The organism is Mycobacterium sp. IDUB_19, from assembly GCF_055419445.1.
Window position 1 is genome coordinate 57,388 of the sequence record NZ_JBVAXR010000011.1, and the last position, 57,671, is coordinate 115,058.

47 protein-coding genes and 1 pseudogene (2 of these 48 only partly in view) are annotated in these 57,671 nt (G+C 61.9%); 14 read left to right on the forward strand and 34 right to left on the reverse strand.

The genetic code is table 11. From position 1 onward, the window contains the following. Window positions 1-84 carry the 3' portion of a flavin-containing monooxygenase gene (locus ACZY0B_RS11585; protein ID WP_463764245.1) on the forward strand. Its footprint begins 1,563 nt before the window's first position, so only the last 84 of its 1,647 coding nucleotides appear in the window; its start codon lies beyond the left edge, outside the window; the stop codon is at window positions 82-84. A 469-nt stretch (window positions 85-553) separates the two neighbouring features. Here the strand turns inward: ACZY0B_RS11585 and ACZY0B_RS11590 are convergent, their stop codons facing one another. The 6 genes from ACZY0B_RS11590 to ACZY0B_RS11615 form a co-directional block, all read right to left on the reverse strand. Then, complete coding sequence (locus ACZY0B_RS11590; protein ID WP_463764246.1) at window positions 554-889, reverse strand: EthD family reductase; 336 nt, start codon at window positions 887-889, stop codon at window positions 554-556. 66 nt (window positions 890-955) lie between these two features. Next, the gene (locus ACZY0B_RS11595; RefSeq protein ID WP_463764247.1) at window positions 956-1,834 is read right to left on the reverse strand and encodes a fumarylacetoacetate hydrolase family protein; all 879 of its coding nucleotides are present in this window, start codon (window positions 1,832-1,834) and stop codon (window positions 956-958) included. Between the two features lie 67 nt (window positions 1,835-1,901). Next, the gene (locus ACZY0B_RS11600) at window positions 1,902-3,020 is read right to left on the reverse strand and encodes an acetamidase/formamidase family protein (RefSeq protein WP_463764248.1); all 1,119 of its coding nucleotides are present in this window, start codon (window positions 3,018-3,020) and stop codon (window positions 1,902-1,904) included. Window positions 3,021-4,202: 1,182 nt separating this feature from the next. After that, window positions 4,203-4,967: an ABC transporter permease gene (locus ACZY0B_RS11605; protein WP_463764316.1), complete on the reverse strand. Its 765-nt coding sequence runs from the start codon at window positions 4,965-4,967 to the stop codon at window positions 4,203-4,205. A 95-nt stretch (window positions 4,968-5,062) separates the two neighbouring features. Next, window positions 5,063-5,890, reverse strand: coding sequence for an ABC transporter permease (locus tag ACZY0B_RS11610; protein ID WP_463764249.1), 828 nt, complete (start codon window positions 5,888-5,890; stop codon window positions 5,063-5,065). Between the two features lie 1,174 nt (window positions 5,891-7,064). Continuing rightward, entirely contained in the window at window positions 7,065-7,748 is a 684-nt protein-coding gene (locus ACZY0B_RS11615) for a cysteine hydrolase family protein (protein WP_463764250.1), read from the reverse strand. Window positions 7,749-8,427: 679 nt separating this feature from the next. Here ACZY0B_RS11615 and ACZY0B_RS11620 point away from each other — a divergent pair. Next, complete coding sequence (locus ACZY0B_RS11620) at window positions 8,428-8,910, forward strand: cupin domain-containing protein (RefSeq protein ID WP_463764251.1); 483 nt, start codon at window positions 8,428-8,430, stop codon at window positions 8,908-8,910. 94 nt (window positions 8,911-9,004) lie between these two features. After that, window positions 9,005-9,724: an enoyl-CoA hydratase/isomerase family protein gene (locus ACZY0B_RS11625; RefSeq protein ID WP_463764252.1), complete on the forward strand. Its 720-nt coding sequence runs from the start codon at window positions 9,005-9,007 to the stop codon at window positions 9,722-9,724. A gap of 750 nt (window positions 9,725-10,474) precedes the next feature. Here the strand turns inward: ACZY0B_RS11625 and ACZY0B_RS11630 are convergent. The 8 genes from ACZY0B_RS11630 to ACZY0B_RS11665 form a co-directional block, all read right to left on the reverse strand. Further along, window positions 10,475-11,662, reverse strand: coding sequence for an amidohydrolase family protein (locus tag ACZY0B_RS11630; protein WP_463764253.1), 1,188 nt, complete (start codon window positions 11,660-11,662; stop codon window positions 10,475-10,477). 25 nt (window positions 11,663-11,687) lie between these two features. After that, window positions 11,688-12,545: an enoyl-CoA hydratase/isomerase family protein gene (locus ACZY0B_RS11635; RefSeq protein WP_463764254.1), complete on the reverse strand. Its 858-nt coding sequence runs from the start codon at window positions 12,543-12,545 to the stop codon at window positions 11,688-11,690. Window positions 12,546-12,733: 188 nt separating this feature from the next. After that, a complete protein-coding gene (locus tag ACZY0B_RS11640) occupies window positions 12,734-13,507 on the reverse strand; it encodes an enoyl-CoA hydratase/isomerase family protein (RefSeq protein ID WP_463764255.1) in 774 nt (257 codons plus the stop codon). A gap of 111 nt (window positions 13,508-13,618) precedes the next feature. Then, a complete protein-coding gene (locus ACZY0B_RS11645) occupies window positions 13,619-14,476 on the reverse strand; it encodes an NAD(P)-dependent oxidoreductase (protein ID WP_463764256.1) in 858 nt (285 codons plus the stop codon). 79 nt (window positions 14,477-14,555) lie between these two features. Beyond that, window positions 14,556-15,776, reverse strand: a complete 1,221-nt coding sequence (locus ACZY0B_RS11650; RefSeq protein WP_463764257.1) for an amidohydrolase family protein — start codon at window positions 15,774-15,776, stop codon at window positions 14,556-14,558. Window positions 15,777-15,849: 73 nt separating this feature from the next. Further along, window positions 15,850-17,448, reverse strand: a complete 1,599-nt coding sequence (locus ACZY0B_RS11655; protein WP_463764258.1) for an AMP-binding protein — start codon at window positions 17,446-17,448, stop codon at window positions 15,850-15,852. 49 nt (window positions 17,449-17,497) lie between these two features. Further along, window positions 17,498-18,220 (reverse strand): SDR family NAD(P)-dependent oxidoreductase, encoded by a 723-nt coding sequence (locus ACZY0B_RS11660; RefSeq protein ID WP_463764259.1) that lies wholly within the window; start codon window positions 18,218-18,220, stop codon window positions 17,498-17,500. 68 nt (window positions 18,221-18,288) lie between these two features. Further along, on the reverse strand, window positions 18,289-19,161 hold the full coding sequence (locus tag ACZY0B_RS11665; RefSeq protein WP_463764260.1) for a TIGR03619 family F420-dependent LLM class oxidoreductase: 873 nt from the start codon (window positions 19,159-19,161) through the stop codon (window positions 18,289-18,291). Window positions 19,162-20,728: 1,567 nt separating this feature from the next. Between ACZY0B_RS11665 and ACZY0B_RS11670 the strand changes: the two genes are divergently transcribed. Next, window positions 20,729-21,637, forward strand: a complete 909-nt coding sequence (locus tag ACZY0B_RS11670; protein ID WP_463764317.1) for a helix-turn-helix transcriptional regulator — start codon at window positions 20,729-20,731, stop codon at window positions 21,635-21,637. A gap of 63 nt (window positions 21,638-21,700) precedes the next feature. On the opposite strand, the gene ACZY0B_RS11675 is transcribed toward ACZY0B_RS11670, so the two are convergent. The 7 genes from ACZY0B_RS11675 to ACZY0B_RS11705 form a co-directional block, all read right to left on the reverse strand. Beyond that, window positions 21,701-22,849 (reverse strand): acyl-CoA dehydrogenase family protein, encoded by a 1,149-nt coding sequence (locus ACZY0B_RS11675; protein WP_463764261.1) that lies wholly within the window; start codon window positions 22,847-22,849, stop codon window positions 21,701-21,703. Between the two features lie 94 nt (window positions 22,850-22,943). After that, entirely contained in the window at window positions 22,944-23,099 is a 156-nt protein-coding gene (locus ACZY0B_RS11680) for a hypothetical protein (RefSeq protein WP_463764262.1), read from the reverse strand. After that, complete coding sequence (locus tag ACZY0B_RS11685; protein ID WP_463764263.1) at window positions 23,096-24,298, reverse strand: acetyl-CoA acetyltransferase; 1,203 nt, start codon at window positions 24,296-24,298, stop codon at window positions 23,096-23,098. The genes ACZY0B_RS11680 and ACZY0B_RS11685 overlap by 4 nt, the downstream gene beginning before the upstream one ends. Further along, window positions 24,295-25,692 carry an OB-fold domain-containing protein gene (locus ACZY0B_RS11690; RefSeq protein WP_463764264.1) on the reverse strand — a complete coding sequence of 466 codons (1,398 nt, stop codon included), beginning with the start codon at window positions 25,690-25,692 and terminating at the stop codon, window positions 24,295-24,297. The genes ACZY0B_RS11685 and ACZY0B_RS11690 overlap by 4 nt, the downstream gene beginning before the upstream one ends. 109 nt (window positions 25,693-25,801) lie before the next feature. Then, a complete protein-coding gene (locus ACZY0B_RS11695; RefSeq protein WP_463764265.1) occupies window positions 25,802-26,581 on the reverse strand; it encodes a crotonase/enoyl-CoA hydratase family protein in 780 nt (259 codons plus the stop codon). Next, window positions 26,578-27,336 carry an SDR family NAD(P)-dependent oxidoreductase gene (locus ACZY0B_RS11700; RefSeq protein WP_463764266.1) on the reverse strand — a complete coding sequence of 253 codons (759 nt, stop codon included), beginning with the start codon at window positions 27,334-27,336 and terminating at the stop codon, window positions 26,578-26,580. The genes ACZY0B_RS11695 and ACZY0B_RS11700 overlap by 4 nt, the downstream gene beginning before the upstream one ends. A gap of 140 nt (window positions 27,337-27,476) precedes the next feature. Next, window positions 27,477-28,619, reverse strand: a complete 1,143-nt coding sequence (locus ACZY0B_RS11705; protein WP_463764318.1) for an acyl-CoA dehydrogenase family protein — start codon at window positions 28,617-28,619, stop codon at window positions 27,477-27,479. Window positions 28,620-30,613: 1,994 nt separating this feature from the next. Here ACZY0B_RS11705 and ACZY0B_RS11710 point away from each other — a divergent pair. Next, a complete protein-coding gene (locus ACZY0B_RS11710; protein WP_463764267.1) occupies window positions 30,614-31,798 on the forward strand; it encodes an acyl-CoA dehydrogenase family protein in 1,185 nt (394 codons plus the stop codon). Between the two features lie 17 nt (window positions 31,799-31,815). After that, complete coding sequence (locus ACZY0B_RS11715) at window positions 31,816-32,898, forward strand: acyl-CoA dehydrogenase family protein (protein WP_463764319.1); 1,083 nt, start codon at window positions 31,816-31,818, stop codon at window positions 32,896-32,898. 184 nt (window positions 32,899-33,082) lie between these two features. Here the strand turns inward: ACZY0B_RS11715 and ACZY0B_RS11720 are convergent, their stop codons facing one another. Further along, window positions 33,083-33,505: a Zn-ribbon domain-containing OB-fold protein gene (locus ACZY0B_RS11720; RefSeq protein WP_463764268.1), complete on the reverse strand. Its 423-nt coding sequence runs from the start codon at window positions 33,503-33,505 to the stop codon at window positions 33,083-33,085. Continuing rightward, window positions 33,502-34,278 (reverse strand): thiolase C-terminal domain-containing protein, encoded by a 777-nt coding sequence (locus tag ACZY0B_RS11725; protein WP_463764269.1) that lies wholly within the window; start codon window positions 34,276-34,278, stop codon window positions 33,502-33,504. Before ACZY0B_RS11725 ends, ACZY0B_RS11720 begins: the two co-directional genes overlap by 4 nt. Window positions 34,279-34,985: 707 nt before the next feature. Between ACZY0B_RS11725 and ACZY0B_RS11730 the strand changes: the two genes are divergently transcribed. Continuing rightward, complete coding sequence (locus tag ACZY0B_RS11730; protein ID WP_463764320.1) at window positions 34,986-36,164, forward strand: CaiB/BaiF CoA transferase family protein; 1,179 nt, start codon at window positions 34,986-34,988, stop codon at window positions 36,162-36,164. 408 nt (window positions 36,165-36,572) lie between these two features. Here the strand turns inward: ACZY0B_RS11730 and ACZY0B_RS11735 are convergent, their stop codons facing one another. The 5 genes from ACZY0B_RS11735 to ACZY0B_RS11755 all read right to left on the reverse strand — a co-directional run bounded on the left by ACZY0B_RS11735 (window position 36,573) and on the right by ACZY0B_RS11755 (window position 40,164). After that, a complete protein-coding gene (locus ACZY0B_RS11735; RefSeq protein ID WP_463764270.1) occupies window positions 36,573-37,328 on the reverse strand; it encodes an IclR family transcriptional regulator in 756 nt (251 codons plus the stop codon). A 26-nt stretch (window positions 37,329-37,354) separates the two neighbouring features. Beyond that, entirely contained in the window at window positions 37,355-37,624 is a 270-nt protein-coding gene (locus ACZY0B_RS11740; RefSeq protein WP_463764271.1) for a helix-turn-helix domain-containing protein, read from the reverse strand. A gap of 573 nt (window positions 37,625-38,197) precedes the next feature. Further along, a complete protein-coding gene (locus ACZY0B_RS11745) occupies window positions 38,198-38,986 on the reverse strand; it encodes an SDR family NAD(P)-dependent oxidoreductase (RefSeq protein WP_463764272.1) in 789 nt (262 codons plus the stop codon). After that, a complete protein-coding gene (locus ACZY0B_RS11750) occupies window positions 38,973-39,743 on the reverse strand; it encodes an LLM class flavin-dependent oxidoreductase (RefSeq protein ID WP_463764321.1) in 771 nt (256 codons plus the stop codon). Before ACZY0B_RS11750 ends, ACZY0B_RS11745 begins: the two co-directional genes overlap by 14 nt. Further along, the gene (locus tag ACZY0B_RS11755) at window positions 39,664-40,164 is read right to left on the reverse strand and encodes an LLM class flavin-dependent oxidoreductase (RefSeq protein ID WP_463764273.1); all 501 of its coding nucleotides are present in this window, start codon (window positions 40,162-40,164) and stop codon (window positions 39,664-39,666) included. Before ACZY0B_RS11755 ends, ACZY0B_RS11750 begins: the two co-directional genes overlap by 80 nt. A 341-nt stretch (window positions 40,165-40,505) precedes the next feature. Here ACZY0B_RS11755 and ACZY0B_RS11760 point away from each other — a divergent pair, with 341 nt between their 5' ends. Further along, complete coding sequence (locus ACZY0B_RS11760; protein WP_463764274.1) at window positions 40,506-41,276, forward strand: SDR family NAD(P)-dependent oxidoreductase; 771 nt, start codon at window positions 40,506-40,508, stop codon at window positions 41,274-41,276. Window positions 41,277-41,634: 358 nt separating this feature from the next. Beyond that, complete coding sequence (locus ACZY0B_RS11765) at window positions 41,635-41,985, forward strand: hypothetical protein (protein WP_463764275.1); 351 nt, start codon at window positions 41,635-41,637, stop codon at window positions 41,983-41,985. 264 nt (window positions 41,986-42,249) lie between these two features. Here the strand turns inward: ACZY0B_RS11765 and ACZY0B_RS11770 are convergent, their stop codons facing one another. Continuing rightward, window positions 42,250-43,083 carry a TetR/AcrR family transcriptional regulator gene (locus tag ACZY0B_RS11770; protein WP_463764276.1) on the reverse strand — a complete coding sequence of 278 codons (834 nt, stop codon included), beginning with the start codon at window positions 43,081-43,083 and terminating at the stop codon, window positions 42,250-42,252. 119 nt (window positions 43,084-43,202) lie between these two features. Between ACZY0B_RS11770 and ACZY0B_RS11775 the strand changes: the two genes are divergently transcribed. Next, window positions 43,203-43,646, forward strand: a complete 444-nt coding sequence (locus ACZY0B_RS11775; RefSeq protein WP_463764322.1) for an MmpS family transport accessory protein — start codon at window positions 43,203-43,205, stop codon at window positions 43,644-43,646. Then, on the forward strand, window positions 43,643-46,555 hold the full coding sequence (locus tag ACZY0B_RS11780) for an MMPL/RND family transporter (protein WP_463764277.1): 2,913 nt from the start codon (window positions 43,643-43,645) through the stop codon (window positions 46,553-46,555). Before ACZY0B_RS11775 ends, ACZY0B_RS11780 begins: the two co-directional genes overlap by 4 nt. 1,075 nt (window positions 46,556-47,630) lie before the next feature. On the opposite strand, the gene ACZY0B_RS11785 is transcribed toward ACZY0B_RS11780, so the two are convergent. The 3 genes from ACZY0B_RS11785 to ACZY0B_RS11795 all read right to left on the reverse strand — a co-directional run bounded on the left by ACZY0B_RS11785 (window position 47,631) and on the right by ACZY0B_RS11795 (window position 50,587). Continuing rightward, on the reverse strand, window positions 47,631-48,080 hold the full coding sequence (locus ACZY0B_RS11785) for a nuclear transport factor 2 family protein (RefSeq protein WP_463764278.1): 450 nt from the start codon (window positions 48,078-48,080) through the stop codon (window positions 47,631-47,633). A 23-nt stretch (window positions 48,081-48,103) separates the two neighbouring features. Next, window positions 48,104-49,222 (reverse strand): cytochrome P450, encoded by a 1,119-nt coding sequence (locus ACZY0B_RS11790; RefSeq protein ID WP_463764279.1) that lies wholly within the window; start codon window positions 49,220-49,222, stop codon window positions 48,104-48,106. A 273-nt stretch (window positions 49,223-49,495) separates the two neighbouring features. Further along, entirely contained in the window at window positions 49,496-50,587 is a 1,092-nt protein-coding gene (locus ACZY0B_RS11795) for a CaiB/BaiF CoA transferase family protein (protein WP_463764280.1), read from the reverse strand. Window positions 50,588-51,181: 594 nt separating this feature from the next. On the opposite strand from ACZY0B_RS11795, the gene ACZY0B_RS11800 reads away from it, so the two are divergent. Beyond that, window positions 51,182-52,723, forward strand: coding sequence for a flavin-containing monooxygenase (locus ACZY0B_RS11800; RefSeq protein ID WP_463764281.1), 1,542 nt, complete (start codon window positions 51,182-51,184; stop codon window positions 52,721-52,723). Between the two features lie 821 nt (window positions 52,724-53,544). Here the strand turns inward: ACZY0B_RS11800 and ACZY0B_RS11805 are convergent. Both ACZY0B_RS11805 and ACZY0B_RS11810 read right to left on the reverse strand, forming a co-directional pair. Further along, a complete protein-coding gene (locus ACZY0B_RS11805; RefSeq protein WP_463764282.1) occupies window positions 53,545-54,264 on the reverse strand; it encodes a GntR family transcriptional regulator in 720 nt (239 codons plus the stop codon). Between the two features lie 558 nt (window positions 54,265-54,822). After that, a complete protein-coding gene (locus tag ACZY0B_RS11810; protein ID WP_463764283.1) occupies window positions 54,823-55,773 on the reverse strand; it encodes an alpha/beta hydrolase in 951 nt (316 codons plus the stop codon). Between the two features lie 571 nt (window positions 55,774-56,344). On the opposite strand from ACZY0B_RS11810, the pseudogene ACZY0B_RS11815 reads away from it, so the two are divergent. Both ACZY0B_RS11815 and acs read left to right on the forward strand, forming a co-directional pair. Beyond that, window positions 56,345-56,527, forward strand: a pseudogene (locus ACZY0B_RS11815) (antibiotic transporter); the annotation flags it as partial. Window positions 56,528-56,831: 304 nt separating this feature from the next. Continuing rightward, on the forward strand, window positions 56,832-57,671 hold the 5' end (the start) of the coding sequence (gene acs / locus ACZY0B_RS11820; RefSeq protein WP_463764284.1) for an acetate--CoA ligase. The gene runs 1,134 nt beyond the window's last position; the window shows 840 of its 1,974 coding nt (coding positions 1-840); it begins with the start codon at window positions 56,832-56,834; its stop codon lies beyond the right edge, outside the window.

Genomic DNA, 57,671 nt, shown 5'->3' on the forward strand with positions numbered 1-57,671 from the left:
ATCGCCGAAGACGAGGCGGCCGAAGGCTATCCGGCCTTTGTCAGAGCCGACCTTGTCTCTGCGACGCCCCCGAATCACCCCTGACATTCTGTCAGGATTCGATATCTTACCTCGGATCGACAGCTCGCAGCCTCGTTCGGCACCGTGACCACGGCTGCGGCAGCAACTGAGGACCGACCGCTGAAACACCGGACCGCAGAGGGGGGCGATGAGCCGACTCCGCTGCGGCACCCCAAGTCGGTCAGGCGTGCTCGGTCCGATCGTGATCGATTACCACGATTGCAGAGCATCGCATGCGAGATGGTCACCGACCCGACCGAGCACATACACCACCGCTGTCAAACGCCACGATGATGGCGACGTCGGCGCCGAGCGGATCGTCGCGCACCTCGGCTCCGTCGGTACACCAGCCAGCCGCGGTGTCGAAAAACTTTGTCGAATATTGCGATTCCAACTCCGCGCCGCTCAAGGACCGCAGCATCTGATCCGCGTCTGGTAAGCGAGTATCGGCAGCACCTCGATCACCAGACGCGGCTCACCGTGCACCTTATGGCTAATCCGTCGCGACGGGGACAGGGACGTCGATTGACTCAAAGACGACGAGCTGAATGTTGCCTGGCTCGGAAAACTTGGGCAGGTCGGCGACCGCCGTCAACCCCGCCGGACTCGCGAGCGCTTTTTCTACCGTATCGACGTCGGCGAAGTACAAGGTGGCAACGAGGTGGATGTCGGATTCGTCCGTACCGGTCGTCACTGGCCCCTTACTGACCTCATATTTCTGCAGCCCGGGCAGCTTGAGGGCCAGCGGCACGTGGATATCGAAGTAGTGCTTGTCGTAGGCAGCCGGGTCGGCCGGCTTTTTGTGGATGGCGATGAGACGAGCGCTCATTGGGTTTCCTCTCCGAATTATCTTGGTGTTGCTATCTGTTGGCGTTGCTTGATCTGTTGGCGTTGCCTACCCGTTGATCGGGATGGGCCCATGCTGGTCGGCGATGACGGGATTACGCAGGCGCCCAATCGATTCGATCTCGACTTCGCAGATATCACCCTCCTGCATGTACAACGGCGGAGTCCGGCTCATCCCCACGCCGGCTGGTGTTCCGGTGACGATGATGTCCCCGGCTTGTAGGGTCATGGCCATCGACAGCGAGCTGATGAGTTCTGCAACGTCGAAGATCATGTCCGCAGTCGAAGCGCTTTGCACGACTTGACCGTTCAGGCGGGTGACGATTTGTAGACCCGTCCCGCCAGGCGGTAGTTCGTCGGGGGTGACCAGCCAGGGACCGAAGGCTCCGGTTCCGTCGAAGTTCTTTCCCACGGTCCATTGCGTGGTGCTGAGTTGGACGTCGCGGACTGACCCGTCGTTGAATACCGAGTAGGCGCCAACGTGGGCCAACGCTTGGTCACGTGAAATGTGACGCCCGGATTTACCGATCACAACCGCCATCTCGCCCTCGAAGTCGAATTGATCGGAGATCGTTGGCTTGACAAGGGCATCGTTATGGCCGATCAATCCAGATGCAAACCGGGCGAATATCGTCGGGTGCTCTGGCGCGGCGAAACCTGTCTCATCAGCGTGTTCGCGATAATTCAATCCGACACACAAGATTTTCGACGGACGTGACAACGGAGCAAGGTAGACGACTTCATCCTCGGAGATCGGCGTGCCCGAGGCGAGGCAGCGCTTGTGCACGTCGTTGAGCGCACCGATGTCGCCGGCAATGATCCGATCCAGGTCATGCAGTGACGGGTCCCCAAAAATTGCGCGCAAAGTGCCCTGGGTCGACGTAGCGACGCCGAGTTGGTCGTCTCGCTGAATCTTGGCGAAGCGCAACGGATTACTCCTTGTTTTCGATGTCGGTCAGTTAGTTGCTGTGGCGTGGCGATGCTCGTCCGTACGGCTATTGTGTGAATATGCTTCGTGCGATGCTCATCGTCACTTGGGCGTGGGGAACGTTGACGATCGAACTGATGGACAGGCTTCCGGCGATGCTTGCGACCGCGTAGGCCTGATCGGGGGTCAATCCGTAGTCGAAGACGATCGCGTCGACCATCATCATCAGCGCGTTGCGCGCCGCGAGGCTGGCGTCGAGGAACGATACGGAGTCATCGTCGGCTACCGAGAGTGCGGTGATAGCGAAGATCTCTCCGGCAGGCGCCAAACGCTTGTCAGCTGGCACGGTGAAGGACGGGTTGGTCTGGCCGCGACGTCTCGCCTCCCCTTTCAGTATGGTGAATCGGGCTGTGAACGTGGTGCTCGTCTCGATCGCGGTGCCACATGTCTCGCCGTCGCCCTGCGCGAAATGACCGTCGCCAGCCGAGAATAGGGCGCCGGGGACATCAACGGGAAAATAGACTGAGGTCCCTTCCACCAATTGCCGGATGTCCATATTGCCGCCGACTTCATGTGCGGCGGTTGTTCTCCACGCCTCTTCGAAGATCGCTGGATCAGCGGGCAGCGCGCCTGCGGCCATCGGTTGCATGACCAGCGCACCCGTATCGGCGAGTGCACGCTCGCGCTTATTGACACGGCGCAACCGCTCGAGTGACGGCGCGACCCCCATCGTGCCCATAAACGCAGCGGACGGTATGCGTACACCCTGGATCTGGTCGCTGGTTGCGAACCCGTCAGCCAAATCCCAGAAGGTCAATACCGGGCCGGCGAAGATGTCGGGGATAAATCCGCGGCCCGGCAAGGTGGCGGTAAACCCTTCGTCGCTCGTGACGATTGTTAGGACGTCCACTCGCAGAAGATCTCCGGGCTCGGCGCCCTCGACATAGACCGGGCCGGTAAGCGCATGCACGCGGCCGAACTCCACGTTCGTGAGATCGGCCTGGTCGATCAGGGATTTGCGTATCTGCCCGTCAGCCGCGTCACGAGTCTCCATCTCGACGGTATCCCCGGACGCGATGCGTATCGCCGGCGGAATGGCCGGATGCCATCTGTTGTGTTTGTTTCCCAGCGCCGATGAACCATCGCTGCGCCCAGCATCGGCCAGGTCAATGTAGTGATGAGCCACGGATGGTCCTCACCACAACACGTGCACTGATGGAGCGAAAGCGGTGATTAGCAAGACATCTCGCTCCAATATTGGTCGTACGGGTGCACGGCTCGCGCCTTCGAGTAATCGGGCACAATCGAGTCACTGATCGCTCGACTCCCCTCAAGGGCCGCGACTTCAGGGTTAAGGTCTCCTCGCCTGCCCTGCGAGGACCGACCTGCGACGCCGTTCCCCTGAGATTGGGGCCAAAGGCTTATCGTCGTAGCGAATGTCGTCCTGGTGGGCGGGTCCGTCATATGACCCGACGCTTCCGGCGCTGAGAACGCGCCACTGAAACATGTTGGGAAGCAATATATTTGGTTGCGACAGATCTCGATCGGGCCGAGCCGTTCGACGGCGTCGCGTTAGGCCAGCCCGGCGAGGGTGTGATCGAACCGTTCCGTATTGAGCACTCAACGGCCGGGTTAGCGCGGCCGCGCTTTAAGCGCGCTCGCGCGTGATGAGGAGCGCGAGGCCCGCGGCAAACGCCTGCTGCACCACTAGCCACGCAGCCACCTGGCGCCGTTTCCGGCCGCTGCACGGCATTGCCGGCGATTTGGGCGGCCGGGGCATAGTGAAGCTGCGCGTGACCTGCTCCGCCCAGGCCGAGCTTGCCGAACCCGACCGCGAGGCGTTCGAACGCTGAGCGTGGGCGCGCGGGTTCTACGTCGCCCAAATCGCCGAGGGTAAAGCGCGCCGCAGCGCGAGGCGGGTACTGGCCAACCACTGGCACGACCTGTTGTGCCACAACATTATCGGCGATGTCCAGTGCGACGGGAGAACCCACATCCACCACCGGCGCGAGAGGCGGCCGGCCGGGCGACGCGCACGGAGGCTGTCTCATGTGCGTCCTTCCTGTCGCTTTGTCGCACGGTCGTTGGCCTCATATTTGATTTGGCCCCCCAGACGATAGGAGAGCTCGTTATCGTTAGGCTCCGTACCAGTACGGAAATGCGCACGGCACGAGCTCGGGATGTCGCTCGCCGAGCGGGGCTGTGGAGCTGGCAGGTTTGTACAGGGAACCACCCGGTCAGCGTCGCGAAGTGCCTGGCGAGACAGCTCCTTTGGCTGTTCGGCTTCCAATGACTGCTCGGACGCTGATTGGTGCCGGGTCGAATGTTTTCGCTGCCGGCGGCCAGATTGATGCGGCTGGTCGCGAAGCTACCCTTTGAACACGAAGTCGGGATGCACACCCCATAGCGTCACGGTCATTACGAAATCCAGAACCATGATTGTGACCAGGCTTGCGCGCACAGCACGGCCGGACGCATGGCCAACTCCGACGGGACCACCGGAGGCAAAGTAGCCGTATCTGCAATGGATCAGCGTCACCGCCACACAAAAGACAATGGCTTTAACCAAGGAATAGCTGAGATCCGTTGGCGTCAGGAATTCAACGAAATAATGATTGTACGTGCCACCGGGCTGGTTATGAAATACTCGAATTATTGTGTCCATTACGAAGAAACTCGTAACCAACGTCAGCAGGTATCCTGGGATCACAACCACCATTGCGCCGACCAGACGAGTACCGATTACGAACGGTATCGGCCTCAGCCCCATTGCGTCGATGGCGTCAATCTCGTCAGAGATGCGCATGGCGCCAATTTCGGCGGTCATTCGGCACCCTGCCTGGGCGGTGAACGCGATACCTGCCACCAGCGGCCCAATTTCGCGAACAGTGCCCACGCCGGCAACGATCCCCGATAGCGCGCCGAAGCCGATGATGTTCAAGCTGGCGAACGCCTCAACCGCCACCGAGCCGCCGACGGCGATCCCGAGGATGATCAGAACGCTAATGGTGCCGCCGTCGACGATGATCGATCCCCGACCCCACGCGAGATTGTTCATCGCAAACAGCGTTTGTCGGCGGTATCGACGGATTGTCAACGGCACGAACCAGAATGCCTGAGCGATGAACAGCACCCACTCCCCGGCTGTCCTCAGCGGTCTGCGGATTGGCTGCAGCGTCAGCAATTGGGTGGGGAAAAACTTCGAAGGTTGCGCCACCTCTTCCACCCCTATGCCACCGCCGTTGGAAAGAACATCACCTGTAGTTGCGTAATCGCAAGATTAGCGAAGACGATGCATACGACACTAAGCACTACCGATGAGTTCACGGCATCAGCGACACCCCGCGGGCCACCCTTTGCCTCCATTCCGCGCAGTGATGAAACGATCACCACAATCGCGGCGAAGACGACTGACTTGCCGAGGGCAAACCATATATCTGTCATTTTCGCGAATGTCCCGAATGACATCCAGAAACTTCCAGGTGCGACGTCGTTGACGGTAACTGCGAATAGGAATGCGGCCGCCGTGCCCGACACGAGGATGAATGTGCACAATATCGGTGCTATCGAAATCAATGCCAAAAAACGTGGCACCACCAATCGGCGGACGGGGTCAATACCCAACACGCGCATCGCGTCGAGTTCTTCACGGATAGCCCGCGCACCGAAGTCCGAAGCGATCGTCGACGCCGCCGCGCCACCCATTAGTAAACCCGCCGTGATGGGAGCGCCCTGGCGAACGACGCCAGCACCACTTGCCGCGCCAATCAGCGAGGTCGCGCCGATTTGATTGATGAGTCCCGAGGACACAACAGTTACCATCGCACCGAAAGGGATCGCCATGAGAATTGCTGGTATCGCCGCGATTTTGAGCAACGTCCATGCTTGGACTAAATACTCGCCCACCGGCAATCTCAAGAAGATGACGTCGGTGACCGCGTACCGCAGTACGTCAGCGGTGAGCTGTACACCGCGACCGGTGGTGCTCGCGGAGCGGACCGGAATCGCGGCGGTCCGTGACGCCGCCCGACAGGCTAGAGTCCGCGCTTGCTGCAAGCCGTGGTTACCGGCGCGTCCGATTCGCAGCAGCGGGCGGGCTTTCTGGTCGGCGACCGGGTTGTCCAGGGTTGCGACGCCCGTGTGGGCGCTGTCGGCGCGAGGGGTCGTTATCTGGTTGTTCTCGCCGGGCTGAGGCGTCGGCTGATCGGTGAAACGGGCGGTCACGCGATTCCAAAAGGCAGGGCTACGGCGGCATAAGCGAGCGGTTCGACCACTGCGTCACCTGCGGCTGTGTGGTGACTCATGCTGGTATGAGAGAAATGCTGTTCAGCGAAGCACATCCGGACCGGTCTCGTAGCGCGCGCCAGCCGAGGGCGCAGTAGGGCCCCGCCGCATCTGGCTTGCATTAACTGTGCTTCACGCATCACTTCTCCTCGCGCACCGGTCTCATCTGCAGTCAACCACCATCCAAGGGCGGTTATGGGCCATCGCGCATGCGCTGGGGCATTCAAAAAGTTCAGATAGTGCGACACGTCAACTCGAGCCGATTTCCGTCTGCAGGTACACGACCGGTATCTGGCCGCCTGGACTAGCTACCGTTGCACCGCTGACTTCATCCGAGCCAGTTTGATGACGAGCTTCAGCCACTGCTGCCTGCTCCTCTCCAACTAGCCACGTGAACTCGTTATTTCGCTGATTACCATGCCTACACCCATATGAGCTTCGTCACCTGGTAGTACTACTACTCTTGTGCTGCGGCGAATTTCACGAACAGCGGAGGAATTTGCTGCTGCCGGCAATAACCGCCGCTGGCCGCTGTCCAGCTAGCTCCAGATATTCCATCAAATCCCGACCGGGCGGTCGCGAGGTGCAGACCGGACGGATGATCTCCGGCCATCCAGCCCGGCGCCAGGAAGTAGGAACACCGCCGCATTGGTCACTACGCACCGCCGTCGGCGGCCCCCAAGGGACTGCCGTCCCGCCAACTTGTCGACGAGGGTGGCGGGCGACAGCCAACACCTCGGTGTGAGTGGATGGCTGATCGTCGTGTCACACGTGGGGCCGGCAGATGGACATGCCAGATAGGTTTAGAAACAACAGGATCCGTTGCCGCCGTCGCTGAGCCTCAGCGAGGACTCGCTGAACGGAATCCGTCGAGGTACAAACAGCACGATTTAGCCGTCAAACCGATCCGTGGCCGTGTCCCTCAGTCGTGACGAGCCCACTGTGGTCACGGCGGCGTGCTGTCCACGTGGCTGCTGGTTTCTCGAGTGTCTCGTGCGGCAACACTTTCGGCGAGCCGGCTGTACAGTTTTGCGACGGTGGTGATTTCCGCCTGGCGGGGAAAGATCTGCGACACGAGCAGGTTGTGAGCGCTGATGTCCGGATCGGCCGTGCAATCCGACAAGACGATCAGTCGATAATCCCTGTCGGCCGCATCGCGGATGGTAGACAGCACGGCACCGCTGGTATCCACCCCTGAAAGAATGAGCGTGGTGACTCCAAGATTCGTCAGCTGCTCATCGAGATCCGTTGTGGAAAAAGCGCCAAGGCGCGTCGGTTGGATAATCATGTCGTCCGGCTGAACTCCGAGCGCGGGATGAATGTCGGCGTCGCGCGTGCCGTCGTGGAAGCGACGCTCGAACGCCAGCGCAGAGAATTCTTTGTTGGTGGAAGGTACGAATCGGTAATCAAGATCGTGGGAAGCGATCCGCCCAAACCCCACATAGCCTCCGTGTCGGCGGACAATGTCGATGGCCGCGTTGGTCTTCATAATCAGCGCGTGGGCGTCCGCGATTTCACCGAGACCACTTGGCTGGCAACCCAACACCAGTAGCGCACATGCCTTCGGGTCGAGGTCGTCTGACTCAGTGGGTCTACCGGTGCGGACAGGGCCGCGCACCGTCGGAGTCACACCTGCACCTACCCACTGTCCATTCAGCAGCCGCGTGACCTGCTCCCGGATACTTGACACTTGCTGTCTCCAGCGCCGCAGTAGAAAGCCGTTACCCACTGGAGATTCCTTCCGCAACCAAACAGGTCAACAAATCCGTCACCCTGTATGCAATTTGATTGCGCGATACATGATGCTGTCAAGGCTGGCCGGGCCCTAGAGGTAGTAGTCACGGCACTATCACAATCGGAATCATGTTAGCCCTGATCCCCGCGTGCCTCGCGCGTTGAGCTGTCCCGTGAAAGTCCACCCGCTCTCGCTGTGGCGATCTGCTGCATCGAGTCGTCGGCGCGATCGGACTGCCTCCACGAAACCCGCACTTATACAAGGCCAACCGAGTATTCCCGCTCGGGCACGGCGTCGTCGTCAACGGCACGGACTGCAGGCTGCAGCTTCGCTGCCCTCGGCCGGAGCGACGCTCTTATCTGTCGCGTCGCATCACTCGGCCGTATCTCGATGCGCAGCGGTAGGCGGAGACGGGGTTCATATGATCACCTGTGTCAATCGCGGGCGAAAACTGGTGCCGATTTTCGACATTTGAAAATCTGCCCCTAGTGTGGGTGCGAGCTGAGTGGGTTAATCTCCTCATGTTCTCCGCCCCTGATCGTCGTTTCGACCTGACTGCAGGAGGGGAGATTTCTTGATCCGCTATTTCCAGATCCATGAACCTGGGTTCTGGGAAGCTATCACTCCCCTACCACTGCGTTGGACTATCGACGCTGCTCGGCTGATGAATTACGACCTGGGAACCATCGTGTTGTCGGACAATCCACTTGATGCTGATGCGCCGGTCACGATGTTGTTGAGTATCCCGCCAGGCGAAGTGCTTCCTCGACATGCCCATCCGAGCCACCGTGTCGAAATTATCGTGCGCGGTTCGATCAACCTCGATGACGGACGTGTCCTACAGGCGGGCGACGTCGTGATGTCGTCGCCGGGTGAGTTCTACGGACCGCATGTCGCAGGCCCCGAGGGCGTCCTGTCGGTGGCGGTCTTTTCGAAGATGACGGGAATGCAACCGATCTACGATTCTCGTGATACTCCCGAGCGCGCCGACAAGCTGCGGCAAGTCGATGAAGTCATCGAGAACCGCCTCGGCACCCAGGAACAGGAACAAGAGTGAGTGCTGCCGACGTCGAGATGGTCGTGATTCAGTCTCTCATTCGTTCGGAGGATAGACTGGCTTGCCCGATCTCCTTGTAACAGACGATCGTGGCGTGCGAACGCTGACCCTGAATCGGCCCAGCTCACTCAACGCCATGACAACCGAGCTCTTCGACAACCTCAGATCCGGGATCGCATCCGCATCGGTCGACCCCTCAGTCAAATGTCTTGTGCTTACGGGTGCGGGAACAGCGTTCTGCGCAGGAGTGGATCTATACGACTTTAATTCGGACCATCACCTTCATGACCGCGAAACTCGCGGGCCTGTCCCGTGTATCGAGGAGCTTGAGAGGTTCCGCAAGCCGCTCATCGCGGCCGTGAACGGTGTCGCTGTCGGGTTCGGTACCACGGCGTTGCTGCATTGCGACGTCGTTATCGCCTCGGCGGAAGCCCGATTCCGACTTCCCTTTGTCCAGCTCGGCCTCGCCCCTGAAGCCGGATCCAGCTATTTGCTTCCATCCCGGATAGGAGCTCAAGAAGCCGCTCACCTTCTGTTCACCGGATCATGGCTGGACGCTCCTCGTGCGAAGACCGTCGGCCTGGTCTGGCAAGTTGTTGATGCGGACGAGTTGTCGGCGTTCACAGCCGATCTCGCCAGCCAGATCGCTTCAGCACCACTTGAGGCGCTCGTAGCGACGAAGAAGGCTCTCCTCAACTCTCGCCTAGAAGCATCTCGTGCAGCGAGGTTCCATGAACTTGAGGTTTATACGCGTTTGTTGCAGGGTGAGGCTTACCTAGAAGCAGTCGAGCGCTTCCGATCGAGAATCCGTTGATCAAAGACGTCTAACCCAGATATGCCAAGAACTCGCCCCGACAGACCTGAGGGCGTCTGCGCGGTCGCGAGCATCTCAACGCATCGGCAACATCGGCGCGGCGATCTTCGAACTCAGTGGCCACATTGAACTGGCCCGCAGTGAGCGCCGCTGACGCCTACTGGCGGAGTCTTTCGCCGTCCAGTCGCGAAATATGCTGTGCCTCCGGCCATCGGATCCTGGGAGCCACGATCATCGCTCTGCTCCGGCCGCCAGCTGTCTCATCGCACCAACAATCAACCCGTCGTAGAGGTGATTCACCAGTTCGTCCGCTTTCGTGATCCCCGGTGTCGGCCACCCACCGACAGAAGGGATCTGGTCGACGTCGGGTCTTTTCGTGACGTACTCGAGGCAATGCGGACGCGACAGGGCCTCAATGCCGCAGTCAACCTCGCATCCACCGAAGAGACGACTCGAAATAAGGCCGCTCCCTGGGGCTAAGCCCGCCCAAACACCAGCAGTTAACCGCGCTGGGTCAAACGCGACGGGCACACACCTCCTTGCCGTCAGGGCGATGCGGGTGCCCTCTGCTGTCGGCGCTATTGCTATGACGCAGGAGGGACCGTGCTCCAACGCCTTCGCAGCCACAGGGACTCAGGTCGGTCGAGCTCATCAGACCCATCATCACTTGTTGCGGTGGCGGTGGGCTATACACGTCCGTGCACCCAAGGCGCCGACCTTGAGACCGGCATCCGACGCGGACACGACCGCTTAAAGTCGGAAGAGGCGTGCAGCGTTGCCCCGAATCACTTTCTCGATGTTCTCCGTCGATAGGCCCGCGGCATCGGTCTGTTCCCGGGCCACTTTCTGGCAGTCGGGCCACGTCGAGTCAGAGTGCGGGTAATCGGTCTCAAACAGCACGTTGTCGTAGCCGATGTCGGCGAGATTCTTGAGCCCGAAGATGTCGCTGAAGAACGTCGCGAACATGTTCGATTTAAAGTAATGACTTGGCGGGTTAGGCATTTGGTCGCGGATACCGGCCCAACCCGTGTGGATTTCCCAGACCTCGTCGAGGCGCTGCAGGTAGTACGGAATCCAACCGATCTGGCATTCCGCAAGCAGCACTTTGAGTTTGGGATATTTGATGAACAGAGCCGAGCACAGCCAATCGACAAGCGCCGTCGAGCAGTTGTTAACGAGCAGAATGTTCGCTTCTGCCGGCGGCGCATCAGGCGACGGCAGTGGGATACGCGAACTGGAACCGACGTGAATCGAAAGAACTGTCCCGGTTTCCTCACATGCTTGGAAGAACGGATCCCAGTAACCGGCGTGCAGCGAGGGCAGACCAAGATGAGCAGGTGCTTCGGAGAAGCAGACGGCCTTCATACCGCGAGCTGCTGTTCGACGCACTTCATCTGCGGCGAGGTGGGCATCCCACAGTGGGATGATGCCGCAGGCGATCAGGCGTTTGCGATCAGCGGCACACCATTCATCGATGATGTAGTCGTTGTAGGCCTTGACGCAGAGCAAGGCCAATTCCTTGTCCTTGGCTTCGAGGAACCCTTGGCCGGCGAACCGTACCGGCGCCAGGTTCGGGAAGCACAGTGATCCCTCGACCCCCGCGATATCCATGTCGGCGAGCCTCGCTGTGGGATCACAACATCCGGGACGAACATCGTCGTAGGTGACCATCCGGAGCTCGATGTCGTCATGCGAAAATCCAACGGCGGCCGCGACCATCAGCAGTGGGTGCTGGCCCTCCTCGTAACACCACACATCTGCCCATTGACCGTCTTCGGAGTCGACGGCCTCCTGCTTGATGGCCAGCTTCGGGGGAGCCACCTTCTTACGAACCACGTGCGGTGCGCGGTCGCGGAACTTCTCCGGAAGTCGTGACGTCCACAGGTTCGGTGGCTCCAAGATGTGGTCGTCAGCGGAGATGATGGTGGGAAAGCTCATGCGTCGTCCTTTCTCGTATTGGTCCTCATGGCAAAGTATTCGCGGCGTTTCCAGCGCCGGTCGTGGCGACGACTTTGGGTTCGTGATTGGCTTTAGGTTCGTGATTCCGTTCTCTCCGAGTGATGACGGCAGAGAGATGGTCGAGCAAGCCGGGTGCCGCGAGTGTCTCGGACTCCGCCGAAAAGGCGAAGTCCATGACCGCATTCACGGCATTCCTTAGGTGAAGGTTGAGAACTCGTTTGGTGTCTTCCAGCGCCTGGCGCGGTTGGCCCGCAAGGCGTGCTGCGAGGGCCTCCGCCTCAATCATCAAGGATGAGGCGGCGACAGCTCGGTTCGCCAGCCCGAGCTGGACAGCCACCTGTGCTGGAATACGATCGCCGGTCAGGAGAAACTCCTTGGCCTTGAGGATGCTGGTCAGCATCGGCCAGACCAAGGCGCCGCCGTCGGCGGCGACCACACCGAGTGAAACGTGCGGGTCGGCGAGATAGGTTGAGTCGCTTATCAGCACGATGTCGCACATCAAGGCAAGGCTGCAACCGAACCCGACTGCAGGGCCGTTGACCGCCGCGATGACCGGCAATGGAAAAGAGAGAATCTCGGTGACGATCTGTCGCGCGTCGCGCATCGTTTGGCGACGGCGCTCGGCATCAGTAACGGAATCACGAATGAAATCGAAGTCGCCGCCCGCGCAAAAAGTGGACCCGGCACCAGTAAGGATGACGGCCCGAGCGTCGTCGTCCTGGCTGAGTTGCGCCCACACGTTAGCAAGACCGTGATGCAGACCGTGGTTGACCGCATTACGTTGATCTGGTCGGTCTAACGTGACGACGCGCACCGAGCCAATCTCCTTGACGCTCAACTCGTCAGCCTGTTCGTTTCGCACGAAGCATCCTTAGGTGGTCGGGGGACAAATCTTTCGTCATGTCACTGAGGTCCCCGCGAATTGAGGCGTCATTCTTGCTTCTCAACGTACTAACGCAGCTCGCGAGCCGACAATGGTTGCGTCAGTTCTAGGATCACTTGTGCTGCCTCTCCTGAAGCCCAGCGAGACCGTAATGCCGACCGGCACCGTCATCGCGTTGCCTGATTCATTCCGTGTCGCTTCCATGCCGGCGGACGCTTCTCAAGGAAAGCCGTGAAGCCTTCCATTACCTCTGGGCTTGTCGGTGCCCAGTTCATCGTCACCTCATCGACGACGCCATAGCGAGCGTTTAGCGCCTGGCGGAAGAAGTTTCGCGCCGCCGGTGCCGTCTCCAAAACCTCGTGTACGGCCGTCTCTGCGGCCGACTCGAGTTCGTCATGCGGGACTACCCGCTCCACCACCCCCATCGAAAGTGCTTCCGCGGCATCGAATTTCCGGTTGGTCAGTGCGAGCTCGCGAGCTCGGCCTACACCGACGTGGGCCGGAAGCACCGCAGCCATCCACATATCAGGAAAGCCTCGGATGAGTTCCGGGATCCGGAAGGTGGCACGTTCGCTGGCGACGGCGATGTCCGAGAGCATCGCGAACATGAGCCCGGACGCGAAGCAGAGGCCGTTGATCGCCGTGACGATCGGGATGGTGCTGGATCGGATGTTCGGCCAGGGTAAGACGGTGCTGAGGGGGCCGTAGACGCCACCGTCGGCGCCGGATCCGAGGTCACCTCCGGGGATGAAGACATCGCCGGTGCCCGTGATCACCAAGGCGTCAGTGGCGGGGTCGGCACTGGCCGACGAGATAGCGTGGCCGAGGCCGACATACATCGCGGGAGTGAGGGCATTACGTGCCTCGGGCCGATCGATTTGGCACCATACGATTGGGCCCCGACGTTCAAACCGCAAGTGCTCGATGTTGAGGTCTTCCATGTCAGGAATCCCTTCCAGGCAACACAGCCGCGGAATAGATTCGGGCATGCCGTCCGTCCGACCTAATGCTGTCGACCTCGACCAAGCGGGTGCCGACGTCGCTGGGCCAGTTCAATGTCTCACCGGCGATTCATTGAACCGACTTACGGTTTCGATGATGCGGGAGACCCCGAACCGGGCCGACTCCTCCAGCGCGGATTCGGGAACTCCGCGTAGTCGCGCTGCGTGCGAGAAGTGTGCGACATCCTTACCGATCATCTTCGTGTAATGCTCGGCGAGTTCAGGAGTCATCTGTTTGGTCAGCGCTTCCATGGCGAAATTTGCGCCGCTGCTCGCCTGAACGAGGTCCACGACGGCAACACGGTCTAAGCCGAGCTGATCGCAAAGCGCTAGAACCGTTTCGGAGTTGTTCAGATTTGCCGCCGTGAGCGTGTTATTGAGAAGTTTGACCAGCTGGCCGGCCCCCGGCGGGCCGAGGTGGACAACCAGCCGCGAGAACGATTCGAAGACGGACCAACACCGCTTCGCGGCATCGCTATCGCCGCCAATCATCGTGGTCAACGTGCCATTGTGGGCGCCTACCCGACCTCCGCTGACTGGGGCGTCAAGAAAGTACACGCCTGCATTTTGACACCGTTCCGCCCAGCCAGCGCAGACGTCGGGCGAACCGGTGCCGTGATTGGCGAGAACACTTCCCCGATTCATCGCGTCGAGGAGGCCGCCCTCAAAGACGACCTCCTCGACATCTCGGTCTTCCCGCAGGCACAGCCCAATCAGGTCGGATCGCTGACCGAGTTCGGCGATCGAAGCGCAAACCACCGGCGCGATATCGGGATGGTATTGCAACGGGTACTGCACTGACTGCGGACGACGCGCCCAGACGTAAAGCTCGAAGCCCGCGCGTGCGATCGCCGCCGCCATCGGAGCACCTTGGTCACCGAGACCGATGAAGCCGACACGCATTGTCATATTTCCTGTTCTCGAGTTGCGTCTTGCGAAGACGCGAACCGCCGCCCAACCGCGTGTTTTTTATGTCTGCGGATTAGTGCTACCGGTTGGTCGTTGCAGGCTCGCTTGGCGTGAAGTTGAACACCCGCTCGGCGTTTCCTCGCAGAATCTTGTATTGGTCGTCCGTGCTGAGGTGAGCCAAGTTTTTGTGCGCAAATTCGATGGAGTTGGGCCAGCTTGAATCGGTGTGCGGGTAGTCGGTTTCAATCATCACATTGTCGACGCCGATGCTGTCGATATTTCGTGGGCCATGAGCTTCGTCGATAAAGCATCCGTATACGTGATCGCGGAACAGCTGAGACGGCATGACCGACAAGTCGATTCCTTCCGAACCCTCGACAGCCGCGGCCTCGCCCTTCGTCAGATCACCCGAGAAGTCACCCTTGGCAGCCCAGTAGCCCTGCCGCTCGACAACGTAGTCGCAGCGCTCAAGGGCATAAGGGATCCAGCCGATTCCACCCTCGGAAAGGCAGAGCTTCAGTTCCGGAAAACGAGTGAAGTTGCCGCTAAAGAGCCATTCGATGCATGTTGATGCGATGCTCACGATGGGTGTCATGGCAACCGTCGAGATCATCGGTGTGTCAGGCGACGGCTGCGGTAGTTGCGACGACGATCCGAGATGGGTACAAAGCGGCATTCCTGTGTCGTTTGCCGCGGCGAATACCGGATCCCAGTATCGGCCACGGTCATGAATCGACGGCAAGCCGAGCGGTGTCGGATTTTCGCTGAAGGCGATCGCCCGGGCACCCTTACCTGCCATTCGCTCGATCTCTTTCGCCGCCGCTTTCGGGTCCCACAGCGGGATCAGGATCATGGGTATGTAGCGGCCAGGTGCCACGCCGGCCCACTCGTCGACCATCCAATCGTTGTATGCCTGGACGCACAGCATTCCCAGTGTCTTGTCCTCACCTTCGTAGAAGGTCTGCCCGCAGAATCGAGGAAACGACGGGAAGCACAGCGAGGCCAACACGCCGTCACGGTCCATGTCCTCCAAGCGGGCCTTGGAGTCATAACAGCCGGCCCGCATATCGGCGTATGTCATCGGTAGCGGGCTGAATTCCTCTTTCTTCTTGCCCGCCGCAGCGGATAATCCGATTGTTGGCATGCGTTTCGATTCGTAGAACCATGCCTCGCCCTTTTCGTCGGTTCGCAGCTGGGGGCCGAGCTCTTTATATTTCGCGGGCAGGCGCGAATCCCATACGTGCCCAGGTTCGAGTACATGGTCATCGACCGAGATCAACCAATCCAACTGATCGTTCATTTTTACTCCTTCACTAGTTCGTGTTGACGTCTGATTTGTCCGGTGCGCTTAACATTGGGACGAACCGCCACGATCATCGGCGTTCCCACGTTGCTTCAGGGTCGACTTCCCGATCCCAAGTCGCGGCAGTGACTCCTTCATTGCGAAGTTCATATTTGTGCACGCGACCAGTCGGACTGATCGGCAGCTTGTCGCGGAATTCGATATAGCGGGGCAGCGCAAAATATGGCACTCGCTCCGTCGACCAATCGAAGAGTGCGAGCGGTGTCAGGCTCGCGCCGGCAGCCAGCACCGCGGTGACCTTGACGTCGTGCTCGGTGAGCTCCGATGGGACCGCGTGGACCGCCACCTGCTCGATATCGGGATGTTTGAGATAGGCCCTCTCGAGCTCAACGCTCGAGACGTTTTCGCCGCGCCGCCGTATCGCATCGCTTTTCCGATCCTGAAAATAGAAGAAGCCGTGGGCATCGATGCTCGCGAGATCACGAGTGTGAAACCACAGATTCCGCGTCGCGGCAACGGTCGCCTCGGGATGCCGCCAGTATCCGTCGAACATCACATTCGATCGCTTGGGGCGAACGACGACCTCGCCCAGCTCACCAGGGGGAAGCTCACGTTCATTTTCGTCGACGATCCGAACATCGAAATCGTCGTCGTTGATCCGCCCTTGGCTCCCCTCAGGTGTGCTGGCGTTGTGGAACATTCGCGTTATCGGCACAGCCTCGGTCATCCCGTAGTAGCCGCCGATGCCCCCCACCCCGTACCGCCGGTACCAAACCTCTTTGGTTTGCGGCGAAAATGGTGCGCCGTGTAGATAGCGGATCTGGCCAAAGCAGCGTTGCATCTCGGGAACGTCTGGCATGTCGGCAATCATCGATCCCATCGATCCGAGCAGATGCACCACTCGCGCACCGGTGCGCTCGACTTCCGGCCAGAACCGGCTCACCGAGAACTTCGAAGAAATCGCCGCGGTACCGCCCAATAGCACCGACCCCAAAATGGTTTGGGCAACAATGTTGAGGTGGAACATGGGCAGCGGACTCCAGTCCATCTCGTCCGCGGTCCGCCCGGTGCATTCGAGGTAGCGACGACAGGCATTGAGAACGAAGCCGTTGCTATTTGCGCAGCCCTTGGACGGTCCTGTTGTGCCGCCCGTGTAGATGAGCATCGACAGTGTGTCGCTCGTTGAGCGGTGCCAGGGACCATCGGGGCCCTCGACTCGGCGGGCGTCCAACGGCTCGATTCGAAAGCTCGCGGTCTTCTCCGCGTCGTACTGGCCTCGCACGAGCACGATTTCGACGTCCTCGATGCCCCCGTCAATCGCGATCAGCCGGTCGAGCAAGTCCGATTCGCAAAGCACAACCCGCGCACCGGAATCGACAACAAGATGGCGCAGAAAATCGCCGCGTAATGCTGTATTGGCGGGTATCCAAATCGCTCCGAGCATGTTGGTGGCAAACCACGCCAACAAGCCGTCCTCGTTGTTGTCAAGCAGTGAGATCACGGTGTCACCCGCGGCGACACCGACCTCACGGAGACCACGGGCGAGGGCACACGCGCGCAGCCAAACATCGCCGAACGTGGATGTGCGTCCGTCGAAATCCACGAACGTGTGTTCGGCACTAGCGTCCACTGTTCGGGACAGTGCGTCGACAACGGAGTCGTTTCCCACCGCCTGGTCCTTCCGTCGTGATGGTCGCGCCATTCCGCATGGTGCGGGCTTATGGCGCGCTGATGTAGCCGCCGTTGAGCGAGATCGTCTGGCCTGTAACCCAGCCCGCTTCCTCCGAGGCAAGCCAAACGGCAGCGGCGGCGACGTCATCGGGACAACCGAGTCGCTTCATCGGATAACGCTGCGCTCGGCGTTCGGCGTCGGGATCATCGAAGCTGGGCGTCTCGATCGAGCCCAGTGAAACGGTGTTCACTGTGATCCCGTGCCGACCAACTTCTTTCGCGACGCCCCGACCGAAACCCGCAGCCCCCGATTTCGCGGCACAGTACGCGGCGAGCATCGGGTCACCGAAGCGGCCAGCATCGGAGCCGATCGTGATCACCCGACCCCACTGTCGTTCGATCATCAGCGGCAGGACCACATGTGTGCAGTACATGACGCCGTAGAGGTTGAGCCGCAGGAAGCGATCCCAGTCCTCGGGGCGCGTGTCGACGAAGGAGCTCATGGCCATTCCGCCGGGCGGCACACCAGCGTTGTTCACCAGGATGTCCACCGGTCCTACGGTGGCGACGACCACGCGTACCGCTTCGACAACCGCCTCTAAATCAGTCACATCGGCGGTCACGGTGAGCGCCTGGCCCCCGGCTGCGCCAATCGCTTCGGTGATCGCGCCAGCGCGCTCGGCATTGAGGTCGTTGACCGCAATGACGGCACCACGCTCGGCGAGGCGCCGCGCGATGCCCGCGCCAACACCTTGTCCAGCACCGCTCACGAAAGCCACTCGTCCCGACAGATCGAAGAGAGGACGAGTTCCTATTCCGTCGGCTAGGTCTGCCCGGTTCACACGTTGCCCGCTTGCTCGACTAGCGCTGGCACCCGCGCAAGCACGTCTTCCAGCGGCAGCTCGTAGACCGGGGCCCCGCGGGGAACCAGCTGGTGAGGGAGCACAATCAACCCGTCCACCCCAAGTTTTCCGGCCGCCGTGATGCTATCGCTGTCGACGGCTCCTTTCAGACCCGTGCGGACCGCGAAGGGCCGATCGAGCGTGCCTGCGATCCGCCGCCGCGCTTGGATGCTGGACAAGATCGTCTCGAGCTCATCAAGTGTGGGAAGCACCCCAACCCAGCCGTCGGCAAGAGTCGCTGCACGGCGAACGGCGGGGGCACCATGGCCGCCGACGAACAACGGCACCGGGCGTGGCGGCGCAGGGTGTAACGCCAGCGGTGCGAAATCGAAAAATCGACCATGATGCTCGACGACGTCACCAGTCCACAGCTTGCGAAGCAATGGCAACGCCTCGTCCGTGCGCGCTCCCCGCTCTTCGAAAGGGACGCCCAAAGCGTCAAACTCCTCGCGCATCCAACCGACGCCGACACCCACGTCAAGGCGCGCCCCAATCAGCGATGCGACCGTCGAAATCTCCTTGGCGACTAGCAGCGGGTGTCGAAGCGGCAGAAGCAGAACATGCGTCAAGAAGCGGAGTGTGCTTGTAAGGGTCCCCAGCGAGGAAATCCAAGACAACGGGTCAGGGAACTCGGTGCCAACCGGAAGAACCGCCCGCTTACCTGTATACGGGTATTGCGAATCCACCGCTGCGGGTACGCAGACGTGGTCGCCGACCGTCACACCCTCGACTCCGAGCCTCTCTGCCTCCACCACAAGGTCCGGCACTATTTTCATCGGGAACAACGGCAGAGCGATCCACAACTTCACCCGTTGATCCCCCTAGGCTGACCGCTCTGAACGCAAACCGCGCTGGCACATAACAATTGCAACTCCGCACCGGTCCTTTCTGCTCTCCTCGACACTGACTGGTGGCGAGGACGCAAGTCAATAAGCGCTCCCCCCATGGGCTTGGTGTTGTTAGTACTCGTTTCAGCTCAACCAATTAACTAGACAAGTCGTAATTCGTGATAACACGCGACGCGGAGGCGACATCGTCGAGTGAGACAAACACCGCCCTGTCGGCCGGCGAAACGGCAACTCCCGCAACAGCACCCAGGACCCGCGCGGTGCTCGTCGAGACGAGGAGTCCAGAATCGAGTGACCGCGACTTCGGCATCCAACCGAAGATTGTTCCCGAATGCCGGCGGCGCAGGACCGACATCGATGAGATCCGATCACCTTTGACCGCAAAGGGTTTGTGCGCTTCCCGTGGATCGGTTGCTCATGTTGTGGCCGTCTGGGCCGCAGTGTTCCGCCCCACGGCGTCCTGTCGGCCGCGGCAGATAGAGCAATCGTGACACCACGCCATTACGGCTAGGCGGGCGCGGGTTTCGCGGCAACGTGGTCGCGGGATGACGTCTGGTGCTCCAGTGGAGGCAAGAATGCTTGCGCGCGGCGCTTTCGATAGGCGAAGCTACCCTCCCCGTCAATTAGCTTGCCGAGTTGGCGGCGCACAGCGGTGACAGTTGTTGCAGTGAAGGCGGCTCGGAAATCCGCATAAGTTCATCCCGTCAGCCATAGTCGGTCATGTCAGGACACCGCGTACGGCGTCGGCCATCTCGAGCCAGCCCAGGCCAAGGCGGCATCGGGAGGCGACGAAGTGGCACGCCTTAGCAACCGGTGGGAGAACATATCGACGGGGTGGGCAGATCCAGATCGCCCCTCCAAGGCGGGATCTTGGTCATCGCACCGCAGCACTTCCCGTTTCGCGCTGGCAGTGAAATCCCGACCCACCAGATCGGCAGACGTCGGCACCACGATCCTGCGGGTCAAGGACGCCCAGGCCACCCGCCAAGCCCTGCCGAGAAGCGGAGCGGAGCGGAGCGGCGATGATGTTCGCACTGACCGCGGATCCTGCCACGACGATGTCGGCATCCGCCCGCAGGCAACGGTGGGAGGCGCTCCAAACGTCGTGACCCTCATGAATCCCCAGATCGGCGCGACCTACGTGTGGCCCCCTCCTCTTCGCTGTAGACTGCATTATGTGTAGTTGTTCTGACAGCGAGGTCGAGAGCTTGATTTGCGTAGCGGTTAACGGGGCTATCCAAGGCGACGCCGCCATGGCTGAGCCTCGGTACCGATGGAGTCAGGACTACTGGTGTCAGGCGAGTTCCGAGCGCACCTGGTTAGCGCCGTGTCCGGCAGCGGGTTCGCGATACCGGATAAAGCTTGGTGACTCAGTCGTGGGGTCAGTCAAAGCGTGGCGCCTGGCCGGGCGGGACGTGCGAGCGACTTCTACTTTTGCTTTCTCGCTGTCTGTGCTGCGGCCGTGGGTCGGGCTTACATCACGGCTCGTACGCCGCCATTCATATTTGAATCGGGTAGGAAGTCGGCCGTGAGTAAACCCCACTTTGTCCAGGCGGCTAGCGATGATCCTGCCGGAAGCGATGCGGCGGTTGGAACCGTTCCAACCAGCGGTGACGATGCGCTCCGGCACGCGGAGCTTGCTGCCTTCCTTCGGGCACGTCGCCGGGCTTTGCAACCGGAGGATGTCGGGTTACCTCGTTGCTCAGGACGCCGGGTGAGCGGGCTACGACGTGAAGAAGTCTCGCTGCTGGCCTCGGTGAGCATGACCTGGTACACCTGGCTCGAACAAGCGCGGAACATCCGCACGACACCGCAGGTCCTTGATTCGCTGGCGCGGGCACTGCGGCTCGACGACGCCAACCACCGTTACCTCCGCCGACTCGGCGGGCATCCGGTCGCCAGCTCTCGAAGAGACGACCCTTCGTCGGACACTCCCCACGAATCTTTGCGGGCGCTTGTTGATGAGCAGATGCCCTCGCCGGCACTGCTGATCAAGCCCAACGGTGATCTCGTGAAATGGAATGCCGCGGTTTCGCGACTATGGTTCGACCCCAACACAATTCCGGAGGAGAGCCGAAACGGACTCTTCATGTTGACCAGCCAGACGCTACGAGCGACGTTGGTAAATTGGGAGGACCATTGTCGCACGGTAATCGCTGGATTCCGGGCGGAATCTAGCAAGCGCCTCGGTGACCCGCGTAACGCCGATCTGGTAGAGATGCTCACCGAAGCCAGTGGCGTCTTTCGGGATGCATGGGCACAGCACGAGGTCAAGCGGATGGTGGGAGACCGCTTAGTGCACCAGTCCAGGGTTGGCGAGATCACCACCGAGCAGGTCGCGCTTCGCCCGATCGGTTCGCCAACGCATATTCTGCTGGTGCACCGACTCGCCGACGAGGTTTCTCGTGCGCGGATGCTAAAACTGCTGAACGAGTGATCCGGCCGCAACGCCCGGCCTCGGCGCTCTCGATTAGGGAAATGCTGGGCCTGCGGCGTCGCCTCACACGCCGAGTCTGCGCCGTCCGATGAGTTCTTTCATGATTTCGGTTGTGCCACCTGCGATTCGGTTGATGCGTGCGTCTCGCCAGTGCCTGGAGATCTCGTATTCGTTCATATAGCCGTACCCGCCGTGTAACTGCAGGCAGGCATCCATGACACGGAACTCGAGCTCGGTGCTCCACCACTTGGACTCGGCGGCGTCCTCACCGGTGAGTTCCCCATTGACGTGGGCCAGGACCTGTTGGTCGATAAAGGCTTGTGCCACATCGATTTCGGTACGCATCGTCGCCAACGCAAAACGGTTGTTCTGAAATGATGCGATCGGCTGGCCGAACGCGGAACGTTGCTTGGCATATTCCAATGTCGATGCAAACACCGCTTCCGCGTGAGCTACCGCACCGACTGAGATCTGGAGACGTTCTTGGGCGAGGCCGTCTACCAGGTAGCGGAAGCCGTCGTTCTCGGCACCGAGTCGGTTCCCTACTGGCACCCGAACGTCTTGGAAGAAGAGTTCGGAAGTGTCTTGTGAGTGAAGGCCGACCTTCTCGAGATTTCGGCCCCGTTCAAAGCCGTCCATACCCCTTTCGACGACGAGAAGGCTCAAGCCGCGGTTACCGGCACCGCCGGTTCGGCACACAACGATGATCAAATCCGAGTTGATTCCGTTTGACGTGAACATCTTCGCACCGTTGAGCACATAGTCATCACCCTCACGTACCGCTCGCGTGGTTATTGCGGCTAGATCGGATCCGGTACCGGGCTCGGTCATGGCGATGGCTGCGATCAGTTCACCGGCGCATAAGCCCGGCAGCCAACGGCGCTGTTGTTCAGCGTTCGCCCACTTCAAGTAGTACGGGATGCAGATGTCTGTATGCAGGCCCAAGCCCTGACCGGCATTTAGCACACCGGCTCGGCACAGTTCCTCGATGCGAATGGCGTTGAATCGGAAGTCAGGGTCCCCCCCGCCACCGAACTCCTCGGGGACAGCCGTGCCGAGCAACCCAGCATCGCCCGCCTTCGAGAACAAAGACCGATCAACGATCCCCGCATTCTCCCAGCGGTCGAAGTGTGGCACCACTTCCCGCTCGACGAAACTGCGCACACTTTTCCTGAACAGGTCATGAGTATCGTCGAAGATGGTCCGCCGCATACGTTTTCTCCTACACACCCGATGCAAACTGAGTTGAAGTCTAGGCGTCGGCAAAGCGACGATCGAGCCATGAGGCGGGCAGCAGTAGCACCCGCTAGAGATACACGTTTCCGCCGAGAACCTCGTCGCCGTCCGAACTGGCCGAGTGCTCACTCGTCAGCCCAACAGCAGCGATCTCGTAGCCGGAGAAAAGGACATCGATGGAATGCTCCGGGCCCTTTGATGGACGCGAAACAACGGCCGAGCTCACGCGGACGGTTCTGTGCCGACCACGCTGATGAAGCTCACGCACGCACCGGGGTGACCGCCCAGGTTGTGGGTAAGGCCGAGCTTGCGACCGCCCGCAACGCTAGGCAGTGCACGCTCCTTCGGCGCCTCTTCGCGCAGCTGCAGCCAGCACTCGAAGAGCATGCGCAAGCCGCTGGCGCCGATGGGATGTCCGAAGCTTTTCAGCCCGCCGTCCGGGTTCACGGGGAGTTCGCCTGTTCGGTCGAACACGCCGGCCAGCACGTCCTTCCACGCAGTGCCCCGGCTGGAGAATCCAAGATCCTCCATCAGCACCAACTCGGTCGGCGTGAAACAGTCGTGCACTTCGGCCATTGCGAGCTCGGCTCTGGGATCCTGGATGCCGGCCTGGCGGTAGGCGTCCTCGGAGGAGCGCACCACCTCTTCGAAGGACGTATAGCCGTAGCTGTCGTCCATCATCCCGGTTCCTGGACCGGCGACAAACGATAACGCCTTGACGTACAACGGCTTATCGGTGTACTTATGCGCATCCTCGGCCCTGACGATCAACGCGGCCGCGGAGCCGTCACTGACGCCAGAGCAATCAAAGACCCCGAGCGTACCGGCGACCCGCGGCCCTGACTTGATCTTTTCGATCGGCACTTCTTTTTGGAATTGGGCACGTGGATTGACGGCCCCGTTCACGTGATTCTTCCAGGCGATCCGGGCCAGCACATCGGCCATGATGTCGTCGCTCACGCCGTAGGCCTTGGCGTATGCCGGCACCAGCAGCGAGAACACGGCTGGCGCGGTGATGGTGGACGCGGTTCCGTCGTCGGGGGGGCCGGTAGAGACCAGTCCCGAGTAGCCGGAGTCCTTCAGCTTCTCGACACCGATAGCCATCACGGTGTCGTAGGCGCCAGACGCGACGGCGTAGCAGGCATTGCGGAACGCCTCACTGCCGGTGGCGCAATAGTTCTCGACCCGGGTCACCGGCTTGTAATCCAGTTTCAGCGGGCGCGACAGCGTCATGCCGGAGTTCCCGGAGCGCATGGTGCCCAACCAGTAGGCATCCACACTGTCTGCAGACATCGCCGCCGAACCGAGAGCCTCGGTGGCCGCATCGATCAACAGGTCGTCGGCCCCCCGCTCCCAGTGCTCGCCGAACTTGGTGCATCCCATGCCGACGATAGCGACGCGGTCGCGGATACCGTTCGATGTCATTGCTGTACCTCCTCGGCCAATGGCCGTGCTTTCCAGAAGTAGTTGTGGACTCCGTCGACCGTGCTGTACAGGCGGCGGAAGGTTAATTTGATTCGGTCGCCTACCGCAACCGTGGAGGGCTCCACGTCGGTCAGCTCGCATTGCAGCCGACCACCCCCGTCGAGGTCGGCGACCACCACGATGATCGGGGGCGCCACCGAGAAGGCTAGATAGTCCAGGGTGTAGGTGACGATGGTGCCGGTCACGCCGGCCAGCGGTTCGCGGGCCATCCTGTCGACCGAGTGGCACTTCAAACACACGCGTTCGGGCGGAAGGTGCCTGGTCCCGCACTCGAGGCACTTGCTACCGACGAAGCCGAATTTCCAGTCGACATGCCGAAGCGCGGGCGGCGCTGCAGGACGTTCCGGGTCTGGCCGACGCGGCGGCTCCTTGCGCAGCAACCCTCGCCAGACCAGCACGTCGTGATAGTCGACGGGGCGTCCTGGCAGCTGCTCGGCGAGTGTCACCGCTGCGGTGCCGACCCTCAAGCCGGCGCGGTACACCAAGCATTCCGCACCATCGGCGAGCACCAGCAGCACTATCAGCGCGCCGGGTTTCGCTCGGTCCAGCACGTCAGCAAGCAGCACGCCGGGGTGCGCTGCGGCGGAAATGCCGATCGTATTGAGCTGGTCGTCCACCATGGCTTCGGGGGCCACTGCGGTGGTTCGCCGAACCGTCGCCACCGCCCTGGTATGCAGGCCGGTCACGATGAGGTGGTCGACGTCGCCTATGGCAATACCCGCCGACTTCAACCCATCCGCCAGTGCCGCCTCGGCTAATGGCACATAGGCAGTCTCACCGAAGCGTTCCTCCCACACCCGCGAGTAGGACTCGCCAGGGATGCGCCAGCGATCCAGGAATTCGCCGGAATGACCGACGTGGGCCAGCAGCTCCGCGGCGAACGGACCGGTTTGGGCGAAGACGAATGCCGCCGCGGCGTCGCCACCGTCGCGCTCATCGGCTGAGCCAGGTAGTCCGAAGCGAACGTCGGACAGCACCGCAAGCGTCGGGCTCGAGGCTGAGGCGCCGTCGGCGGCCGCCCGCAGTGCGCCCAGCCCGGAGCGGACCGAACCCACCATGTCGTACGCCGATGTCGCCGGGTCGAGACCTAGCGCGTCGTGGATCGCGTTGGCGTTGGTGCGATCGGCGTAGGCCGGAGCGGTGGTGGCGAACGTCAACAAACCCGGCGCGCCGGCAGGGTTGACCGCCAACGCCCGACGTGCAGCCTCGACGGCTAGTGAGGTGGCGTCTTCGTCGTGAGAGGCGATCGAGCGTGTACCCCGACCGATTCCGGCGGCCTTGCGGTCCAGCCTGCGTTCGGGAATGTAGGTCCCGTAGGCGACGATTCCTGTCATGCGAGGGCGTCCTTCCCACTCATCGCGATGAGTATCGTATTGTCCAGATCAACGACGGTGGTGACACCCATCGTCGACATGTCGGTCTTGGTGCCGCTGCTCATTGGCATCAGCGGCCCTGCCAGACAGGTGCGCGCTTTTCGGCAAACGCGGCGGCGCCTTCCTTAGCGTCGGCGGAGTTTTGGACCGGATCGAGGATTTCGGCCTGCCGGGCAAACCGCTCGGCCGTTGGCCAGTCCCGGAAGCTATTGATCACCTTCTTCGATGCGGCCACCGCCAGTGGCGCTTGGGTCGCGATCGTTGCCGCCAGCTCACGTGCGGCGTCTAGCGCGCCGCCGTCGGGCACCAATCGGTTGACCAGGCCAAGCTCGTGACCCCGGGTGGCGGTCAGCGGTTGCGTGGTGAGCACTGCCTCCATTGCCAGGTGGTATGGAATGCGCTCGGGTAGCCGCACCAGCCCGCCCCCCGCCGCGGTCAGCCCGCGAGACACCTCAGGCAGCCCAAATCGCACGCTTTCTCCGGCCACGATGAGGTCGCAGGCCAGGGCGATTTCGAACCCACCGCCGACGGCGTTGCCCTCCACCGCGGCGATCAACGGCTTGCGGGGCGGCAGGGTGCAGATCCCGAAGGCCCCTCGCCGCTGGGTCCGAGCGCGCTGCCCGGTCGATGCGAAAGCCTTGAGGTCCATGCCGGCGCAAAACGCTCCCCCGGCCCCGGTGATGATCCCCACCCGAAGGTCGTCATCGTCATCCAGTTCGTCCATCGCTGCCTCAATGAGCAGAGCGGTGTCGAGATCGATGGCGTTACGTCGATGTGGTCGGTTGATCGTGACCAGGAGCACCCCATCGAGGCGCTCGACCAGCGCGCCGAGCTCGGCTGATTCGCTCATTTCGGCGCCATCCGGATCGCTCCGTCGATGCGGATGGTCTCTCCGTTGATCATCGAGTTCTCCACGATGTGCTGCGCGAGAGCGGCGTACTCATCCGGGGCCCCCAGGCGTCGCGGATGCGGTACCGACTCAGACAGCGAGGCGCGGACGGTTTCCGACAAACGATTCAACAGTGGCGTGTCGAACAACCCCGGCGCGATCGTGGCGACCCGGATCTGCCTCGCCGCCAAATCCCGTGCTGCCACAATCGTCATCCCCACCACACCGGCCTTGGCCGACGCGTAAGGGATTTGGCCGATCTGACCTTCCCACGCGGCCACTGATGCGGTCATCACAATCACTCCGCGCTCACCGTCGACCGGTTCAGTCAGCGCCATTCTGGCGGCAGCAAGCCGCAACACGTTGAACGAACCGATCAGATTGGTGTTGATCACGCCGGCGTAAAGGTCCAGCGGGGCCGGCTTATTGTCCCGATCGAGGACCCGCAGCGTGTGCCCACGCCCGGCACAGTGCACTACTGCACGCAGCGGTGCCAGCTCGACAGCCGCGTCGAATACCGCATTCATCTCCGGCTCGCTCGTGACATCTGCTGCCACAAACCGCGCACCGATGTCGGTCGCCGTTTGCGCTCCCGCCGAAGTGGGGAGGTCAGCGATAACCACCCGTGCACCGGCTTTGACGAATCGCTGCGCGGTCGCCCGGCCCAGCCCTGACGCACCCCCGGTGACCACCACCGAATTCCCGTCAACGATCACAGTGTCTCCCAGTTGTTGGTTTCATTGAAAACTCCTCGTACAGTTGCCTTCCCGCGCCATGCGGTGCTGGACGATTTGGTGCTTGCCAAGTGGCGCACATCGCGCCGCAACTCGTATCGCGTACTGACTCGCCGCCTGTCTCACAGGCCCAGCGATTTAGCGATGATCGTTTTCATGATCTCGCTCGATCCGCCATAGATCCGACTCACCCGCGCGTCGGCATATGCCTTGGCGATCGGGAATTCCCACATGTAGCCGTAGCCGCCATGCAGCTGAAGGCACCGATCTACCACGCGCCCCTGCAGTTCCGTACAGAAAAGCTTGACCTTGGCCGCATCCGCTGCCGTAAATTCACCCGCGTCCAATGCCTCGATCGATCTGTCAACGAGCGCTTGGCCCGCCTCGATCTCCGTTGCGCAACTGGCCAGCTCGAACTTCGTGTTCTGGAAACTGCCGATTGGAACCCCGAACGCGCGGCGTTGTTGAACGTAAACCACGGTGTTTTGCAGCGCTGTCACCGCCGCTGCTTGTGAATTCACCGCGACCGACAGGCGCTCTTGGGCAAGTTTCGCCGTCAGATATGTAAAGCCGTGGTTCTCCTCGCCGAGCAGGTTCGTCACCGGCACGCGCACGTCGGTGAATGACAGCTCGGCGAGATCTTGTCCCTTGAGACCGATCTTCTCTAGCGTCCTACCGCGCTCGAATCCGGGCATCCCGCTCTCGACAACAAGCAAGCTGATGCCTCGGCGACCGGCGTCCCGGTCGGTCTGTACCGCGACAATCAAAAGGTCAGCAACGACTCCATTCGTGATGAAGGTCTTCTGACCGTTGAGGACATAGTGGTCACCGTCGCGTACGGCATGCGTCCGGATTGCCTTGACGTCGGACCCGGCTTCGGGCTCCGACATCGCAAGCGCGGCGACCGCACGCCCCGAGACCAACTCCGGAAGCCATCGCTGCCGCTGCTCTTCCGTTGTATAGGCAAGGAAGTACGGCATGCAGATGTCGACATGTACCCGCACGCCACCGATGGGAATACCGGCACGCTGCGCTTCCTGCGCCGTGATCGCATTCCATGCGAAGCTCTCAGCCCCGCCGCCGCCATACGCTTCGGGCACCCGGATCCCTAATATCCCGAGTTCACCGGCACGTAGCCAGAACTCTCTCGGCGGAAAGCCCCGTTGTTCCCATTCCGGGAAGCACGGGACGACTTCGCGCTCGAAGAAGCTCCGGACGGTCTTCCGGAACAACTCTTGCTCGGGGCCGAACAACGCGCTTCGCACGCCCACCGCTCTCCATTCGTTCATTCTCAAATCATTGCGCCAGTACCCGTCGACGCGCCTCGGACAGGGCGGCCCTCCTCCAGCGGTGGAGGTGAGGTAGCGGGCTGCCTAGCTTCGACGGCATTGGGAGCGTCTCGTTCGGCACGGTACCGACCGCCTGCAAGCAGGAAAATGGTTGTGTTTGCACCATGCTGGCGTTATCGGCTATTCCGGGACACGAAAGCCGGCGCGAAGACGGGCCATCCGCGTTTCCGGAGCCACGACCGTTTCGACAACGGCGAGTAGCCCCAAGAGGAAGATGCTCACCGGTGGCCAACACCGCATCGATGACCGGATCCACGCATCCGACCGTGCCGACTGACCCGGCCGGTTTGAGGCCGAGGGTGTCGCCGGGTTAGCCGATCAGCGGCGGTCCCTCGCCAGTCATTGACCGAAACCAAATGTGAGTGCTCGCTGAAACGATGGTGCACAAGGGATCCCGTGGCGCCGCTCGCAACATCGCAGTGGTCGGTGCGGTTGATGGCGGATGGTCGGGGAGCTCGTTCGCGTCGGTGATGGCTGCGATCTTGCGCAGATGGAACATCCAGTCACATCGGTGCTGGGAACCTACGTCCGCAATCTGGCCGTCATGCGCGTCTCGGTCGGTCGTCGATGCCCATTGCATTTATCGGCACACGTGCCGCCTGGAAGGTGATACCGGCGTTGGAAACATCAGATAGTTGCTCTCAGCGTTGTTCGCGTTCAGCGCAGTCAGGCAAGCGTCACTCTGTGCAAGTGATTGCCCGGTCACTGCATTTTCGCTACGAAGTCTGGCCCGTCTTCGCGCCGGCTTTCGTGTCCCGGAATAGCCGATAACGCCAGCATGGTGCAAACACAACCATTTTCCTGCTTGCAGGCGGTCGGTACCGTGCCGAACGAGACGCTCCCAATGCCGTCGAAGCTAGGCAGCCCGCTACCTCACCTCCACCGCTGGAGGAGGGCCGCCCTGTCCGAGGCGCCGACGAGTACTGGCCGCGAAGAAAGGCACCCGGGGCATGACGAGGAAAGAGCACAGTCCCGCATGTCTGCGATCACTAGTAGTGAAGTTGGGGTGTTCGATATCGAGTCTGGCGCAGCGCGCCGCCGAGCCCGTGTTCTATGCGCTCTTTGCGCACTGGGTGTCGACGACCGACCTGGATCCGGATGACGGCTAGACGCCGGGCACAAGGTCCAAGCGGATCCGGTCGCGATAGCACGCAGTCGCAATGCCTTGGCGATCTTCTCCGCCGGCACGATGCCGACCCTTTCAGTGCGCCCCTAAAGGCGCCAAGCGATACCGACACGACAGATAGATCGATACGCGAATGGACTCTGTGACAATGCTTTACGCCGAACAAAACGCCCTAGCCGAATCGTCGCGCACGGCGAACAACGGGTCGGCTCCTGAAACGTGTTGGTGCGCAGTCGCATTAGATCGACTAGGTATCGATCAGTGCTCCCACGGCCAATTACAGGGGCCTCGGTGTCGCCACATCGGGGTCGCAGAGATGGCCATCGCAGAATCACAAGGCCGGGCATTGCGACAGCCCGGTCCGCGCGGCGGATCACAGTCCGAACTTCGTGCTGCGGGGACAAACCGGTGCGCCTTCGGTGCTCACACGGATGAGCGCGCAGTTTTGCCGCGGTCCGGCCTTCGATCCGGCGCTAGACCGTTGCGTGCCCATCCGGATCCATGGCGCCACCGGGCCGACATCGCGAACGCCCCGACCTCACCGAGATCGACGAAGCGCTCAGTCGGTGGTGCAGTAACCCGCCGCCCGGACGCGCTGGATCTGTTCCTAGCCGCTGAGACCGCACTGCCGCGCACCATCTTTGGTCGGAGGCTGCCCGGGTCAAAATGCGCCTCGAGGTGCACGCGTGCACGCTGCCCGGCCGGTCGAAGACGTCCACTGTCGGTGTGCAACAAGGCACCTCGTTAACTCCCCCGGGTGAGAAGCTGGAAAGGAAGCCCCCTCATGGGTCACGACTCCACCTATGCGAGCGCCGGATTCAGTGCGCTGTGCGCCGACGAACCCGATCTGGCCAAGCTGCGGGCGTCGGTCCGTGACTTCGTGCGCGCTGACCGCGATCAGTTCGGCTGGCGGCCCGCCGTGGACAGCTGGCTCTCAGCATGGGACGAAGGATTCAGTGCGCGGCTGGGCGACGCGGGCTTACTGGGTCTGACTATTCCCCGGCGATACGGCGGCGGCGGCAAAAGTTACCTCCATCGCTACGTTGTAACCGAAGAGTTGCTGGCCGCTGGCGCACCAGTCACCGCCCATTGGATCGCCGACCGCCAGATCGCTCCCGCACTGCTCGCCTACGGGAGCGCCGAGCAACGCGATCAGCTGCTGCCAATAATCGCTTCCGGGCGGTTCTACGTTGCGATCGGAATCAGTGAGCACGGTGCAGGGTCGGACGTCGCCGCTGTCCAGACAAAGGCCACCAGAATTGCAGGGGGCTGGTTGCTAAACGGCACGAAGGTCTGGACAAGCGGCGCACATCACGCGCATCAGATCGTCGTGCTCGCCCGTACGAGCCCCCTCGATCCCGAACGTAGGCATGCGGGTTTCAGCCAATTCCTGGTGGCGCTTGACGCCGCCGGCGTGACCATCAGTCCCATCGAACTGATGTCAGGCGAGTACCACTTCAATGAGGTGATCCTCGATGATGTATTCGTTCCTGATGCTGATCTTTTCGGAGAGATCGGCAATGGGTGGCATCAAGTCACCGCCGAGTTGTCCTTCGAACGCAGCGGTCCAGAGCGGATCTTGACCACCTTTCCGTTGATCGCGGCGGCGATCCGGGCGCTGGCAATAGGTCCCGAACCCGACCGTGCGACCCACGCTGATGTGGGGCAGTTGATGGCTCATCTAATTTCGTTGCGGCAGTTGTCAATTTCAGTGGCCCGCGCATTGACTTCGGGCGAGCCGGCTGGCAACCGGGCCGCATTGGTCAAGGACCTCGGCACCCGCTTCGAGCAGGATTCGGTCGAGCTCGTCGAAGAAATGTTGGACCACGGGCCTGAGCGGGAACGCTCGGATCCCGAACTGTCGCAGATGCTGGACCAGTCGCGGCTGCACAAGCCTCTGTTCACCTTGCGCGGTGGCACCAACGAGATACTGCGCAGCATGGTCGCGCGTGGGATGGGATTGCGATGACAAGTGCGGAAACCGCTATGGCGGGAGGAGTTTTCGGGTCGAGCGTGGCCGATGACGACCTTACCGACTTGCGTGCCCTTGTCGACGAGATCGGCCGCCGATCGTTTACTGCCCGTATCGGTCAGCGCAGGCGCCCACAACAGTTCGACGACGCGCTGTGGCGCAACCTTGAGGACACCGGGCTGGCCCGGCTGACCACTACGCCGGATATGAGCGCAGGTCCAACCGAGCTCGCGATGGTGCTGCGCGGTTTAGCACGCCATGCAGGCGCCGTCCCCATCGCCGAAACCGACCTGCTGGCGGCGTGGCTGGGGCGGGAATCCGCGCTGTCCCTACCCGCTGCGGGCCCACTGACTATCGCCATCGCCGATGCTGATACCTGCGGCCAACGCATCACGGGGACCGCGACCGGTGTCCGATGGACGCGGGCCGCAGCCGCGATGGTGCTGGTCGCCCGTACCCCTGGCCGTATGTACATCGGAGTCATCGACGCGACGGAACTCGAGATAACCGACGGCCATAATCTCGCCGGCGAGCCATCGGACCGGATCAGCTTCGACCTGCCGATTGACCGAGTACGCCGACTTGACACGGCGGTGTTTAGGGAGTTGGTGCGCCGCGGTGCGTGGGCACGATGCATCCAGGTCATCGGAGCGCTGGATGCTGCTGCCGAGTCTTCGGTGGCGCATTGCCGTGAAAGAGTGCAGTTCGGACGGCCATTGAGCAAATTCCAGTCTGTGCAGCATTCGCTAGCGTCCATGGCCGGCGAAATCGAAAGAGGCCGGGCCACAACGGCATTAGCTGTAGCCGCCGCAGCAGATCACGGATTTGCCAGTGCGCAAGCCGATTACGCCGTGACAATCGCAAAGGTTGTGCTTGGCGGTGTCACCGCAGAAGTCACAACAATTGCCCATCAGCTGCACGGTGCCATCGGTGTCAGCATCGAGCATCCACTTTGGCTGTCCACGATGCGTGCACGAAGCTGGATTTGCGAATTCGGCAGCACTGGTTACTACGCTCGCCGACTCGGGCGCCTAACGCTAAGCGCAGAGGACCCGTGGGATTGCCTCATCGGCCGGTATGTCAGCAATGATCAATAATCGAACAGCTCGGTACCCAGGTGGGGCCCCTTTGACAGCTCTGCAGTGCTTCACGCGACCGCGCGTAACGCCTTCTGCGGTGCGCTGCAAGGGAATCCGCGGCCCCCAGTTCCTCAGCCAGCTCCACAGAGGGAAGCGATGTTCTGAGCTGGCTTGGCTTCTGGTCGAGCGCGCGTAGCTGCACTCACTGGTCGGAGCGCTGCCAGCGAAGGACGACAAGTCGCCAACCGTTCTGGCCGATGTCGACTTCGTCGAACCCCACCTCGACGGGCATGCCGACGCTGAGGCCCGCACCATCGGCCGGCCCGTCGACGTAGCCCGGAATGAGGATGTCATCCTGATCATCAAGCCGGACGAGAACTACAACGAATTGACCCGCATCTTCCGACCCGGACCGATGCGTCACCGTCCAAGACGCCACGGTGCCTAATCCACTGGCACGCGACCAGTGAAACCGTTCTGAACGACAGTCATTGCAGATCGCGCGCGCTGGCCACCGCAACCGATGACAGTCATCGCAGCACTGCACCTGCAGCTCACGGCGCTGCAGCGCTTCCCACCACGGAGCGGAGTCGAGATCTGTCGTCGGATAAGTCCGCGGGGTCATGCGGCTCGCCTCAGGATGGCAGCACCTGTCAGGCCACTGTATATACCGGGTTGGGCCGTCGATAGCGCAATTTCCGCGCCGACGACTTGGCGGTCGCCGGATTCGCCGCGCAGTTGATGAACAGCTTCGGCGACGTGATTGAGTCCGTGGACGTACCCCTCTGACAAGTGTCCACCGTGAGTGTTGACGGGCAAACGACCATTCAGCCGCGTTTCGCCGTCAGCGATCATCTGGGCTCCGTCGCCGGGTCCGCAGAAGCCGTAGGCCTCAAGCTGCAGAGGTACCAGCGGTGTGAACGCGTCGTAGAACTCGGCGACGTCGATGTCGTTAGGACCTAGACCGGCAGCGGCATACAGCCGGGGTGCCATAGCGCTTGCCCCCGACACGGTGACATCGGCGTGATGGTTGGAGGCCAGTTGATTCCCGCCGCCGAATTCGATCGCGGTGACGGTGACCGGTATGCCCGGAAGGTCATGGGCTCGGGCCGTCGATGTCAACACCAGCGCTACGGCGGCGTCGGATTCTAAGCAGCAGTCCAACAATCGCAGTGGCTCGGCAATCCACCTAGAACCGAGGTAGTCGTCCATGCTGATCGGCTTACGCATCATTGCTCGAGGATTGAGCACCGCGTAGTCGCGCTGCGCAATCGCTACTCGCCCGAGATCTTCGGCTGTCATGCCGTACTTGTGCATGTAGGCGCGGGCGAACATAGCGAATTGTTGTGGTGCGGAGACATGCTCGTAAGGAAGCCAGTACTGGATGTCTGGGGACATCCCGGGCAGGGCAGCCGCTGCCGACATTCGTGGCCCCGACCGGGCATTCAACGCGCGCCAGACGACGACGCAGTTAGCGCGTCCGGTGGCCACCGCCGTGGCTGCCGCGTCTAACGGTGCGAGACAGGTACTTCCGCCGCCGAAGATATCTCGCCCGAATCTAAGATCAGCGATGCCGAGGGCTTGTGCCACGAGCCCGGGGTCGACCGAATCCCCGACGCGGTGGCAGGCTACGCCGTCGACGTCGTCTGCGGATAACCCTGCATCAGCTAGGGCGTTTCGGATCGCTCGAACCGCCAAAGTGAGGGTGGTGACGCCGGACTTTCTGGAGTACTCAGTGTGGCCGACGCCCACAATGGCCGACGCGTCGCGCAGAGGGTTGCTCACCGCTGCCACGTTAGCCCCGCCACTCGTTACCAACGTGGTGTGCTTGCAACCAGTACCGACCGACCGCTCATACCAGTCACAAATGGACCAGCGTGGTGTAAATGCAACCACATTGCGCGTGAACGAGATCGGTACCATCTCGAGAAGACGCTTGACGAGAAACTTGTTCTATCCCGAGGCACCCAAATGCCTAGGCAGGCAAGGCCGAAGAGGGAACGGACGGTCACACCAAAGACGTCTACGTCGTTAGACCCAAGCCGCGAACGCGGCGTAGCGACATCAAGTAACTGCACCTACAAACTTGAGGTAAGCGCATGACAATGCATGATCATCGGCCCGCAAGTCAGGGCCCGTTGGTGGGTGTAAGAGTGCTCGATATCGGACAATTGGTCGCCGGCCCGATGATTGGAACTATGCTCGCCGATTGGGGCGCCGACGTCGTCAAGGTCGAGCAGCCGGTCATCGGCGACCCGATACGCAAACTAGGCTCTCACTCCGAGGCGCCACTCTGGTGGAAGGTCAATGGTCGCGGGAAGCGTTCCATCGCTTTGGATTTAAAAGACGAAAGCGACCGCGGTATCCTGCGTCAGCTCGTCCGGTCGGCCGACATCTTCATCGAAAACTTCACTCCCGGCACTATGGAGCGATGGGGTCTCGACTATCCATCGCTCGAAGCCGAGAATCCTGGTCTGATCATGATCCGCGTCAGTGGTTTCGGACAGACCGGGCCCAATAGTGGTCAACGGGCCTTCGGACGGATAGCCCAGTCGTTTAGCGGATTCTCGTCGATCAACGGATTTCCCGACCGCCCGCCGGTACATCCGGGTATGCCCATTGGGGACTATGTCGGCGCTTTAACTGGTACGGGCGCGGTGCTGGCCGCATACATCGAGCGCCAGCGGTCGGGACGAGGGCAGGAGATCGACCTCGCGCTGTATGAAGCGTGCTTCAGGCTGATGGAGTTAACGACCGGAACATACGATCAGGAAGGCAAGGTCATCCTTAGGGAGGGCGCGTCGAATAGCTATGTTGCACCGGTGGGGACGTGGCAGACGTCCGACGGGAAGTGGTTTGCGCTCACGGCCAGCACCCAACCCGTTGCTGAGCGCCTCCTCGAGACCGTGGGTGGACCCGAACTAGCCACCGATCCCCGCTTCATCACAAATTCAGCTCGAGTGAGACATCGCGAAGAACTCGATGAGCTGCTCGCAAAGTGGGTCGAAAGCCACTCGACGGACGAGCTCAAGAGAATCTGCGACGACAACGATGTCGCGTATTGCATCGAGTTAGATATCTCCGACATCTTCGCCGATCCGCACTACGCAGCCAGGGGCACAATCGAGACGGTGAACGATCCGCAGTACGGGCCGATGCGGATGTCGGCTGTCGCACCACGGTTTGGCCGAACGCCAGGTGCGATTCGCTGGACCGGCGAAGAACTTGACGCCAGCCGCGAGGACGTTCTCAACGACGCAGCGTGGAAATCACCGACGCCCTGATCACCAAGTCGGGCTCATGGAGGATCGGATGGCCTCAATACCAAAGTGGCCAGTGTCGATGTGCGACGCCTTGCGCCTGCGAGCTGAATGCGGTCTGGTTCAAATGCCCAATGCGGGATTGCCGATCGCATCGTGGAATGTGGTGGGCAGCAGTGGCCGCGGAGCGTAGCGAAGCCGCCGTGCCCGATTTTAGACATGCTGAGGTCCGCTTGTGGCTGGCGAATCCGTGATCGGCGGCCGCGACGGGCGCGGGGAGACCGAACGCAGCGGGACGCGCGGCCCTCACCGCAAGGCATTGCTGTATTGCGTGGAATCGGTTGCGCTGCTGGCGGATAGCCTACTTCAAACCTGCGTCGGGCACGGACGGATACACCCCGTCTACGTGGGCGATGGGGACGACGAGTGTTCCTACACCGCTTCGAGACAACCGCCCGGATGGTTCACCGCGCTATCAAGCGCAGATGAGATCCGCTCGGCGGCGCTAACCAGTAGGTCGTCGACGCGCGCGCGGCCCGAAGCCGGGCGGGTCGACGCATATGCCACACCGACTGCCGCGAGGCCCTGCATTCCGTCCAGCCCGGTGGCAACGCACGACAAACCGTAGATGTATTCCTGCTCGCTGCGGGCTACGCCACCCACAGCTAGGTCGCTCTCGAGTCGCCTCGACCCAACCACTGTCTGTGAGGTCCAGGCGTGCAACGGGTGGCGCCGCGTATGTTCATCCCGCACCGTTGATGGCATCCGCGAGAGGATGCTCTTGCCAACCGCCGTCGCATGAGCGGGCAGCCTCGTACCAGGCCGACAGTTAATTGGCGGGGCGCAGGGATTCTCGATGGCACTCCATACGACGATATCCGCGTTCTTGACGACACCGATCATGACGTGTCCTCGAGTTTCAGCGGCTAACTCAGCCATCAGGTCCCGCGCCAGACGAAAGCTGCGCGCCCTACCCTCAAGCTGCGTAACAGAGATCAGCTGAGAACCGACCGTGTATCGACCGTCGACAAGGCGACGCAGGTAGTCTTCGTGGATCAGTGTGCGCAGCAGATGATATGCCGTCGGAAGCGCTATACCTGTGATGTCACTAAGCGATTTCGCCGTCAGCGGACCGTTCTCGATGATGGCCTCGACCAGTTTCAGACCGCGTTGCAAGCTCTGGATCAAGGTGGGCGTCCTCGCCGAGTTTGACATCACGCTAGCTCCCGCTCCGGCACGGCCACCGGCCGCCGGCTACAACCGTCCCGGCTCAGCCGCTCACCGAGGACGTATGTTCCGTCGTCGAGGCGGGAAAGGTAGCTGGCGTGGACCAAAGTCCTCAGCAGGTGGTAGGTCGTTGGCAAGGACAGCCCAACGGAGCGCGCGACGCCCTTCGCATGTAGTGGGCCTCGCAGCGCGACCACGTTGAGAATCTGCAGCCCGCGCTGCAGCGATCGGACCAGTGATGTCTCAGCCTTAGCCACAGCACCTCCTATGCCTTCGGGAGCAGAGTGACTCTTGCCACTTGGATTCAGACTCTCATCACAGTGACGTATAACGAGGTACAACGCTGAATCAGTCGCTAGTAGGGTTACTACCAATTAGCGGCTGCCGACGTGGTGAGATGTGCGCCAGGCGAAGGAACAGTTGGCCCCAGGTAGCCACGAATCGTCGAACTCCGCGGCGAGTTCGCTGGTCCCGGGAGGGTGTGGCCCAGGACGGCGTCTGGTGGCGACCTCGGCGCGCGCGACCACGCTGGGCGCACACGCCGATGGTCGATGCCGGTCATGGCCGGCGGTTAGCGGCCGCCGCACCGGCCAGCCGCTTCGGCGATGGCACCGGCTGCCAGGCATTTTCGAGGAACACGCGGCAAGTCGAAGCGCGCATGCCTCGGGTGTGACCATGTCGCCGGGCCCCAGCCACTGGGCAGACGGCAACCTCAAGAGATAAATACCTTGTGCCGGTGAAGTTTTGGTCGACCGGGGGCCGCGGTGTTGCCGGCGTTTCCGCCGGAGGTGTTCGGCACGAACATGATTCGGGCCGCGAAAGATCGCCGCCTAGGGACGGGGCAGCATGGCCGACCAGCCGCCATCGACGACGATGGAGGTGCCGGTGATTTTCTTCGCTGCGCTGGAGGCGAGGTAGAGGAAGGCGTGGGCGATGTCGTCGGCGTCCATCATCTGGCCGCCCAGTGGCACCGTCCGGCGCATGATGTCATCGAGGATCTGCTCGCCATCGGGGCCCATCAGGGCGAGGCCTTCTTCGGTCATGGGTGTGCGAACCCCACCGGGGCACACGCAATTGACCCTGATGTTGTCAGGCGCGAGTTCGATCGCCATCGTCTTGGTCATGCTAATCAGCGCCGCCTTCGTGGCCCCATAGGCCAGGTTCCCCGCCATGGCATTAAGCCCAGTTACCGAGGCGGTGAACGCGATGCTGCCCCCACCGCGGCGGCGCAGCTCTGGCACGGCGTGCTTGGCCATGAGGAAGTTGCCGCGGGTATTCACCGCGAACTGGACATCCCAGTCGTCCTCGCTGATCGCGACGACGTCGGTACGCCCTAGGAGTCGGACTCCCGCGTTGCCGATCAAAATGTCGAGGCCGCCGAAGGCCTCAACGGCCGTCTGAACCGCGGCACGGGCCAGATCAGACGAAGTGACGTCGCAATGCACCGCGACCGCGCGTCCGCCCCGCTCAACGATGCCGGCCGCGACCTTCTCGGCGTTTTCCTGCGCAATGTCTGCGACGACGACGGCCGCTCCCTTGCTCGCGAAGAGCTCGCTAGTCGCCGACCCCACACCAGAGCCGGCACCTGTGACGAGCGCGACTTGGTCAATTAGCTTCACGAACGGCTCCTTTTTGTTGGGTTGTGTGGCCTTCGGCCGGCGATATCGCGGTGGGAACGTTCTTGGGGAGGTCGTGGATAACGGGGATCACCTCGCGGGCGAACAGACGGGTGCTGCGCCGCGCGACGGCAAGGAACATAGACCCAAACTTCATGACGAAGACGAACTGCGAGGGGCGGATGCCGCTGTTGAGGGCGTGCAATTTTTCGACGCACTGCTCGGGGGTGCCCCACAGGTGGTTGTCGATCCAAATCTGCCCCATGCCTGCTGCGATGTCCCCATGCTCGCGCATCGCCGCGTAGAACTCGTAGCCCTGCGTTGAAGCGAAGTGCTCTCCGCCGAGCTCGTAGTGGCGTACTGCCGTGGCCGCGTACTCGCGCATGTATTTGTTGGCCCCCTCTTGGGCCTGCTGCTCAGTGGCCGCGCAGTATGCCCACACGACGGTGATCGGCTGTGCCGGCGCCAAGCCGATCTCGGCACGCACGGAGGCGAACTGGTTGAGCTCGGTGTCGTACTCGGACCACCGCCGCTGCGGGTTGAGGATGGGCTTAAGGCCGGCACCCGCGATGATCGGCACGGACTCGGAGCTGCCCCACGCGCCGTACATATTCTCGACGATGCGGTTGCCGCCAAGCTGGGGTCGCAACGCTGTCTCCGGGATCTGGAACTGCTGGCCTTCATACGAGAACTTCTCGGATGTGAGCGCCAGCCGGAGCGCGTCGACGGACTCCGCAAATAGCTGACGTGAGCTGCCCATGTCGATGCCGAAGCCGCTGAACTCCCGCCGGGCCCGCGCCGCGGCCGACACCGAGGTAGAGGTTGCGGTCCTCGCCTAGGAAGCCCTGCAGCATGGTCGCGGCCTCGCCGACGCGAAGGGGATGGTGCCACGGCAGCACGGTGACCATCGATCCCATATCGAGTCGCTCGCTGCGAGCGGCGAAGTAGGTGAGGAATTGCAACGGATAAGTCACCATGGTGTACGGCGTGAAGTGGTGCTCGACGGTCCACAGCGAGTCGAAGCCGAGCGGCTCGGCCTCCATCCCGAACTCGACCTCTTCGGCGAAGACGATGCTATCGGGTAGATCAGGTGCCGTAGCGACGTCCTCGTCGCGTTCGCGAGCCTCGAACCTGTCCCAATCCCAGAAGTTCTGTGCGAACAATGCCAACCCGGCGCGCATAGCCCTCACTCCTCCCTCGAAGAGGTGAAACATCGATGCACCGAACCCGGCGATGAGCACGGCCCCGCCGCGAAAACCCCCGGACGTGGCCGAAAACCACCCGGCAATCTCGATCGCGCATCCAAGGACGCAGGCGTCATTGTCGCAACAGATCAGCCCCCATGACGGGTATCGATCCCACCAGGACTAGCCCTCGAATCACGACAAGGCGAGCCGGTTGGCCCCGCTACTGTAGGCGCGGCGTCGGCTCCGTATGAGCCCATGGCACCTCGGGAGAAGGCGACCCAGCCAAGGACGCGTGGACCCATGAAGTTCGGATGATCTGTAACAGGAGGCCCCTGATGACATCGCTGAATGGACGGGTGGCGGTGGTGACCGGAGCATCGAAGGGGCTCGGCGCCGCAGTGGCCCAAACCCTTTGGCGCGCGGGCGCGCTGGTCGTGTTGTCCGATGTCGATGACGAGGCAGCCAAGCGCGTGCTCGACCTGCTCGATGGCCGGTGCCTGTACGTCCACCACGATGTGGCGATCCCACAGAGCTGGCAGGACCTGCGCGAGCTGGCAGTTGCCGAATTTGGGCAGGTGGACATCCTCGTGAACAACGCAGGAATCTGCCGGCCGACTCCGATCGCAGCCGATTCATTCGATGAATATCAGCGGATCATCGCGGTCAACCAGACCGGCACCTTCCTCGGGATGCAAACATTCCTGCCTGAGATGGTGAAGCGCCGGCTCGGGGCGGTCGTCAATGTGGCATCGGTCGACGCGACCCGCGGCACCGCGGGGATGGCCGCCTACTGCGCCTCAAAGCACGCTGTGCTAGGGATGACCCGGGCCGCAGCACTCGAGCTGGCATCGATAGGCGTCCGGGTCAATTGCGTCTGCCCGGGCGTCATTGCCACCCCGATGCTGCTCGAGATGGCTCCGACCGTCCTCGATCCCGCCAACGACACGCTGAAGCGAACACTGCCGATGGGCCGCGCCGCTGATCCAGCCGAAATCGCCGAGCTGGTGGCGTTCCTCGCATCCGACCGGTCGTCTTACTGCTCGGGCGCAGCATTCGTCGCCGACGGGGCTTGGACGACGGGAATGTTTAGCTACGAGGCCCGCTGAGGCCCCGCTTAACCGATCCCAGGCGGTCCGACGTATGAGGCATTACCTGATGGTCCATCTGAATGCGCCAGTGGAGATGTCCGCACACCGGCTCGCTGTTCGTGGCGCAGCAGCACGTACGTCCACCTGTCTGCGTCTCGCCGTTGACCGTCCCACCACAGAGCCGCCGCAGTTGCCCGGCAGCGCGCAGCCCCCTTTGCACAAGAGTAGTGGCCGCCGGGAGATCAGCAGCAGCACCTATGCGAGCGCCGCGATACGAACATCCGCGCGGTCACGTCATCAGCGCTCGTGGTAAATGGTGAATGGTGAGAATTCGGGAATGGACTCACCGCAAGTACGACAACGAAGGCGGCATACAGTGATGAAGAAAGTCATACTGACGCTCGTAGCGGCCGGTACGTACACTCTTGGTGGCGCGTGGACGATGGGCATCGCGCATGCCGATAACGAATGCGGCTGGGACCAAGAGCGCACGTGCAAGGAATCGCACTACCTGCGCCTGACCTCGTGGGACGGCATAAAAGGTGACCCTGCAGCCTTGCTCAAGGCCGGTTACACGGCCTGCATGATCGCCGGACCCGCCGATGGAAACCGAGGCATCGACCCGGAAACGCGCAGAGCCGCCGTGCTGGGGACCGGTATAGTGACGTCGTCCGACGACGCCAACTCGATCGTGTCCGACGCCACTGTCAGCCTGTGCGGATACTAAAAGCTCAATAGCGGTGCCTACTTTGACAAGACTTCGGCGTGTTGCGCCAGCCCGCTAATCTTCGCTGCATAACGCGAGGTCAGAGCCGTTTCAGCCAAGACACGTCATTGTCGGGCGGTCGGCGCACTGACTTCCTCAACAACTTCGCCGACGCCTAACCGTCAGCAGGCCGGCTCGACGAAGCGATCGCGCTCTTCGGGCAGACCGTGGACGACCGCGAGCGGGTTCTGTGGCACGAATATCGTTCCAGCGCAGTGTGTTACGTCAGTCGGCAGCGATGGCCCGCACGAAGTTCGTCGCGAACACCGTGCACACGGTGTCCAGGTCAGGCAGCTCGACCACAGCGGCGGTGGCAAGGGCGGGTCGGCCAAGCATGTGGATCACCATCGGGCCTGTCAGTTGCTGAATGAGCAACGGCATTGGCAGATCGCGTATCCGCCCCCGCTGCACCTGCGCATTCAGCCACGCCCCAAGCACATCCAGCATCCGAGGAACCGCGTGTTGGCTCAGCGTCTGTACGGTTGGGCTGGCGGGACGGGCGAACACTTCGGCGACGATTGCCGTCGCTACCCGGGGTTCGCGGCCCAGTGCTGCTGCCAGCGCCTGATACAGGCGCCGCACCGTAGCGGTCAGATCGTCGCTGGCGTCGTCGAGGGCATCCTCGAAATCGGGAATGGGACTGTGGCGTTCGAACACGATCCGCAGCAGCTCATCACGACTGCCAAAGGCCATGTAGAGACTGTGCGCCGCACAGTCGGCACGCGTGGCGATCGCCTCCAAAGTTGCTGCAGCTAAACCAGATTCGCTGATTAACGCAGCCGCCGCGTTCAGCGCCCGCGTCCGGACCGGAACCTGCCCACCTGGATCCACCCCGGCGGCGCGGACAGCCTCGTCTAACGCTGCCCGTGTGCCGCCAAGGCGACGTAGCAGAGTGCTACGGGAGATCCCAGCCTCACGCGCGATCGCAAGCACCGGCACATCGGCTACATCCTTGCCCCGCTTCTCAGCGGCCCGCAGCGCGGCTTGCACTAGATCCTCGGCGAGTGGGGGCTTCTCAGCATCAGGGCGGCCGTCGAGCCCAGATGACGCGGCAATCATGCTAGGCTCCTGACACCAGATACAATTTGCAATTACTACCTGTACCAGTTAGGTTACCACAGTGAGAAGCTGCCCGGCCGCCATGCTGCAACGGCGCAGCTGAGGTGGCACGCGTCGCCATGAATAGCCTTTCGATCAGCCGCCGCCTCCAGCGGGCCTGGATCGTTCTGGTCGCGTTGGTCGTGGTCGCCGCCGCGGGCTCGGGAGTCTATCGACTGCATGGCATCTTCGGCTCGGATAACGACACGTCGACTGCTGGTCCGATCGGCAATGACGTGGATTACAACCCGAAGCACATCGCTCTCGAGGTCTTCGGCGACCCTGGAACGGTGGCCACCATCAACTACCTTGACATCAACGTACAGCCGCAAAAGGTCATCAATGCAGCGCTGCCGTGGTCATTGGATATGGTGACCACACAGCCCGGCGCCTTCAGCAACCTTGTGGCGCAAGGCAATAGCAATTCGCTGGGCTGTCGCATCACCGTGGACGGCGAAGTCAAAGACGAAAGGGTCGTCAACACAGTGAACGCGTACACGTTCTGCCTGGTGAAGTCCGCATGAGCGACCGTGACGCGCCGCGGCGTTCGGTACCGCGGATGTTGTTACGGTTTTCGGTGCCCATCGCGGCATTCTGGGTTGCCCTGGCGGTAGTCACCAATGTCTATGTGCCGCAACTGGAGAAGGTCGCCCAGGCACACAACGTGTCGCAGAGCCCACAGGATGCGCCGGCGCTGCAGGCCAGTAAACGCATCGGCAAGGTGTTCCAGCAGTACGATTCCGACAGCGCGGCCATGATCGTCCTGGAAGGCGATCAGCCGCTGGGCGCTGACGCCCACCACTACTACGACGGTCTGATACGAACGCTTTCGCGAGACACCAAGCATGTCCAGCACATACAGGATTTCTGGGGGGATCCGCTGACCGCCTCGGGCTCCCAAAGCAACGACGGCAAAGCCGCCCTGGTGCAGTTAAATCTTGCCGGGAACCAGGGCCAATCATTATCCAATCAGTCCGTGGATTCAGTGCGCGACATCGTCGCCCACTCTTCGCCACCGCCGGGAGTCAAGGTTTACGTCACCGGCGCCGCACCGCTGGTCACCGACCAGTTCGAAGTAGGCAGCAAAGGCACGTTGAAGGTCACGCTCATCACCATCGTGGTGATCTTGGTCATGCTGCTCTGGGTATACCGTTCTCTGGTCACCGCGCTTCTCGTGCTTTTCACGGTGATAGTCGAGATGACCGCGTCCCGCGGAGTCATCGCCCTTCTGGCGAACTCCGGGATTATCGGGCTGTCGACGTACTCGACGAATCTGCTGACACTACTGGTGATCGCCGCCGGAACTGACTACGCGATTTTCATCCTCGGCCGCTACCACGAAGCGCGCTTGATCGGCCAGGATCGTCAGGCGGCCTTCTACACGATGTACCGCGGGACCGCGCACATCATTTTAGGCTCGGGCCTGACGGTCGCCGGCGCGGTGTTCTGTCTGCACTTCACTCGGCTTCCGTATTTCCAGACCATGGCGATTCCAGCTGCGGCCGGCGTCCTTGTCGCGCTGGCAGCCGCGCTGACCCTGGCCCCGGCGGTGCTGGCCATCGGCCGCCATTTCGGTTTGTTCGACCCCAAACGCGCGATGCGGACCCGCGGCTGGCGGCGCGTCGGCACCGCCATCGTTCGCTGGCCCGGGCCCATTCTCGTGGCGACGGTCGCGGTGGCGCTCATCGGTCTGCTGGCCCTGCCCGGATATACGACGAGCTACGACGCCCGCCCTTACATGCCCGCAGATTCGCCGGCAAATCTCGGCTACGCAGCCGCCGAGCGGCATTTCGGGACGGCCCGACTCAATCCCGAATTGCTGATGGTCGAGGCCGACCACGATATGCGCGATCCGGCCGACATGCTCGTCGTCGAAAGGATCGCAAAAGCCATCTTTCACCTACCCGGCATCGAGAAAGTGCAGGGCCTCACCCGGCCACAGGGAACCCCGATCGTGCACACGTCGATACCCTTTCAGATCAGCGCCGGAAACGTTGGCGGTATTGAGAACCTGCAATATCAGAAAGACCGCGCGGACGACCTGCTCAAGCAAGCCGACCAGCTAAGGGACACACTCAGCATCTTGAATAAGCAGTACACGCTGCAGAAGGACCTCGCCGCCTCGACAAGCGATGAGACTAAAAGCTTTCACGACACCATTGCCATCATCACTGAGCTGCGTGACGAGATCGCCAATCTGGACGACTTCTTCCGACCGGTTCGCAGCTACTTCTACTGGGAGAAGCACTGCTACGACATCCCGGCCTGTTCCACATTCAGAGACGTGTTCAACGCGATTGACGGAATCGATCAGCTCACCCAGGTGTTCACGAAACTGAGCGCGAGTCTGGACAAACTCGATGCAGGCCAACAGAAACTCGTGACGCTGCTGCCGCCACAGATCGCCGATCAGGAAAAAAACCTAAGGCTGACGCTGTCCAACTACGCCACCAATTCCGGGATCAACGCCCAAACGCGGGCCAACACCGACAACGCGACCGCTCTGGGCCAGGCTTATGACGCCGCCAAAATCGACGATTCCTTCTACCTGCCGCCCGAGGCCTTCACCAACCCTGAGTTCAAAAGGGGCCTGAAGCTATTCTTCTCACCGGACGGCAAAGCCACCCAAATGATCATCACCCATGAAGGCGATCCCGCCACTCCCCGGGGCCTCGCCAGCATCGACCCGATCAGAAACGCGGCCAAGGACGCCGTGAAGGGCACCATTTTGGCGGGCTCCCACATCTACCTCGCCGGCACCGCCGCGACGTATAAGGACATCCAAGACGGCGCCACCTACGACCTCATGATCGCAGCACTCGCCGCGCTCAGCCTGATCTTCTTGATCATGCTGTTCATCACCCGAAGCCTGATCGCCGCGATCGTCATCGTCGGCACGGTCACACTGTCGCTGGGTGCCTCATTCGGCCTGTCGGTGCTGCTCTGGCAGGACATCCTCGGCATGCAGTTGTATTGGATCGTGCTGGCGCTCGCCGTCATCTTGCTGTTGGCGGTGGGATCGGACTACAACCTGTTGCTCATCTCCAGGTTCAAGGAGGAAATTCACGCAGGACTCAATACCGGCATCGTCCGCGCCATCGCCGGCAGCGGATCGGTCGTCACCTCTGCCGGCCTCGTTTTCGCGGCCACCATGGCCTCCTTCGTGTTCGCTGATCTCCGGGTTCTCGCCCAGATCGGGACCACCATCGCACTAGGTCTGCTGTTCGACACGCTGATCGTGCGCGCGTTCATGACCCCGTCCATCGCCGCGCTACTCGGGCGATGGTTCTGGTGGCCGCTGCGGGTGCGGCCGCGGCCGGCCAGCACGATGCTTCGACCCCACGGACCGCGCTCCGCAGTTCGTCAGCTGCTGCTCTGGGAAGACGGAGACCCGGCGATCACCTCCGACGGCACCGTCACGGCGAAGACATAGGAGCGGGCGAGTGGATTTCGGTTTGTATGGATGTCTCACGATAGTTGTTGCTGTGCTGGGACTTTCGTTCATAACATGTGCATTCTTGTTCATACGTCGGTTGGAAGATCGCAAGCCCGCTTCGTTGGGCGAAGAAGTAGGCGCTCACAAAGCGGCTCTGGCCAAACTGCGTAAAGGCCAACCCATGTCGCAGGACGAGCTGGATTACGCGCGAGAAATCATTTCTGACGGCCGCTCGCTGCTTGCCTACTCAATACCCGCGACGCTGTTCACGATGGGATGCTTTTATGTCTTCGGCTGTCTAGAGCAGCTGCACGGCGCTACGCCTTCGGTTCGAACGTTCATCGGGGTGCTCCCCATGTTCGGATCGACAAACATCGCCCTTCAGCTACTCAGAGTCGCACGATTGCAAGGGCGCCTGCAAGAAGCTGTCACGAGAGTGCGCGAGTCATCCGATGTGCTACCACGGCCTAGCCGTCGATCTGGAGTGAGCAGTTAAGGCCGAGACGGCACCGGCGCGACGGTCCTTGAGTGCCGGGCAACAAAGGGGTTGCGATCGCTGTCCGGCTGAGGCATTCGTGTCCAGTTTCCGGGTCGCCATCATGCAACCGGCTTGTCTAAAGCGCCACTCGTTGACATCTGGGACCCGTCGCGGACCGTAGGCCCGAACTGGCGCACGTCGGGAACGGTGATGACCATGTGCGCAGTGACTCGATCAGTGACACAGCCGAGTACGTGTGGGGCATCGCCCGGGAACCCGCACGAAGTCGCCGGCGGAGAGCTCGACAGACTCACTTAGAGGACTGGTGCGGAGTCGTCCGGTGATCACGGAGATGTGATGCAGCATGCCTGGAGCGTGCGTTGGCACGACTTAACCCGGAACGGTTCATTCCGGACGAACTTTGTGCTGATGCTTAGGTATTCGGCCGCCTCGGGGATGCTGATGTAGCGTCGATTAACGGCGCTCACGTCACCTGGTTCGAGCAACCCGACCAGATCTAGGTGGTTATGGGGCTGCGATCACAGCGATCACAGTTTGGGCGCATTTCTGGGTGAATCTAGAGGGCGGGCGAACTCAGCAGCACGGTAGTCCGCCTGTATGCGTCTGGGCCACGCCCAGCGCGCGGGACTCGTCGGCGCCGGGTGTGTAGTCGGCGGTCATGATCCGCTCGCTAAACAACCAGCTCCCGTCGATGCGACGGAGCCGGTCGGTGTACCTTCCACTCAAAACCATCTTCGGACCCTGAGCGGTCGCGAGCACAATCACGTACGCCTCGCCGATTGCTTGGTCCCCCTCACCATCCACACAAACGTTGCTGACGAGGTGGCGGATGCCGGGCAACATCTTGGAGACCTGGGCGCCGAACTCAGCGATCGCGTCGCGACCGACACGCTCGCCAGTCCCTGTGACCAGCCGGGCGTCCTCGGTGAAACACGAACCAAAACGCTCACCCTCGCCGCGATCACCAAAATGACAGTAGGCCGCATACAACTGCTGGATCGCGGCAAGATCACCCGGGTTCATGTTTCTCCTGACTTCGTGGGTGGTTAGTCGATGAAACGAATCGGCAGGCTCTCTAGGCCCAAATGTTGGCCGATGATCAACTTCTCCGGCCATCGTGGTTCGCCGCTGAACTCAAAAGGCGGGCACTGCTCGACGAGGGCCTCCAGCGCGATCCGCATCTCGGCACGAGCCAGGTGAGCACCCGCACACACGTGCGCCCCAAACCCGAAAGCCAAGTGCTGACGCGCGTTTTCGCGGTCCGCGCGAAACGTGTCCGGATCATCGAATCGCTCCGGATCGCGGTTCGCCGCACCAAACATCAACGCAACCTTGTCACCCGCCGCGATAGTCGTCCCGCGGACCTGCGTCTCCTGGGTGGCCGTACGGAAGAAACTATGCACCGGCGGATACACCCGCAACGTCTCCTCGACGACCGTCGGGATCAACCCACGATCCCCCCGAACACGGTCCTGCAACGCCCGATCCCGCGCCAACTCGAACACCAACGCCGCCAGGCCATGCGCGGTCGTCATATAACCCGCCACCACATACGCCGTCAAAAACCCGTGCAACTGCGCGTCGGTAAGCGGCTCACCACCGATCTCGGCATTGACAATCGCGGTCAGCTTGTCGTCACGCGGGTTCTCCCGCCGATCCTTGATCGCCCCGGCAATCAACGCCTGCAAATCTGCGCCCGCGGTGGGGTCATTCGTCTCGCTAAACCCCGCCGCCGAACGATCGACACAGCCCCGCACCTGCGACCGGAAGGTGTCATCAAACCCGATGATCTCACCGACCACATCGATCGGCAGGCGCGCCGCGAAACGCTCAACGAAGTCGCCTCCCCCACTCGCGCGGAACTCAGCAAGCAACTCCCCCACCCGGGCACGAATATAAGGCTCAAACAACCGCACATTACGAATGTTCAACAACCCCATGTACAGGTCACGTATCGCCGAGTGAAACGGACCCTCCAGCTCCAGCGGGATGACCGGGTCACCCGGATGCCCCGGAAGGAAAACCCCCTCCGCAGAGGTGAAGACCTCCGGCGCCAACTCCGCTGTCCTGATGTCCTCGAGATGGGTCAGCATCCAATAACCGCCATGGGCGTCGGTCCTGGCGACGCCCTCGACCTGCTGCAAGCACCCGTAGACACCGGACACCGTGTTCACACCTAAACCAGGATCATGATGGTCAAAACGGTTCACCAACCGCGCCACCTGATCCTCGGTCCTAGCAGGACAATCCGTCACCGAAACTCCTTCCGTCCAGCGGACCAACCCCACAGGTCATCCACCACCACCACAGGTCACCATCGTCACAGCCACCACCCACGCTCAACAGGTACCGATCCCACCCGGAACACCACAAACCCCGGATCAACCGCCACCGGTAGGCAGCACGACTCGACGCCGACCTAGCGGGCTGGTTGGGCGCTACACCCAATCGCGTAGTACGGCTTCGGTGTCCGCCCCGGGCTCCCCCGGCGGCTGAGGAACCGACGGCACGGTGCGGGAGAAGCGCGGCGCGGGCATGGGCTGCAGGTGGTCACCGTCGTGGTAGAACGTGCCCCGCTCAGTGACATGGGGTTCGGTTTCGACCTCAGCGAACGAGAGCACCGGCGTCACGCACGCGTCGCTGTCGGCGAACACCTTGGCCCAATGGTCGCGATCCTTCGACGCGAACGCCCCGCCGATCTTGGCGCGCAGCTCTGGCCAGCCGCTGACATCGTTCTGATCAGGCAGGCCAGCGGCCTGCAGGCCAAGCCCGTCGAGCATGGCCGCATAGAACTGCGGCTCGATGGGCCCGACTGCGACGTAACGGCCGTCGGCGCAGGTGTAAGTGTCGTAGAAGGGCGCACCACCGTCGAGCACGTTGGTGCCCCGCTCATCAGACCATCGGCCGCTGGCACGCAGCTGCCAAATGATCTGGCTGAGCACGCTGGAGCCGTCAATCATCGCCGCGTCAACGACCTGACCCAGGCCCGAGGTCTGCCGCTCCCACAGCGCGGAAAGAATCCCAACGAGCAAGAAAAGCGAGCCGCCACCGAAGTCGCCGGTCAGGTTCAGCGGCGGGACGGGTCGTTCCTCTGCGCGCCCAATCGAGTGCAGCACACCGTTCAGCGAGATGTAGTTGATGTCGTGGCCGGCCTGAAGACGACGCGGTCCGGTTTGACCCCAGCCCGTCATCCGCGCGTAGACCAAACGTTTGTTGACCGTTGCGCAGTCCTCGGGGCCGAGGCCCAAGCGTTCGGTGACACCGGGCCGAAGGCCTTCGATCAACACATCGGCCTTGGCGACCAGCCGCAACACCAGGTCGCGACCCTCGTCGGTCTTGAGGTCGGCGGCCACCGAGCGACGATTGCGCAGGGTGGCGTTTCTGCTGCCCTTCGGTATCCCACCGGGCTTCCCTGGCCGCTCGACGCGAACGACGTCGGCACCGAGGTCACCGAGGATCATCGCGGCGTGTGGGCCGGGGCCGATGCTGGCCAGTTCGAGAATTCGCAATCCGTGCAGTGGTCCGGCCATCGAGTTGACGTCCTCCATAGTTGACTGTTGACATAGCTTGCTTGCGGCACGAGGGCATTCAGCCGCCCGCCATCGACCTGCCAGATCGAGGGTGCAGAAACAGCGACGATCGACTCCGGAGGCGAGACGTATCCGAACATCGACGCCCTGATGTGCTCAGCGGAAACCCTAAGGCGCGCTGCGGGTCCGAATGATCCCGTTGGCAGGTAGAAGTAGCACCAGTTCACATCTTTGCCGCGAGCGTGGGTCCACCTGTTTGCTAGTGATGCAACCTTAGGGCTAGCTGCTTTGTCGGCTATGGGATTCCGGCTTGGCCTCTGGACTTCCGGTTGCGCGGCCGCAGCAGTGGCGGTCCGTATCCGTGGGCTGGCCAGAAGGCAATCGATGACCCGCCTTACGGATTCGTCGAGGCGTGGGTGTCAGCACAGAAGTGTCACCCCGCCCCGAGCAGAGTGCCGCCAGGAGAGCAGGAGAGGAAGCTATGAGCGACGAGATGACGAGAAATCAACGGCGACTTGGCATCACGACCACCTCGCCGCCCCCGCCTCGTTGGACGAGCCTCGGCCGGCGACGGCACCACGGAGGATTCTGACCTTGAGGCGTTCTGGCAAACCCATCAGCGTGGCGGTCATCGGTGCCGGCTTTGGAGGCATCGCTACCGCGGTCATGCTGAAGCGCGCCGGCTTCAGCGATTTCACGGTGTTCGAGCAGCTGGACGGGCCTGGCGGCACCTGGCGGCGCAACACCTACCCTGGCTGCGAGGTCGACCTACACGTGCACCTCTACTCGTTCTCCTTCACGACCTACGACTGGTCCAGCACTCACGCCAAGCAGCCCGAGCTCCTGCAATACGCCGAGGACGTCATCGACAAGATGGGCGTCCGCGACCACTTCCGGTTCTCCACCCGTATCGAGGCTGTGAGCTGGAACGAAGACACCGCCACCTACACGGTGCGCACCGCCGACGGCGACGAGCACGATTTCAACGTGGTGGTGAGCTGCCTGGGTCTTCTAGACGACCCCAAGTACCCCGAGTGGCCGGGGTTGGATACGTTCCAGGGCACGTCATTCCATACTCAACACTGGAATCACGACCATGAGCTGACCGGTAAGCGGGTCGCGATCGTAGGCACGGGCTCGACGGCTTGCCAGGTTGTGCCCGCCATCGCCGACGAGGTCGAGCACCTCTACGTGTTTCAGCGGGAGCCGGGTTGGATTATGCCAAAGGGCGAGCGGCCGTTCACCGAGGAAGAGCGGACGCGTTACCGCAGGCAACCAATCCTGCAGACCTATCAGCACTACAAGTTGCTGTTCAAGAGCTCGTTCAACCGGTTGGCCAAGGCGTACGACGCAAGCAGCGACGCACAGCCAGAAGTGCGTGGGATGTGCGAGAAGTTCATCGAGTCGCAGATCTCTGACCCGGACTTGCGCAAGGCGGTGACACCGGACTTCCCATGGGGTTGCAAGCGACCGGTGTTCGCGACGACCTACTACGCGGCGTTGACACGCGACAACGTGACGCTGGTTCCGCGTGCGGTCATCGAGGCCAACGAATCCGGGGTCGTCGACGCCGACGGGATGAGCTACGCCGTCGACATCTTGATCTTCAGCACCGGATTCCGCACCACAGAGTTCCTCGCCGACCTCGAGGTAACCGGACCCGGCGGCGTCCGGCTGCACGACGCCTGGCGTGACCGGCCGCGCGCATTCCTCGGAATCAACGTCGCAGGGTTCCCCAACTTCTTCATCCTCTATGGGCCGAACACTAATGGCGGCTCGATCATCCACCAGCTCGAGTGCCAGGCAAACGTGCTGGTAGGCGCCCTGAAGCGGATGCGGCGCCGCGGCGCCCGAATGGTCGGCGTCACCCAGCCGATGATGGACCGCTACGTGCGCTGGATCGACAAGCAGCTCGCCGCTCACTACTCGGCGACAGCCCAGTCGAACTGCCACAACTACTACTACACGTCGACCGGCCGGAACGTCACCCAATGGCCCGGCAGCATGGTGAAGTACTACGTGGTGACCAGAGCGCTGCCGCGCCTCGCACTCCGTTTCGGCAAGAGCGCGACCAAGCCGGCAACGACCGGAGGCGATGATCTCGCAGCTCGACGGCAAGTTCGTACCCAGGGATGAAGATTCTGTCCGCGGCGGTTGCCGTCGTTCAGGTCCGGAGCTGACAGGAGTCAGAATGTTGCGTGCCGATCACCCAAATGCCATGTGGCTGGCCGATCTTTACCGTGCCGATGGGGAAGCCCCTGACGATTCTCGACGCGTGGCGGACGCAGTGCAGCGAATGTCCCCGGACTTCGTGATTCACACTGGGGGGTCCGGCTCGCGACGACCGGCGGGCTCGACTTCACGCAAAACTACGCGCGCCGCCGAACAGAACTGGGAGGCCCAGTTCCAGTCGAGATCTATCAAGTTCTCGCCGACGACAGTTTCGCGATCATATACGCCAGATTCCGCATCGAACGCGACGGCGAGGTGTGGGAAATGCCAGCAATGGGGGCGTTTCGCTTCGAGGACGGCTTGGCAGTTGAACACTGGGAAATTGGCGACGGGAACAGATGGGACGCGTTCTATCTGGAAGCCAAACCGGCAGCGCAGGGGCAGACAGCATCTGACTACTGGAGCGCATCCTGACGGTTGTCGTTGATCATCGATGCCGTCACCGCACCGGGTGTAGAGACGGTGAAGCGTCTGCCATGAGCTGCCCCGCTACCGCGGCTTTGCTAAGCGGTAGCGCTTCCACCAGTCGACCTGTGGCCATCGGCGGCGACCCAGCGCGACCATCACAGCCCGGGTCGCCGGTAAACCGCGCGCTACCAAGCCCCGCGGCCCCCAACCCCCGCAGCGTGAACTCTGCGAGAAAAACCCCTGCGTCATCGGACGCCGGCGCGAAATCACTCGCTGACCGCGTGGCATCGAACGACCTGGAGCCACCCCGCCCGCGTTCAACTGGAGCGTGGCACGCGGGAGTTGAGCATTACGCCGTCCGGCGCCCTCTGTGGGGTAACGCTTTCTTCCCACCGCTCCGACAGGCTCTCGGCGGCCAAGGTGTGCATTTTCTCAAGACGCGCGCGAGCGGCGGCAGCCTTTCCTTCGCTCAGGAGGGTCAGGGCCTCAATCCAGCCAGGAATCAAGACATCAGTCAGCAACTCACCCGGGCTAAGCGTGAGGAGTTGATCGATCCGCTGCATCGACGTCCGAATCGCGGTGCTCAATTCCGTATTACCGGCGGCGCTAGCGATCTCGTGGCTAACCTCTGTTAGCAACGAGACGGCCTTGTCAGGTGTCTTTTTTACCAGGCGCGACGCACGAACAACCTTCGCGAGCAGCGCTGACCACTGCTCAACTTCGAGCCGGCGTGAAGCGCGCTTGACGGCGGCCGTCATCAGGATGCCGATCAGCTCTGTTAGCTCGATCGCCTTGGTCTGAGTCAGCATCGCGACGCGCCGTCGCTTGTTGGGCAACGATACGATCAACCCCTCGGCGATCAGCTGTGAGACAGCCTCACGAATTGGCGTGATACTGACATTCAATCGTTCTGCCAGCTCAGCGTCAGTGATCGGTTGGCCTGGCGCAAGTTTGCCGGTGGTAATGTCCTCCCGTAATTTCGCAGTCACTGCCTCGCGCCGGTTCAGCGGGACCACAAAAGGGCTGGGCGTAGTCATCTGCCGTCTCCTCTCCGTGGGATCCAACGTCAGCGAGCATTCTGAATTACCGTGCGAAGCGCTGCCGCGCATCTCTTTGCGATCACGAACACTACCGGCAATGCGACGCGCAGCGCGGCGTTCGGCCGGCGCGGAACGCCATCATGTGCCGGCGCAAGGGATCAACGGGTCGCGACGCACAACTGGTCTGCAGACCGAGACGGCGGCTCCAGACCCGAGTACCACACCCATCCCCTTGACGGGCAGACAGTCGCGTCGAATTATCAGCACGCCGGTGGCTTACCGCCGCGGTAGCGACCACGTTGCACCTCGACGGATCGACCGACACCTCGATACCCATTCGCGCAACGGGTCCGTCCGCAACGAGCCCTCAGCGCAGTCAACCCCCCGACGAGAGCCGCACCAAAATGCCGACGGGTCGACGACACCCAGTCACCCGAATCACGTTGGCAGTCAACGAGTTGATCGTTTGCCGTTTCGGTGCGTCAAACCCCTCGGCGTCGGACACCGGCCTCTAATGTCCTGGCTAATCAACTTCGAAAGTCGGCGCAGTACGGGTCACTGCAGGTCCGCCGAGCCAAAAGCACGTGCAACGCTATCTCCGATGAACCGTATGCCATCCTCACTTCCGGGAAGAACGTTGACGAAGGTGAGGAACCCATGCATCTGGCCAGCAAAGCGCTTGTGTTTGACGTCAACGCCTGACTCCACCAAACGCGTCGCGTACGCCTCTCCTTCGTCACGAAGTGGGTCGTATTCAGCAGTGAGCACTACCGCTGGTGGCAGTCCGGCCAAGGATTCCGCGCCCAGGGGGCAAGCCTGGATTGTGGTGCGCCGCCGGGAAGAATCAGGTAGGTAGTGGTCCCAAAACCACATCATTGCCTCGCGTGTCAAAACTAATTGGTTCTCGGCAGCGCAGTACGAGGGTGTGTCAAAGTCGGCATCTGTTACCGGATAGGCCAAGATCTGCATTGAGATGGCCGGGCCCCCAAGTTCTTTGGCCCGGATTGCAGTGACGGCGGCGAGATTGCCGCCGGCACTGTCTCCTGCTATCAACAATGGCTTCGATGACGATCCGGTCAAGTAGTCCATGCGTTGCGCCACCCATTTAAGCGCGGCAAACGCGTCCTCAACTGCTGTTGGGTAAGGGTGCTCTGGCGCTTTGCGGTAGTCCACGAGGACGACCGTGCATCGAGTCGCCTCGGCGAGTTTTCTTCCGAAAGTGTCGAATTCGTCAATAGTGCCCGTCACCCAGCCGCCGCCGTGAAGGTAGACGATTGCAGCCTCTGGATCTGACGTCGGCCGAAGGGCGCGTACGCGAAACTCACCACCACAGCTACTGCGCAGAACTGAATCATCGACTGACTTCATCTCCGGTCCGCGCCCATAGATGTCTTTGATCGCCGCGCCCATGTCGCGCGCCTGCTGTGGACTGAGCTGCCAGATTGGCGGTATCCCCGATTCAGCCAAGTGGTTCATCAGTGCCGTGGATGCCTCATCGAGCGTCACGGATATCCCTCTCAGTCCGGTTCATGCGCCGAAACGACTCGGCTGTCTGGAGTGTTAACATAGTCTGCAGTATGCAGCGATTCAAGGAGGTCGACGTGGCCTTCCATTGGGCTCCTCGGGGCGATGAGATCGAGTGTCGGCCACCACAGCTGGCATCGCGGGCCTAATCAAGACAATTATGTGCCTGAAGAACAAGGCGGTTTCCGCGACTCTCCACTTCACGCGCCCGAGTCCGGAGCTGCATCCGGATCAGACCTCGTTCGCCCGTCCGGCAACCCGACTGCGGTTCGCGAGGAATGGGACGGAATCCAACGCCCCGGGGGCAGCTCGTTCGGGGTGGGCGGCACCCACGCACATATCGTCATTGAGGAAGCGCCCCAGCTACTGCCCATGCCCCGCAGGTGCTGATGCCGTCGGCGAGCACCTCTGCGGGCACTCGACCAGACAGGGTCAACTCTGGCGACCGCGTTGGCCGACAGCCGCGGATACCCACATGCGGAGGGGCGAGCTGAGGGGACGCTCAATGAGCAACGCACAGAACAACTTCGACAAGGCGATCGTCGTCGTGTCGAGCAGCCATGCGCAGTACCTGATGCCGTTGATCGCACTGGAGGCCATCACGTTCGCCGCGATGTCGACGGCATTTCGGGCGGCGACCGACTCGGTGGAGGGCATCAACCGTCGGTTCAGATCCATGCCGATCGCGCCGTTTACGCCGGTGGCGGCGCGTATTTCGGCTGCGGTATACCGGTGCACGACCCCCGCTCGGCGTCGACGCAGTGGCAGACGCACTCGACGTGACGCGGAAATCCGATCCAACTTAGGCCGGTCACCTCGAGCAAACGGACGGCAGCCGCCGCCGGATTGGCACCGAAGACCTTTCCCACCTCGCGATCTGGATAGTCGACGATGACGACCGTCCAGACGCATACATGACGCTCGTCAACTCCCCAGCCGGATAAGAACCTGCTCGTGAGCGACCGCGACACAGCGCTTGAGTCGTTCTGACGCGCACAAGCACACACAAACGATCACCCTCAGGAAAGCCGGTCATACCAGTGGAAACGCTTCCATCCGCCAACAACGCCCAACCCAACCACGCCACCTCCTACCCGCCGCCCGCCGAGTTCGCCGCTCGGGCCAATGCGGGTGCTGACCTGTACCGCGAGGCCGACGCCGACCGGTTGGCGTTCTGGGACAAGCAGGCCCAGCGATTGTCGTGGGCGACGCCGTTCCTCGACGTCCTAGACTGGTCGGACGCTCCAGTGGCCAGGTGGTTCATCGGCGGCAAGCTCAACGTCGCCTACAACTGCGTCGATCGTCACGTCGAGGCGGGCAACGGCAGTCGGGTGGCCGTCCACTGGGAGGGCGAGCCGCTCGGAGACTCCCGGAGGATCACCTACTCCGAGTTAAAGGCCGAGGTATGCCGGGCCGCTAATGCGTTGACCGACCTTGGCCTGGGAGCAGGTGACCGGGTGGCCATCTACATGCCGATGGTCCCGGAGGCGATCGTGGCCATGCTCGCCTGCGCCCGACTCGGTGTCATGCACTCGGTGGTGTTCGCGGGATTCTCCGCGGGAGCCCTACGGGCACGCATCGAGGATGTCGAACCCAAACTGGTCATCACCACCGATGGCCAGTTTCGGCGAGGCAACGTCGTATCACTTAAGGACGCCGCCGACATCGCGGTCAAAGATCAGCCCTCGGTATGGCACGTGCTGGTCGTGCGGCGCACGGGCATCCAGACATCTTGGACCGCCGGACGCGACGTCTGGTGGCACGATGTCGTCGACAGCGCGTCGTCTGAGCACACCGCCGAGGCGTTCCCCGCCGAGCAACCGCTCTTCGTGCTGCATACGTCTGGAACCACAGGTAAGCCCAAGGGCATCTTGCACACA

Excerpts from the sequence above, each read along its gene's own strand:
- ACZY0B_RS11590 (WP_463764246.1), bottom strand. The coding sequence starts at position 889 with ATGAGCGCTCGTCTCATCGCCATCCACAAAAAGCCGGCCGACCCGGCT.
- ACZY0B_RS11630 (WP_463764253.1), bottom strand. The coding sequence starts at position 11,662 with ATGAGCTTTCCCACCATCATCTCCGCTGACGACCACATCTTGGAGCCA.
- ACZY0B_RS11640 (WP_463764255.1), bottom strand. The coding sequence starts at position 13,507 with ATGGAAGACCTCAACATCGAGCACTTGCGGTTTGAACGTCGGGGCCCA.
- ACZY0B_RS11645 (WP_463764256.1), bottom strand. The coding sequence starts at position 14,476 with ATGACAATGCGTGTCGGCTTCATCGGTCTCGGTGACCAAGGTGCTCCG.
- ACZY0B_RS11650 (WP_463764257.1), bottom strand. The coding sequence starts at position 15,776 with ATGAACGATCAGTTGGATTGGTTGATCTCGGTCGATGACCATGTACTC.
- ACZY0B_RS11675 (WP_463764261.1), bottom strand. The coding sequence starts at position 22,849 with ATGCGGCGGACCATCTTCGACGATACTCATGACCTGTTCAGGAAAAGT.
- ACZY0B_RS11685 (WP_463764263.1), bottom strand. The coding sequence starts at position 24,298 with ATGACATCGAACGGTATCCGCGACCGCGTCGCTATCGTCGGCATGGGA.
- ACZY0B_RS11690 (WP_463764264.1), bottom strand. The coding sequence starts at position 25,692 with ATGACAGGAATCGTCGCCTACGGGACCTACATTCCCGAACGCAGGCTG.
- ACZY0B_RS11695 (WP_463764265.1), bottom strand. The coding sequence starts at position 26,581 with ATGAGCGAATCAGCCGAGCTCGGCGCGCTGGTCGAGCGCCTCGATGGG.
- ACZY0B_RS11710 (WP_463764267.1), top strand. The coding sequence starts at position 30,614 with ATGGGTCACGACTCCACCTATGCGAGCGCCGGATTCAGTGCGCTGTGC.
- ACZY0B_RS11715 (WP_463764319.1), top strand. The coding sequence starts at position 31,816 with ATGGCGGGAGGAGTTTTCGGGTCGAGCGTGGCCGATGACGACCTTACC.
- ACZY0B_RS11720 (WP_463764268.1), bottom strand. The coding sequence starts at position 33,505 with ATGACCCCGCGGACTTATCCGACGACAGATCTCGACTCCGCTCCGTGG.
- ACZY0B_RS11725 (WP_463764269.1), bottom strand. The coding sequence starts at position 34,278 with ATGTCCCCAGACATCCAGTACTGGCTTCCTTACGAGCATGTCTCCGCA.
- ACZY0B_RS11730 (WP_463764320.1), top strand. The coding sequence starts at position 34,986 with ATGCATGATCATCGGCCCGCAAGTCAGGGCCCGTTGGTGGGTGTAAGA.
- ACZY0B_RS11750 (WP_463764321.1), bottom strand. The coding sequence starts at position 39,743 with ATGGGCAGCTCACGTCAGCTATTTGCGGAGTCCGTCGACGCGCTCCGG.
- ACZY0B_RS11755 (WP_463764273.1), bottom strand. The coding sequence starts at position 40,164 with ATGCGCGCCGGGTTGGCATTGTTCGCACAGAACTTCTGGGATTGGGAC.
- ACZY0B_RS11760 (WP_463764274.1), top strand. The coding sequence starts at position 40,506 with ATGACATCGCTGAATGGACGGGTGGCGGTGGTGACCGGAGCATCGAAG.
- ACZY0B_RS11770 (WP_463764276.1), bottom strand. The coding sequence starts at position 43,083 with ATGATTGCCGCGTCATCTGGGCTCGACGGCCGCCCTGATGCTGAGAAG.
- ACZY0B_RS11775 (WP_463764322.1), top strand. The coding sequence starts at position 43,203 with ATGAATAGCCTTTCGATCAGCCGCCGCCTCCAGCGGGCCTGGATCGTT.
- ACZY0B_RS11780 (WP_463764277.1), top strand. The coding sequence starts at position 43,643 with ATGAGCGACCGTGACGCGCCGCGGCGTTCGGTACCGCGGATGTTGTTA.
- ACZY0B_RS11785 (WP_463764278.1), bottom strand. The coding sequence starts at position 48,080 with ATGAACCCGGGTGATCTTGCCGCGATCCAGCAGTTGTATGCGGCCTAC.
- ACZY0B_RS11795 (WP_463764280.1), bottom strand. The coding sequence starts at position 50,587 with ATGGCCGGACCACTGCACGGATTGCGAATTCTCGAACTGGCCAGCATC.
- ACZY0B_RS11805 (WP_463764282.1), bottom strand. The coding sequence starts at position 54,264 with ATGACTACGCCCAGCCCTTTTGTGGTCCCGCTGAACCGGCGCGAGGCA.